Source organism: Streptomyces drozdowiczii (genome assembly GCF_026167665.1).
GTDB classification, from domain to species: domain Bacteria; phylum Actinomycetota; class Actinomycetes; order Streptomycetales; family Streptomycetaceae; genus Streptomyces; species Streptomyces drozdowiczii_A.
The window spans coordinates 2,981,841-3,038,698 of record NZ_CP098740.1 but is presented as its reverse complement, the minus strand read 5'-3'; the positions used below and the strand labels follow the sequence as shown (position 1 = coordinate 3,038,698).

Here is a 56,858-nt window from a genome sequence, read left to right as displayed (position 1 = left end):
TCCGGGAGGGCGCCCGCGCCGGTCTCGCCGCCTCCATCCCCCGTAACGGCACTGTCCCCGCCCCCGCCGTGCCCCTGCCGTCCTCCGCGAATGCGCAGGCGGCCCACGAGATCGCGTACGTGCCCGGCCCGCCGCAGCGCGTCTCGCAGGAGCTGCTGCTGTGCGGGGCCACCGTGCGGCTCGCCCCGGCCGGGCGGTGGACGTTGATGGAGTCGGCCCCCTCGGAGGAGGCGCCGGGCAAGCGCGGGCGGCGGGCGTCGGTGCTGCGGCTCGACGGGCTGGCGGCGGTGGCGGAGAGCGCCTTCGACTCCGCCGGGATGACCACGCTGGTCGCCCGGCGCGAGGGGGACGACGCGTGCGTCCTGTCCGTCGTCGCCAAGGGCCGGACGGCTGCCCGGCACCGGTGGGCGGGGCCCGGCGCTTCGCCCTCCCAGGAGACCGCGCGCCGGCACGCGGACCTGCTCGTCGGCGCGGCCGGTCAGGGCGACGCCCGGGAGATCGCGCGGCTGCTGCGCGACCCGGGCGACCCGTCGCAGCTCCTGATCCGCACCCTGACCGCGCTCGGCCTCCCGCCGCTCCCGGTCGGATTCGGCGAGCGCGCGGAGGTCCTGGCCGATGCGCGGGGCGCCACGGTGCACCGGGCGCGGTCGCTGTGGCAGGGCATGAAGGACTTCATGAGCGACGAGACCGACCCGAATCCGCCGTTGCAGCTGGACGGGCGGTGATCCCTCCGGGTTACGAGGGAAGCGCCGCGCCCCGGTAGACGCGGTCGAGCAGGCGGAACAGCGGGGCGTCGTAACGCGCCAGCTCGGCGCGGGTGTTGATGTCGTTGTGGACGCCGTCGCCGCCGGGGCGGCCCTCGTAGTTCACGTCGAAGTAGCTCTGGATGCCCTCGGCCCAGTACTCGCTGGTGTTGCTGATGGCGTACGTGTTGGCCCAGCGGCCGGACGCGCGGGCCTGGTCGTACGCGCTCTGCAACTCGCCGGTGAAGGCCGGGTCGATGTGCCGGAGGCCCATGTCCGCCACCGAGTGGCCGAATTCGTGCACGAAGACGTTCTCCCGGCCCTGGTTGTCCGCGAGGTTCGCCTCGGTGCCCACGGACACCGGCAGGTAGTCGGTGGCGCCCATCCCCGCCCAGTAGCGGTCGTCGAGCGAGGTCCCGAACGCCGCGCGCACCTCGGGGACCGAACTCATCCGCTCGTTCCGGGCGGTGATCACCACACGGAGGTTGCGGCGGTCCAGCTCCCCGACCGGGTAGTACGGCCAGGTGCGGACCAGGGCCTCCAGCTGGCGGGCCGCCTTGAGCAGCGTGGAGTCGGAGACCTGCGCGGAGCCCAGGACCGCGAGGGAGGCGCCGGTGTTGACGTCCCTGGGGCCCTCCACGTACTTCGCGTACCAACCGGTGTCGAGCCGGAAGCGGTTCACCACGGCCTGGGGCACGGGGCTCTGGACGGTGGCCGCCGCCGTCGTTATGGGGGTCGCCGCGGACGCCGGACCGGCGCCGGCCAGCAGCGCGGGCAGGAGTGCGGCGGCCACGAGCAGGGCCCGGCCCCGGCGGCGGGCGGGGTTCGGTTTCCGTACGGTCGCGAGGCTCATCCTGCGCCCTTTCGGGTGGGGGGAGGCGGGATCGTGGGAGCGCGCCCACGCCATTGTGGGGTGGGTCGGCCGTTACGGGAAGGGTGCGCGTACAACGTTGTACGTAAAGGGAGTTGGGGCTCTGCGGCGAACCCCGGGAGACTGGGCGGCATGGATGAGGTCGAGGTCGTCGTAGCCCACTCCGAGCGGACGACGCTGCGCGTCGGGGACATGTTCCTGAAGGTGGACGCGCAGCGGGAGCGGATCGCCGTGGAGGCCGAGGCGTTGGCGCTGGCGCCGGTCCCGACGCCGGAGGTGTTGTGGCGGAAGCCGTCCGTGCTGGCGCTCGCGGCCGTCCCCGGCACCGCCCTGGGCCGCCTCGGGGAGCCGTCGCCCGCCTCCCCGGAGGCGTGGGCCGCGGCGGGAGCCGCGATCCGGACCCTGCACGGGGCACCGTTGCCGCCGTGGCCCGGGCGGAGCGCGGACGGCCTGACGGCCGAGCTGGAGCGGGAGTGCGACTGGCTCCTCGCGCACGAGGTCCTGCCCGCCGAGCTGGTCACCCGCAACCGCCGGATCGCGGAGGCGGCGCTGCGGCCGTGGGAGCCGGTGTTCGTGCACGGCGACTTGCAGATCACGCATGTGTTCACCGGCGGCGACGACGAGGTCACCGGCATCATCGACTGGTCCGAGGCGGCGCGGGGGGACGCGCTCTTCGACCTCGCCACGCTGACGCTCGGGCACGAGGAGCGCCTGGGCGACCTCCTCGCCGGGTACGGCACCGACGTGGATACGGACATCGTCCGCGCCTGGTGGTCGCTGCGCAGCCTCACCGCGTACCGCTGGCTGGTCCAGCACGGCTTCGACCCGGGGGCGCCGGGGTGCGAGCTGGATGTGCTGAGGGCGGCGAGTTGACGGCTTACGCCTGCGGCCCGGGGCCGTCCGGGTCCGCCGGATCGGCCGGGCGGAACCGGCCCGTGCTTCCGCCGATCAGCACCGCTCCCAGGCCGTACAGGAGGTGCGGTGCACCGGGCCCGCGAGCAGGCCCTCGCGGTCGTAGTGGCGGAGGGCGTGGACGCTGAGGCCGGTGCGGTCGGACACCTCGCCGATGCTCAGGGTGCCGGTGGTGGTCGCCATGCCGGGGAGCGTGGGACTTGATCTAGAGCGAGCTCCAGCTCGTAACGTCGTCTCCATGACCAGCACCGCACAGCAGCCCATCGGCTCGCCCTTCTCCGCCGCCAGCACCGCCCAGGACGTCACCGCCGGGCTCGACCTCTCCGGCCGGAACGCCGTCGTGACCGGCGGCTACTCCGGGCTCGGGCTCGAAACGACCCGCGCGCTCGTCGCCGCCGGGGCGCGGGTGGTCGTGCCCGCGCGGCGGCCCGAGGCCGCCCGCGCCGCGCTCGACGGGGTGGGCGGTGACGTCGAGGTCGTCGCCATGGACCTGGCCGACCTCGGGTCCGTACGGGCGGCGGCCGCGCACATCCGCGCGTCGCTGACCACGCTCGACCTGCTCTTCGCCACCGCCGGGGTGATGGCCACCCCGGAGCGGCGCGTCGGGCCCGGGTGGGAGGGCCAGTTCGCGGCGAACCACTTCGGGCACTTCGCCCTGACCTGCGAGCTGTACCCGCTCCTCGCCGCCGGTGACGGGGCGCGCGTCGTGGTCTACAGCTCCGCCGGACACGGCATCACGGACATCCGCCGCCACGATCCGCACTTCCGCACCGGCTACGACAAGTGGCAGGCGTACGGCCAGTCCAAGACCGCCAACGTGCTCTTCGCGGTGCACCTCGACGCGCTCGGCCGGGGCGACGGCGTGCGGGCCTTCGCGCTCCACCCCGGGGCGATCATCACCGGCTTGCAGCGGGACATGACGCTCCAGGAGCAGATCGACAGGGGCTGGGTGGACGAGCACGGCAACGTGGTCGGCGAGGGCTTCAAGTCCCCGTCCCAGGGCGCCGCCACCGGCCTGTGGGCGGCCACCTCACCCCTCCTGGCCGACCGGGGCGGCCTCTACCTGGAGGACTGCGAGGTCGCCCGCCTCCACGACCCCGCATCGCCCGAGAGCGGCGGCGTGCGCCCGTACGCCGTCGATCCGGAGGCGGCGGCCCGGCTGTGGGAGGTCTCGGTGGCGGCGACGGGGGCCGCGCCGATCGGCCGGTGACCTACGTTGGGGGACATGAACTCCAAACGATGGGCAATCGGCGGGGACTTGGGCGTCGCCCGGGTCGGCTACGGCGCGATGAAGCTGACGGGGTGGCCCCGGGGCGAGCGGCCCGACCGCGACGCGGCCCTCGGCATTCTGCGGCGCGCGGTCGAGCTGGGCGTCAACCACATCGACACCTCGAACTACTACGCGCGCGACGGGGTTTCGGCCAACGAGCTGATCCGGTCCGCGCTGCACCCCTACCCGGACGACCTGGTGATCGTCACCAAGGTCGGCGCCCTGGTCGAGGGCCCGGACATCGCGCGGCCGGTCGCCGAACAGCGCGGTCTCACCCCGGACGGCCTGCGGCGCGGGGTCGAGGCGAACCTGACGTCGCTCGGCCTGGACCGGCTCGACGTGGTCAACCTGCGCCTGGGCGACCGGGGTCATGAGGACGCCCCGCTCGACGGCCCCCTCGCGACGCTGCTGGCCCTGCGCGACGAGGGCCTGATCCGGCACATCGGCATCTCCAACGTGTCGCTCGACCAGTTCACGCAGGCGCGCGAGCTGGCGCCGATCGCCTGTGTGCAGAACGCGTACAACATCGCGCGCCGCGACGACGACCCCTGGTCGACGCCTGCGCCGAAGCCGGTGTCGCCTATGTGCCGTTCTATCCGGTCGGCGGCTTCCAGCCCCTGACCGCCGAACGCCTCGAAGCCGTCGCCAAGCGCCACGAGACCACCGTCCCGCAGGTGGCGCTCGCCTGGCTGCTGGCCCGGTCGCCGAACATCCTGCTCATCCCCGGCACCGGCTCCCCGGCCCACCTGGAGGAGAACATCGCGGCGGGCGAACTGCGGCTGAGCGCGGAGGACCTGGCGAGCCTGGGCTGACGGCGGGCGGTCGGCCGTACGCGGACGACGCGCCCGGGCCGGTCATCCGGACATCGTCCGGCAATTCCTCGACGGGCGTACGGGCCGGGCCCGCTGAGCAAAATCATGCAAGCGCGCTTGATTGTTCCCGGTCCTGCTGCCACGCTCGACGCGACCGCCGGCAGAGAAGGAGATCGCGGATGAGCCCGCTCGCCCCGCCCGCCCGTACGCGCGGCGTCACCACGCTCACGCTCGACTCGCCCGCCAACCGCAACGCCCTCAGCGCCGGGCTCGTCGCCGGTCTCGCGGAGGCGCTGGAGGCGTGCGCGGCCGACGACTCCGTGCGGGCCGTCGTGCTCACCCACACCGGGACCACCTTCTGCGCGGGCGCCGACCTGCGGGCCCCGGCCGATCCGCACGACTTCGTGGCCCTGATGCGGCGGATCGTCGCGCTGCCGAAGCCCGTGGTGGCCCGGGTCGACGGACATGTGCGGGCCGGAGGGCTCGGGCTGCTCGCCGCCTGCGACATCTCCGTCGCCGGGACCGGGTCGACCTTCGCGCTCACCGAGGCGCGGCTCGGCCTCGCGCCCGCCGTGATCTCGATGCCGCTGCTCCCGCGCATCGACCCGCGCGCCGCCGCCCGCTACTACCTGACCGGCGAGAAGTTCCACGCGGACGAGGCCGAGCGCATCGGCCTCGTCACGATGGCCGCCGACGACGTGGACGGCTCGCTCGACGGCGTACTGGACGCTCTGCGGCGGGCGTCCCCGCAGGGGCTGGCGGAGTCCAAGGCGCTGGTCACGGCTACTGTGCTGGAGAATTTCGACCAGCACGCCGAAGACCTCATCGCCCGCTCCGCCCGGCTCTTCGCCTCCGACGAGGCCCGGGAGGGGATGACGGCCTTCCTCGAACGACGGGACCCCGCATGGGCGTTGTGACACCGGGCGGCAGCAGCCCGGGCCCCAAACAGGACCGCAGCCGCGCCACCCGCCGGCGCCTCCTGGAGGCCGCGGTGGCCTGCCTCGCCGAGCACGGCTGGGCCGGGTCCACGGTCGCCGTCGTCGCGGAGCGGGCCGGGGTCTCACGGGGTGCGGCGCAGCACCACTTCCCCACCCGCGAGGACCTGTTCACCGCTGCCGTCGAATACGTCGCCGAGGAACGCTCCGCCGCCCTGCGCGCCGTTCCCGACCAGGACCGCGCCGCCGTCGTCGCCGCCCTGGTCGACCTCTACACCGGGCCCCTCTTCCGCGCCGCCCTCCAGCTCTGGGTCGCCGCCTCCAACGAGGAGCAACTGCGGCCCCGGGTGACGGAGTTGGAGGCCCGGGTCGGCCGCGAGACGCACCGCATCGCCGTCCACCTCCTGCGCGCCGACGAGACGAGGCCCGGGGTGCGGGAGACCGTGCAGGGGCTGCTCGACATGGCCCGGGGGCTCGGCCTCGCCAACGTCCTCACCGACGACACCGCCCGCCGCCGCAAGGTGGTCGCCCAGTGGGGGCGCTGCTGGACGAGGCCCTGGGCTGAACGGGCCGGGCGCGGAAACGCCTTGGTGTCCGCGGAGCGCCCGGATAGGGTCCGCACCATGACCAGCAGCCCCACGCCCCCCTTCCCCCGGCACGTCCGACTCACCGGTGAGGGGCTCGTCCTGCGCGACTGGACCGAGGACGACCTCGCCGCCATGCCGGACCTGTTCGACCACCCGGACATCGCGTACTGGACGCCGATCGTCTCGCCGTTCGACGCCGAGGCCGCCCGCGCCCGGCTGGCCAGGGACCGGCAGCTCAGGGCGGACGGCATCGCGCTCCTGCTCGCCATCACGCTCGACGGCGGCGCCCCGCTCGGCGAGGTCATGCTGCGGCGCGCCCCCGAGGGCACGGAGCTGGGTTACGCGGTCGGCCCCGCGCACCGAGGGCAGGGGCTCGCCGGGCGGGCGGTGCGGGTGATGGCCGCGTACGCCTTCGAGGAGCTGGGCGTCGACCGGGTCATCCTGGAACTGGAGGCGGAGAACGCGGCCAGCGTCGCCGTCGCCACCGCGAACGGCTTCCGGCTGCTCGGCGTACCGCTCATCGAGGGCGAGGAGAAGGGGCGGCCCTACGCCCTCCAGACCTGGGCGCTCGACCGGGCCTGAGCCCCCGCCCCGGCCCGTCAGCCCGGCCCTCGTCAGCCCGCCCCCTCAGCCCGCCGCGGCCCCGGCCTCCGCCTGCACCGCCGCCGCCCCCGGCCCCGTACCGCCCTCCGGTACCGGGGCCGGCACGGCGAGACCCACCCGCAGCAGCCCGCGTCCGGCCGCCCAGGTCCCGCGCAGCAGCTCCGGGAACGGCGGCCCGCCCGGCACCGGGCCGCCCGGCACCCGCGCGGTGAACGTGCCGTCCACCGACAGGGCCACCTCCGCGTCCAGGAACCCCAGCGGCAGCCCGGTCAGCGGGTGCCACGCCTTGTACACGGCCTCCTTCACGCAGAACACCAGCCGGTCCCACGCCACCGGCGCCCCCGCGCGCGCCAACTCCGCGACGGCCTCGATCTCCCCGGCGTTCAGCACCCGCCGGTCCACCCCGTAGGGCAGCGGCGCGTCCGGCTCCGCGTCGATCCCGACCGCCCGGAACGCCCCGGCGGGCGCGACGGCGGCGGCCCGGTAGCCCACGCAGTGCGTCAGGCTGCCCACCAGGCCCTCCGGCCACGCGGGCCCGTCGCGCCCCTGCCGTACCAGCGGGGCGGCCTCCCGGCCCAACTGCCGCATGGCCTCGCGGGCGCAGCCCCGTACGGTCGTGAACTCGCGCCGCCGCTCCTCGACCACGTCCGCGATCAGTGCCTCCTCCTCCGGGAAGAGGCGCATCCCGGCCGCGTCCCCCGTGTCACCGAAGGACTCGACCAGGACCACTCCGGCGGGCAGGCTGAGCATGGGCGTTCCCTCGGGGTCGGGGGCGGGGTACGGGCCACGAGGGCGTGTCCGTCAGTGCGGTGTCTCGAACTCTGCCTGCCTTACAGCGTGTTCAGCTCCGCGTACCCCGCGACCTCGCGCGGGCTCCGCGCGCCCGGGCCCACGTAACGCGCCGACGGGCGCACCAGGCGGCCCGTCCGCTTCTGCTCCAGGATGTGCGCCGACCAGCCCGCCGTACGGGCGCAGGTGAACATCGACGTGAACATGGGCGCCGGTACCTCGGCGAAGTCCAGCATGATCGCCGCCCAGAACTCCACGTTCGTCGCGAGCACCCGGTCCGGGCGCCGCGCGTGCAGCTCCTCCAGCGCCGCCTTCTCCAGCGCCCGCGCCACCTCGTACCGGGGTGCACCCAGCTCCTCGGCGGTGCGCCGCAGGACACGGGCGCGCGGGTCCTCGGCGCGGTAGACGCGGTGGCCGAAGCCCATCAGCCGCTCGCCCTTGTCCAGCGCCTTCTTCACGTAGGCCGTGGCGTCCCCGGTCCGCTCGATCTCCTCGATCATGCCGAGGACCCGGGACGGGGCGCCGCCGTGCAGCGGGCCCGACATGGCGCCCACCGCGCCGGACAGCGCGGCCGCCACGTCGGCGCCGGTCGAGGCGATGACCCGGGCGGTGAAGGTGGACGCGTTCATGCCGTGCTCGGCGGCGGACGTCCAGTACGCGTCGACGGCCTTCACATGGCGCGGGTCCGGCTCGCCGCGCCAGCGGATCATGAACCGCTCCACGACGGACTCCGCCTTGTCGATCTCCCGCTGCGGGACCATCGGCACACCCTGTCCGCGCGCCGACTGGGCCACGTACGACAGCGCCATCACGGCGGCCCGCGCCAGGTTCTCGCGGGCGGTCTCCGCGTCGATGTCGAGCAGCGGTTTCAGCCCCCAGACCGGGGCGAGCATCGCCAGCGCGGCCTGCACGTCGACCCGGACGTCCCCGGAGTGCACCGGGAGCGGAAACGGTTCGGCGGGCGGCAGACCGGGCTCGAACGCCCCGTCCACCAGCAGCCCCCACACATGCCCGAAGGAGACGTGACCGACCAGTTCCTCGATGTCGACGCCCCGGTACCGGAGCGAACCGCCTTCCTTGTCGGGTTCGGCGATTTCCGTCTCGAACGCGACGACTCCTTCGAGTCCGGGTACGAAGTCGGACATCAGGCGGCTCCCTCGGTTCGACGGTTGCGCCGGGCGGACCTCCTGCCCGTCCGGCCGCTGCGGCAGGATGGCACCGTGCCCACCCCAGACTCCTCCTTCGATTCCACCACCGATCCGGCCGCGATGCGCGAGCAATACCGATCCGAGACCTTCACCGAGGACTCGCTCGCGCCCGACCCGATGGACCAGTTCGCGCGCTGGTTCCGCCAAGTCGCCGCCGGAGGCATGCTCCACGAGCCGAACGCCATGGTGGTCTCCACGGCGACCCCCGAGGGCCGCCCCTCCTCCCGCACGGTGCTGCTGAAGATGTACGACGCGCGCGGCTTCGTCTTCTTCACCAACTACGGCTCCCGCAAGGGCCGCGAGCTGACGGCCAACCCGTATGTCTCGCTGCTCTTCCCCTGGCACCCGCTGGCCCGCCAGGTCATCGTCACCGGCACGGCGGCCCGCGTCGCGCGCGAGGAGACCGTCGCCTACTTCCGCACCCGCCCGCACGGCTCCCAGCTCGGCGCCTGGGCGAGCGAGCAGTCCACGGTGATCGGCAGCCGCGAGGAGCTGACCGCCCGCTACGAGGAGTTGTCGGCCCGCTACCCGGAGGGCGAGAAGGTCCCGGCGCCCCCGCACTGGGGCGGCTTCCGCGTGGTCCCCGAGACGATCGAGTTCTGGCAGGGCCACGAGAACCGGCTCCACGACCGGCTGCGTTACGTCCGCGAGGGCGGCGAGGAAGGCAAGTGGCGCGTCGAGCGCCTGTGCCCGTAGAGCCGTACCGGGCGTACGGGTCCGGGAAAAGCAGAACCCGCAGGCTCTGGTCCCTCCTTGCGGAGGAGCCGGCCGGATCTACCGGCGAGCCTGCGGGTCGGTGACTGCTTGGGTTTCGGCGGACAGCCCGCCGAGGTGCACGAAGTGCGACGACGGGCTGTCAGCCCGCAGCCACCTCACGAATCCGATAAGACTGCACTTTTCGGATCACCTCCTTTCGCGTGTACAGCCACCTTAGGAACCGCCCGCGGGCCCGGGCAAGCGAATTAACCGCGGACCTATTTCCGGGAAAGTCGCTGTGCCCCGGGTCACGTTCGAGTTCAATGGTCTGACGTGCGGCTATGGCGGACACGTCTCGCAGGGGGTCCGGGATGAGCGCTTCCACGAGCAGGGGACGGCCGGTGCCATTCCCGGGGCGGAGCTGCTGGCGGCGCTCCTCGACGGGATGGACGCGGCGCTCTGCGCCTTCGACGCGGACGGCACCGTCACCCACTGGAACCGCGAGGCCGAACGCGTCCTCGGCTGGTCCGCCGACGAGGCCGTGGGCCGGCCCGGCCTGGCCGGCTGGGCGGTGCGCCGGGCCGACGCGGACGAGGTGCAGGGGCGGCTGATGGCGGTGATGGACGCGCCGGGGCGCCAGGTCCACGAGTTCGCGCTGCTGCGCAAGGACGGCGGCCGGGTCCTGGTGCGCACCCAGTCCGCCGGGGTCCGGGGCGCGGACGGCAAGCCGGCCGGGGTGTACTGCGCGTTCAGCGAGGTCCACGCCCAGATCGACCTGGAACGGGCCATCGCGCTCAGCGAGGCCCTGTTCGAGGACGCCTCCTGGGGCGTCGTCCTGGTCGACGTGGACCTGCGCCCCACCGTCGTCAACGCCCATGCCGCCCGCGCCCTGGGCGGCGGCCGTACGACGATGCTGGGGCGGCCGCTCGGCGAGCTGATCGCCCAGGGGGTCGAGGAGCTGGAGGGCGCCCTTCAGCACGTCCTCGCCGAGGGGGCGCCGGACGCGCCGCCCGCCGAGCTGTGGGTGACGCTGCGCGGCGGTGAGGGCACCCGCCGTCGCTGCTGGCGCAGCGGCTTCCTGCGGCTGGCGTCCCCGCTCACCGAGGAGCCCGTGCCGCTGGGCGCCGGCTGGGTCTTCCAGGACGTCACGGACGCCCGGCTCGCCGCCCAGGAGGCGGACCGGCTCCGCTTCCGCTCCAACCAGCTGCACCGCGCCTCGCGGTCCGCCGCGGAGTGCGAGGACCCGATGGAGGCCGCGATGGCGTCGCTCGACTTCGCGCTGGCCGGGTTCGCGGACCACGCGCTGGTCGACCTGGTGGCGGGGGAGCGGCTGGTCCGGGCGGCGGCCACCCCGGCGGACGCCCCGGGCCCCTGCCTCCCGGTGGCGGGCGGCGGCATCCCCTTGCGGTACGCGCCGGGCCACCCGGCCCTCCAGGCGGTGGACCGCACCGGCTCGGTGCGTACGTCGGCGGGAGCGGGCCGTACGGACGGCGAGTGGGCCCGGCAGCGGCAGTGGCCCCCGGACGCGGTCCACGCCCTCTCCACGGTCCTGCGCAGCCGCGGCCGCACCCTGGGCGTGGTGACGTTCCTCCGCTCCGCGCACCGCGCCGCGTTCGAACGCCCGGACGCGATGTACGCGGAGAGCGTGGCGGCCCGGGTGGCCGCGTCGGTGGACCTGCACCTGTCGAGCCCGTCCGGCGATTGAGGACGGAACCGGTGCCGCCGGGAAACGGCACCTCACGGACCGGGAAGCCCGGGTGCCCCGTAAGCCTCAGTGCCGGTAGAAGATCCGGTCCGCGTACTGCGTCATCACGCGCCCGTTCCACTCGTGGCCGCCGTCCACGTTCCCCGACCGCAGCAGCGGGGGCTCGATCCCCCGCTCCAGCAACCGCTCCGCCGCCGCGGCCATCATGCTCTGCATGATCGCGCTGGTGACCACCGTGGACGCCGGCGCGAACGGCGCCTCGATGCCGTCCACCTCCAGCTCCGCGTCGCCGATCGCGATCTTGCTGTCGAGGACGATGTCGCAGTGGTCCCGCAGGAAGCCGCCCGAGCTGTGCCGGGACCGGGTGTTCTCCGCGTACGCGACCGAGGTGACGCCGATGACCTTCAGGCCCAGCGCGCGGGCGTTGAGCGCCATCTCGACGGGCAGCGCGTTGCGCCCGGAGAGCGAGATGATCACGAGGACGTCGCCGGACTTCGCGGGGCTGGAGTCGAGCACCGCGCCCGCGAGGCCGTCCACCCGTTCCAGGGCCGAGCCGAGGGTCGCGGGCATGACGTCCACGCCGAGGGCCCCGGGGACGACCATGAGGTTCATCAGGGCGAGCCCGCCCGCGCGGTAGACGACGTCCTGCGCGGCGAGCGAGGAGTGCCCGGCGCCGAAGGCGAAGAGCCGGCCGCCCGCCTCGACGGTGTCGGCGATGGCGGCACCGGCGGCCGCGATGTTCCCGGCCTCCTCGTCCCGCACCCTCCCCAGCAGGCCGATCGCCGCATCGAAGAACTGACCGGCCAGCTTGCTTTCGCTCATCGGGGAGGACCTTTCCGGCGGGGTGGGATGTCCAGGGGGCGTCCGTAACGCCGATCACGTTGCGGTCTGGACCAGTGGCCTGTCAATACCGCACGGCCCCGGTGACGACGGCGCGGCACGGTTCCGCGCGCGATGCGTCAGAATTGATGCCAGGGCCAGCGCACGATTGCATCGAGGGGCACGAATGTCCGGACTGATCGACACCACGGAGATGTATCTCCGCACCATCCTCGAACTCGAAGAGGAAGGCGTGGTCCCCATGCGCGCCCGGATCGCGGAACGGCTGGACCAGAGCGGTCCGACCGTGAGCCAGACCGTGGCGCGCATGGAGCGCGACGGCCTGGTGCAGGTCGCGGGGGACCGGCACCTGGAGCTGACGGAGGAGGGCCGCCGCCTGGCGACCCGCGTCATGCGCAAGCACCGGCTGGCCGAGTGCCTGCTGGTCGACGTGATCGGCCTGGAGTGGGAGCAGGTCCACGCCGAGGCGTGTCGGTGGGAACACGTCATGAGCGAGGCGGTCGAGCGCCGGGTGCTGGAGCTGCTCCGCCACCCGACGGAGTCGCCGTACGGGAATCCGATCCCGGGTCTGGAGGAGCTGGGCGAGAGCGCCGAGGCCGACCCGTTCCTCGACGAGGGCATGGTCAGCCTGTCCGATCTCGACCCGGGCAGCGACGGCAAGACGGTGGTGGTCCGCCGGATCGGGGAGCCGATCCAGACGGACGCCCAGCTGATGTACACGCTGCGGCGGGCGGGCGTACAGCCCGGCTCCGTGGTCAGCGTGACCCAGTCGCCCGGCGGGGTGCTGGTCGGCAGCAGCGGCGAGGCGGCGGAGCTGGACTCCGAGATCGCCTCGCACGTCTTCGTGGCGAAGAAGTAGACCCGCCTTCCGGGAGACCGGGCACCGGCAGCCGCCGGTGCCCGGTTTCTCTTTTTCCGTCCGGTTCTCTTTTTCCGTCCGGAACCGCAGCGCTCCGGCGCGGACCGTGCCAGGCTGTGGCGGAGGGGTGGCTGAGCGTGTCGGCCACCGCCCCGCCGCCGGGAGGGGAGCTGCGATGCACCCGCCGTACGCAGACAAGCGGATGGCCCCGGCGCCGCAAGGCGCCGGGGCCTGTCCCTCCCTGTGCCCGACCTGGAGCCCCGAGCTCCCTAGGTCGGTCCCGCGAGCCCTCATCCCCGAGTGGCCCGCCTCCCGCAGAAGATCTCCCCGCCGCTGCCGCCGTCAATCCTGGGAAGCAGTCACTCGAACGAGCGGTGTTGGCCGGCAGATCCCGGTTTTCGAATAAAGGTTCGATAGTCTGGCCGACACGACCACCCGGTGTCTCAGGGAGAGAAGGGGGTGCCAGAAGCTATGGCGCGGCGCATCGAAGTGACCGGATCGGACGGCGTACGCCTCGCGGCCTGGGAGTTCGCCGACCCGCCCCGCGCGGGCGCGGACGGCGCCCCCGCCCCCGCCGTGTTACTGCTGCACGGACTGATGGGCCGGGCCTCGCACTGGGCGCCCGTCGCCGGCTGGCTCGCCGAGCGGCACCGCCCGGTCGGCCTCGACCAGCGCGGCCACGGCGACAGCGGGAAGCCGGCCGAAGGCCCCTACACCCGCGACGCCTACGTGGCGGACGCCGAGGCGGTCATCGAACAGCTGGGGCTCGCCCCCGTCACCCTCGTCGGCCACTCCATGGGAGCGCTCACCGCCTGGCAGCTCGCCGCCAAGCGCCCCGACCTGGTGCGCGCGCTCGTCGTCTGCGACATGCGCGCCTCCGCGCTCGGCGCGGCCTCGCAGCGCGAGTGGGAGGACTGGTTCGGGAGCTGGCCGCTCCCCTTCGCCTCGCCCGAAGCCGTGCGGCGGTGGTTCGGCGAGGAGGACCCCTGGGCGGAGGGCCCCAGCCCGTCCCGGGGCGCGTTCTACGCCGAGGTGATGGCCGAGCGGGACGGCGGCTGGTGGCCCGTGTTCTCCCGCCGCCAGATGCTGGAGTCCCGCGCCACCTGGGTGTTCGACGCGCACTGGGAGGAGCTGGCCCAGGTCCGCTGCCCGACGCTGGTGCTGCGCGGCCTGGACGGCGAGCTGGGCCGGGCGGAGGCCCAGGAGATGGTCCGGGTGCTGCCGCGCGGTCAGTACGCCGAGGTGGCCGACGCCGGCCACCTCGTGCACTTCGACCAGCCGGAGGGCTGGCGCGCCGCGGTCGAACCCTTCCTCGAACAGCTCTCCGAGGACGCCCGGGGCGACCGCGAGCCCGTATCCCCGTAAGCCGTCCCCGTAAGCCGGCCCGCACTCCCGCTCAGCCCTTGCTGACCGCCGTCAGGATCTCCGGCAGCCGCAGGGCCATGCGCGGGGCCGCGAGGCGCAGGCCGCCCCAGGCGATCAGTGCCCCGTACACCGCGCCGACCGGCAGCAGCAGCCACAGCAGGTCCGTGCGGTCGGTGACGTGCAGGGTGATCGTCAGGGCGATCACCGGGGCGCTCAGCAGGGCCGCCGAGACCATGCCGCCGAGGATGGAGATCCAGGCGAGCCCGGCCTGCCCGGGCGCCACGTTCTTGAACGCCCCCTCCTGCGGAATCGAGTACGGGAAGTTCACCGAGGCCACCGCGCCCGTCGCCAGCATCGCGCCCAGCAGCGCGAACGACAGCCCGACCACCCCCGGCAGCACCTTCCAGTCGCCGAGCAGCGCCGCCGTCACCACCGCCACGAGCACCGTGTACGGCAGGGTGACCAGCAGCAGCGCCAGGGCGCGGGCGCGCAGTTCCAGGTACGCGTCCCGGGGCGAGGAGATCGTCTGGGCGACCATCCAGAACGCGGAGGTGTCCTGCCCGAACTGGTTGTACATCTGCATGCCGAGCATCCCCGCGGCGAAGCAGGCGAAGTACACCGTGCCCTGGCCCTGGAGGGCGTTGATCAGCGGCACGATCAGCCCGATGGCCAGCGCGGTCACCCAGGCGGCCTTGGTCTTCGGGTCCCGTGCCACGTACCGCAGGAACCGCTGCATCACCGTGCCGGTGCGGTCCTCGGGGAGCAGCGCCCACAGGCCCGCCCCGATCCGCCCGGACCTCTCGCGGTCCGGCCCGGCGGCGGCGGTCGTGGAACCGTCCGGCGCGGTCATCAGCTTCGTCAGGCTGCGCTGCCACAGCCACAGCAGCACCACCAGCGCGGCCGCCGCGATCAGCAGCTGGGCGGCGGCCCGCCCGTACGCCCCCTGGGCGGCGGAGTCGACGGACCCCACGGCCGAGGCGGGCGGCAGCCAGCGCACCACGTCGGCCGCCGGGTCGAGCGGGGCGAGCCCGCCGGTCCGGCCGAGGCGCTGGGCGCCGAAGTTGACGACCTGGATGCCCACCGCGATCAGCAGGCCGCTGAGGACCGCCAGGTCCCGGCCCTTGCGCGAGGTCAGCAGCCGGGTGTTGGCGGCGGCCACCGCGCGGGCCAGGGCCACGCAGACGAGCAGGGTCAGCGGGACGGCGAGCACCGCGAAGACCACCGCGCCCGCCCCGTGGGCCAGCGCGGCCACCGACCCGGCCGCCAGGCACAGCGTGAACAGCGGGCCGAGCCCGATCAGCGAGGAGACCAGCAGCGCGACGATGAGCGGCCGGGGCCGCAGCGGCAGCATCACCAGCCGGGTCGGGTCCAGGGTCTCGTCCCCGGCCGAGAAGAACAGCGGCATCACGGCCCAGCCGAGCGCCAGGACCCCGGCGAGCAGCACCACCAGCGAGGCCGCGTGGTCGTGGCCGCGCAGCAGGACGAGCCCCAGCATCAGCCCGGCAGCGGCGAGCAGGGCGCCCACGACCGAGACCAGATAGACGGCCTTCCGCCCGGAGGACTGGCGCAGCCCGTTGCGGAGCAGGGCCAGCTTGAGCCGCGCGAATACGGGGATCAGCGCCGCGGCACCGGTCGCGGCCCCGGTCCGGGGCCGGTGCCGGCCGGGGCGTCGAGCACGCTCATCGGTCGCCGCCCAGCCAGTCCAGGGTCTCGCCGGTGTCGCGGTCGCCCGCGCCGACCAGCTCCAGGAACGCGTTCTGGAGGGAGGACGCCTCGCCGCGCACCTCGGCCAGGGGGCCCTGGGCGCGGATGGCACCGGCCGCCATGACGGCCACCCAGTCGCACAGCGACTCGACCAGCTCCATCACATGGCTGGAGAAGACGACGGTCGCCCCGGACCGCGTGTAGCGCTCCAGGACCTTGCGGATGGTCTGCGCCGAGACGGGGTCGACGCCCTCGAACGGCTCGTCCAGGAAGAGGACTTCGGGGTTGTGCAGCAGGGCGGCGGCGAGCCCGATCTTCTTGCGCATCCCGGTCGAGTAGTCGATGACCAGCTTGTGCTGGGAGCCCGCCAGGTCCAGCACGTCGAGCAGCTGGGTGGCCCTGCTGTCCACCTCGTGCCCCGGCAGCCCGCGCAACCGGCCGGTGTAGGCGAGGAGTTCGCGGCCGGACAGCCGCTCGAAGAGCCGCAGGCCCTCGGGCAGGACCCCGATCCGGGACTTCACCTCGACCGGGTCGCCCCAGACGTCGCGCCCGCCGATCTCGATCCGCCCCTGATCGGGCCGGAGCAGACCGGTGACCATCGAGAGCGTGGTGGTCTTCCCCGCCCCGTTGGGCCCCACCAGGCCGATGAACCTGCCCGCGGGCAGCTCCAGATCGATGCCGGCGACCGCGGTCTGCTCGCCGAACCGTTTCCACAGCCCCTGGACGCGCACCGCGGGCGGTGCCGCCCGCGGCAGGTCTGTTCCGTCGTCTTGCATCCGGTCCGGCATCTGCACGCCTTTCGAAGTCCCCGTACGTACGCGGGGACCACCCTACGAAAGGCGCTTCTGGCGCGTGTCGGCCGCCGCGCGCCCGCAGGCGTACGCGAGCGGCCCGATCAGCTCCTCGACCTCGGGCAGCCAGCGGTTGGCGGTCGTGGGGGAGCGGGCCCACTGCACCGCGCCGACCCCGCCGACCCGGGTCGGCGGCGCGACGACGTAACCGCCCTCGCCGACCCCGCGCAGGCCGATCGACGCGGCGTTCCACCCGGCCCGGCGGACCAGGTCGTCCGCCTTCGCGGCGGCGCCGGGCAGCACGAAGAACTGCATGCGGCGGTCCGGGGTGCGGGTGACCGGGCCGAGCGGCAGGCTCATCCGCTCCATCCGGGCGAGCGCCAGGAAGCCCGCCGACTCCGGCACGTCCACGGCGTCGAACGCGCGCCCGGTGGGCAGCAGCACCGCCGCCCCCGGCCGCTGGGTCCACATCCGGCGGGCCGCCGCGCCGCTGCCGGTGGCGCCGTCCGCCCAGCCCTCCCCGGTGGGATGGGCGCCGGGCGCGGCGCACGCCTCCTCGCCGCACGAGCACCGGCGGCCGCCGCCGGACGGCTCCAGCCAGGTGCCCGGGCACACGTCCCAGTGCCTCTCCTCCGTGTACCGCACGGCGGCGTCGAGCAGCTGCTCCACGCGCTGCCGGGGGACCTGTGCGGCTTCCATGACTCCGATGGGCTCTTCCACGTCCGGCTCAACTACGGGCTTCACGAAGAGTTACGGCCGCCCGGTGCGCGGTTCCGCATACGGGGCGCACGGATGCACGGGCGGGGGCGCGTGGGAGAGGCACGGGCCCGGGGCGGGTAGCTGGTTACGGGACGTCCGGCCGGTGTCGTCCCGTGCGGTCCGGCGCGGCATTTTAGTGACCGGCCGTGACGAATGAGGTAAGTCGCGCGGAAAGTGACCAACACGATGAATCGGCGCATTTCTCAGTCATATGTCGGGCAGTGATCCCGCCACCTATCACTGCGGCCTCAGGGGGACACACATGGCAGCCAGGCCACTCGTCGCACGTCAGCCGAACGAACGGCTCCAGGCGCTCATCCAGGAAGCCGGATGCTCCAACGCGGGCCTGGCCCGCCGGGTCAACATGGTCGGCGCCGAACGCGGCCTCGACCTCCGCTACGACAAGACCTCCGTGGCCCGCTGGCTGCGCGGCCAGCAGCCGCGCGGCCGGGCGCCGGGCACCATCGCCGAGGCGCTGGGCCGCAAGCTCGGCCGTACGGTCACGATCGACGAGATCGGCATGGCCAACGGCAAGAACCTCGCCTCGGGCGTCGGCCTCCAGTTCGCGCCGACGGTGATCGGGGCGATCGAGCAGGTCTGCGAGCTGTGGCGCAGCGACGTCGGCCGCCGCGACTTCCTCACCGGCTCGGCGGTCGCCTCGTCCGCGCTCGTGGAGCCCAGCCGCGACTGGCTGATCACCGGCGCCGACCCGCAGGTCGCCCGGGCCTCCGGGTCCCGGGTCGGGATGGCGGACGTGGAGGCGGTGCGGGCGACGACGGCCGCGCTGGTCGACCTCGACCACCGCTTCGGCAGCGGGCATGTGCGCCCGGTCCTCGTGCACTACCTCAACAGCGTGGTCTCCGGGCTCCTTTCGGGGGCGTACCGCGAATCGACGGGCCGTCAGCTCTTCGCCGCGGTCTCCCGGCTCACCGAACTCGCCGGCTACATGGCCATCGACACCGGTCAGCCGGGCCTGGCCCAGCGCTACTACATCCAAGCCCTGCGCCTCGCGCAGGCGGCGGGCGACCGGGCCTACGGCGGCTATGTGCTGGCCGCCTCGATGAGCCACCTCGCCGCCCAGCTCGGCAACCCGCGCGAGATCGCCCAGCTGGCGCGGGCCGCGCAGGAGGGGGCGCGCGGCCGGGTCACCCCGCGCGCGGAGGCGATGTTCTACGCGGCGGAGGCGCGCGGCCACGCGCTGCTCGGAGACGCCCGCACCTGCCTGGAGATCGCGGGCCGGGCCGAGGCCGCCCTGGAGCGGGCCGAGCCGGACAGCGGGGACGACCCGGACTGGATCGCCCACTTCGACCACGCCTACCTCGCGGACGAACTCGCCCACTGCCACCGGGACCTGGGGCAGGCGGAGGCCGCCGCGCGCCGGGCGAAGGAGTCCCTGGACGGCCACCCGGAGTCCCGCGCCCGGCGCCGCGGCATCGGCCTCGCGCTGCTGGCCACGGCCCAGGTGCAACTGCGCGAGGTGGAGCAGGCGTGCCACACGGGGACCCGGGCGATGGAGCTGCTCGGCACGGTGCGCTCGACCCGGGGCGCGGAGTATCTGGAGGACCTTCAGCAGCGCCTCCTGCCGTACGGGGACGAGCCCGCGGTACGCGAGTTCGGGGCGCGGCTGGAGCTCCAGGCGGCGTGAACCGGGGCGGGCCCCTGACCGCGTCTCACGAGGTCGCGGCGTTGCACCCTGTGTCACGGGTGTGCTGCGGACCACGGGCACTTGGCATACCGCGGTCGCCACCCGATAGCGTGAGCCGACGATTCCATAGTTGACACGCACGTAGGAGTCCCGGTGACACAGAGCGGACAGGGCGACGAGCAGCAGCACCCTGCTGTACGACCCGCGCACGAGGGTGTCGTGCTGCCCTCGGACGGCGGCGAGCCCTGGACGCCGGGCAGAGCGGCGGACCAGGCGGCCCCGGCCGGCGGCCGGCCGTGGGGGCAGTCGTGGGGCCCGGAGAACGGCGGGAACCAGGACGCGTACGGGCAGCCGCAGCAGCAGCCGTACCAGCAGCAGCCGGATCCGTACGGGCAGCAGCAGGGCGGGTACGGCCGGCAGGACGCGTACGGCGCCCCGTACGGCGGGAACCAGGGCGCCGCGCCCCTGCCGCCCGCGCAGCCGCTGCCGCCCGAGAGCGGCGCTCCCGGCGGGGACGCCGACGCCACGCAGTACATCGCGCCGATACCCGGCGGGCTGCCGCCGGAGAACCCCGCGGAGTCCACGCAGTTCCTGGGCCGCGCCGCGCAGGGCCCCCAGGGCGGCGGCGGGGACGCCGAGGCGACGCAGTACATCCCGCCGGTGCCCGGCGGCGCCCCGTACGGCATCCGGCCCGGGACGCCCGGCGAGCGGCAGCCGCCCGCCGAGTTCGACAACCTCTTCCGCAGCGACGAGCCCGAGGGCGCGACGCAGCAGATGCCCCGGTTCGACCCGGCCCAGCAGCAGCCCCCGTACCAGCAGCGCCCGCAGCAGCAGCCGTACCAGGCGGGCCCCCCGCCGCAGCAGGGCTTCCAGCAGCCGCCGCCCCCGTACAGCGGTCCGCAGGACGGGCCGGGGCTCGACGAGGGCGACGGCGGGCGGCGCAAGAAGTCCGGCGCGGTGCCGCTGATCGCGGCCGTCGTCGTCGGCTGCGCGGTGATCGGGCTCGGCGCCGGCGCGCTGATGAGCGGCGGCGACGACGACAAGGACGCCAAGCAGCCGGTGGCGTCCGCGAGTTCACCGGCCGCCGGGGAACCGTCCAAGGAGAAGGAACAGCCCGCCGCCGACCCGGCGAAGCCGCAGGCCGAGGAGTTGGACAAGCTCCTCGCGGACAGCAACAACAGCCGCGCGGCGGTGATCGGGGCGGTCGAGAAGACCAAGTCCTGCCGCGACCTGGACACGGCCGTCTCCGACCTCAAGGGCGCGGCCGAGCAGCGCCGCGACCTGGTCACCCGGCTCAAGGCGCTCTCCGTGGACAAGCTGCCGGACCACGACCGGCTGACCTCCGCGCTCACCCGGGCGTGGCAGGCGTCCGCGTCCGCCGACGACCACTACGCGGCCTGGGCGACGCAGGCCAAGAGCAAGAAGGTCTGCAAGCACGGCCACGCCAGGACCACCTCGCACACCCAGCAGGCGACCGTGAAGAGCGGCGAGGCCAGCAAGGCGAAGCAGGAGGCGGCCGCGCTGTGGAACAAGATCGCCCAGAAGTACGGGCTGACGACGCGCCAGGCGACCGCGCTCTGATCAGCGGGTCGCGCTGGCCTCGGCCATGGTCTCCGTGACGTCCACGAAGCCCTTGCGCGCCGCGACCAGCCGCCCGTCGCGCACCACCTGGAACGTCACCTCGGTGTTGACGACACGCGGGTAGGACCGGGAGCCGATCATGTCCTCGTAGCGCCAGCGCAGCGGGGGCGTGAGGCCCCCGGTGTCGGCGCGGACGCCTTGGCCGAGGGCCCGGGTGAGCTTCGCCGCGGTGATATCGGACTCGCGCATCGACTCGATGACCGACTTCAGCGCGGTGTACGCGATCCAGGTGGTCTGCACGCCCGTGTCGTCCGGGTCGATCCGGTTGTCGCCGAAGGCGTGCTCGCGGATCACCTTCCGCATCGGGTTCCACCTGGCGTCGCCCGGGGGCGGGTACCAGCCGGTGACGTACGCCCCCTCGAACGGGCTGTTCCGGCCGCCGGTGCGGTCGATGAGCGGCTGCCCCACGCTGCCGAGCACGGAGGCCACGCGCACGGCGGCACCCTCCGGTTCCAGCCGCCGGAACGAGTCGAAGAAGGTCTCCGTGCGGTCGCCCAGCACGGACGTCACGCAGCCGCCGGTCGCGCCCGCGCCGGACAGCGCGTGTTCCGCTTCCGCGTCGTACGAGGTGGCGCCCTCGGCGGCCGGTATGTCGAGCGGCGCGGGCCGCCCCGCCTCCTTGAGGCCGGTGCGCAGCAGCCATGCCTGGCTGTCGCCGGACAGGGTGTCCGGGCGCACCAGCGAGATCCGGTCGCAGTCGTGCGCCAGCTGCTCGGCGGTCCCGGCGAGCAGCGCGGACTGGCCCCCGGTCACCGGGTAGGCGGCATAGCTGCGGAACTCCTCCTCGGAGGCGCCGTAACCGCCGATGTACGGGATTCCGGCGACCTCCAGCGGGGCCATGTACGCCCGCCCGTGCCGGCTGTACGAGCCGACGACCGCGACCGCCTTCTCCTCGACGGCCTTGCGGGCGCAGTCCCCCGCGCCGGTCCAGGCGTCCTGTTCGTCACAGGTGAGGACGCGCAGCTCGTGCCCGTCGATCCCGCCCCGCGCGTTGATCCAGCGCTCGTACGCCTTGGCCATGGCGGTCATCCCGGCCATGTTCACGGCGTCCGGGCCGGAGGCGCCGCTCGGCGCCCAGGTCATGACGGTGACGCGCTCCCTGGAGTCCCCCGAACCCCCAGGGAGCGCGCCGCAGCCGGACAGCAGCAGGGCCCCGGCCGTCACCGCGCCGGTGAGCAGTCCGAAGGGGCGGGAGGGAAGGGGGCGTCGCCGTCCGGTCATGGACCGAGACCTTTCCCCGCCCCGGGTAACGCCGTGGTGTGGAGCCGTCAACGGCGGGTGACGTCACCGTGAACGCCGGGGGCCGGTCAAGGGCACCGAAAAGGGAACGTACGATCGACAACCGTGCAGCAAGGTTCCGAGAACTCTTCCCGTCGCGGCCGTCGCTCCTCCACCATGGGCGGCATGCCGCTCAACGACCTTCCGTGGTGGCGCTGGCGCAGCAACGTGCGCTCGGCGCTGCACATGCTCTCCGACCCCGTCTTCCACCGCGAGTGCTGGCTGGCCGGCCGCGAGGGGTACGGCGACGTCACCGACGCCGTGTACCGCCTGGTCGAGGACACCTGGCTCGACAACTGGTCCGCCGAGAAGTACGTCGGCACGATCTTCCGGGACGCCACCGAGGCCGCCCTCGTGGACGCCGCCGTGCTCCGGGTGCTGCGCATCCTGCACCAGGTCGGAGCGGACGCGCCCGTCTCCGTCTACCTGGAGCACCCCGGCTGGCCGGAGGCGGTCGCCGCCGCCCGCGAGGCGCATGTGCTGCTCGCCTCCAACGACGGCGAGGACCCCGGCACCCCGCCGCGCTCCCTGGACGTCCTCCGCATTCTGACCAGGTCCGCCTGATGCCCGGCCGGTGTGGCACGCTACGGGGATGACCGCGCCGCAGCCTGCCCCCGACCAGTACGTCCTCACGCTGTCCTGCCCCGACAAACAGGGCATCGTGCACGCCGTGTCGAGCTACCTCTTCATGACCGGCTGCAACATCGAGGACAGCCAGCAGTTCGGGGACCACGACACCGGGCTGTTCTTCATGCGCGTCCACTTCTCGGCGGGCACCCCGGTCACCGTCGACAAGCTGCGGGCCAGCTTCGCCGCGATCGGTGACTCCTTCGCCATGGACTGGCAGATCCACCGCGCCTCGGAGCGCATGCGGATCGTGCTCATGGTCAGCAAGTTCGGCCACTGCCTCAACGACCTGCTCTTCCGGTCCCGGATCGGCGCCCTGCCGGTCGAGATCGCCGCCGTGGTGTCCAACCACCCGGACTTCGCCGAGCTGGTCGCCTCGTACGACGTGCCCTTCCGGCACATCCCGGTGACCCGCGACAACAAGCCGCAGGCCGAGGCGGAGCTGCTGGACCTGGTCCGCGAGGAGAACGTCGAGCTGGTCGTCCTGGCCCGCTACATGCAGGTCCTCTCGGACGACCTGTGCAAGCAGCTCAGCGGCCGGATCATCAACATCCACCACTCCTTCCTGCCGAGCTTCAAGGGCGCGAAGCCGTACCACCAGGCGCACGCGCGCGGTGTGAAGCTCATCGGCGCCACCGCCCACTACGTCACCGCCGACCTGGACGAGGGCCCGATCATCGAGCAGGAGGTCGAGCGCGTCGGCCACGGCGTCACCCCGACCAGCTCGTCGCCATCGGCCGCGACGTGGAGTGCCAGGCCCTGGCCCGCGCGGTGAAGTGGCACGCGGAGCGCCGCATCCTGCTCAACGGCCGCCGCACGGTCGTCTTCGACTGAGCGGGGTGCTCACAGCCTGCTGAGCGAGGCGGCGGCGCACAGCACGTCGCTGATCGCCTCGCGGTCCCCGCGCTGCCCGGCCGCCGCGTCCACCGGCCGTACGTGCCCCGCCACCAGCCGGCAGAACTCCACGCCCTCCAGCGCGACCTGCGCCACCACCTGCTCGGCGGACCCGCGCGCGGCCGGGGAGTCCAGCGCGATGTACCAGTCGCCCCCGCCCGAGCCCTCGATCTCCAGGTGCAGCGAGCGCCCCGGCGACCCGGCCGGCACCAGCCGCCTGGCCGGCCCCGCGAGCCCCGCCCGGCGCCGCAGCGCCCCCGGCAGCATCCGGGCCGCCAGGTCGATCATCCGGTGCAGATGCCCGGCGGCCGGCGGCTCGTACGGGTAGTCCACCGCCTTCGCGATGTCCCGCCCGTGCACCCAGCACTCGAAGGCCCGGTCCAGCATCGCGTCCTGCAACGGCAGCGCGAAGCTCCCGTACGGCACGGACAGCTCCGAGGCCCCGCGCCGCGCGAACGACACGGTCCTGATCAGCGTGTGGCTCTGCTCGCGCCACGGCTCACGCACCGCGCGGGTGGGCGGGCGCCGGGCGGACGACCAGTACGCCTCGGTGCGCGCGGTCGGCGTGAGCGGGGCGCCGGGGAGCGGGTCGTCCAGGCCGAGCGCGGCGCCCACCAGGCCGTCCACGCTCATCAGGTGCCCGATCACCCCGGCGACCGTGGTCCGGCGGCCCGCCTGCCGTTCGTCCTCGAACCACTTCAGCCGCACCGGGGCGTGCCACTCGGCGGCGTCGATGTCCCGCAGCAGCGCGTCGAGCCGCGCCGTCTCGGCGTCGTACGGGGCCGCCCAGTCCGGCACCGGGATCTTCGCGGGGCGGCGGCTCAGGCAGCTCTCCAGCACCCGGGACCGCAGCAGCGGATCGAGATCCAGGCTCCGGTCGGTGTGCAGCAGCCCGACCGCGTCCCGCAGCCGCTGCGCCTCCTCGGCACAGGGGGCGCACTCGGTGAGGTGCGCCTCGACGGCCTCGGTCTCCTCGGCCGAGCACGCGGCGAGCGCCCAGGCGCCCAGCAGGGCCTGGAGCACCCGGTGCGGGAGGACGAGGGCGGGCGTCGCGGGGCGCGGTACGCGTTCCGCTTCGGGTTCCGGTTCCGGCCGGGCGGGCTCCGGCGGCGGTACGCGCCCCAGGTCGCCGAAGTCGTCCGCGGCGGGCCTGGGGCCCGGTATGCGCCGGGCGCCGCGCACCTCGTCGCGGCCCTCCTCGTCCGGGTCGCCGCCCGCACCGCCGCTCACAGCGCCCTCCCGTATCCGGGCGGCGGGGCGCCCTCGACCGGCCGGGTCCGGGCGGTGGACAGCAGCTGGAGCCCGAGCCGCAGCCGCCGCCGCGCCTCGTCCTCCGTGACGCCGAGGTCCGCCGCGGTCTGGCGGTAGTCGCGGCGCTGTACGTAGGCCAGCTCCAGGGCCGCCCGCAGCGGCGCCGGCATGGAGGCGACGATGTAGTCGGCCCGGGCGGCGGCGGTGGCCCGGCGGACCCGCTCGTCCAGGGCGTCCGGATCGTCGGGGTCCTCGTCGTCGTCCGGCTCGCCGCGCAGCCGCCGTACGGACTCGCGGTGCGTGAGGAAGGCCAGCCAGGCCCGCATGGAGCCCTGCTTCGGGTCGTACATGTCCGGGTTCTCCCAGACGTAGCCGAAGACCTCGCGGGTGACCACGGCGGCGGCGTCCTCGTCGTCCAGCATCCGGTTGGCCTGGCTGTGGACGAGGGCGGCGAACCGGTCGTACATCTCGCCGAGGGCGGCGGCCTCGCCGCGCGACAGCCGCTGCTGCATCCGGCGGTCCCAGCGGGGTGGTGCGTTTTCGGCCATCTGCCCCCCAGCCCTCCACCGTCGGACCTGTGCGTCCCTGTCCCACTCGTCCTGTCCGAATGTAGTCCCCACCCCCGGAGAAGCACGCCCCTTTACGACAAGTACGTCCCGGGAACACGCCCTCTTTGCGAGACGCGTGTTTCGCGAGGGACGTACGGGGGCAGCCGCCAGGCAGGAACGCTAACTTCCGGATCACTGGGGCTGCCCCGGAATCCCCGGAACGAGAGGCCCAGTCGCGTGACCCTGAAAGTCTCGGAGACCGAGCGGGGCGGGTGGACCGTGCTGCACATCGGCGGCGAACTGGACCTGCTGACTTCGGCCACCGTCCGCCAGTCCGTCCACGAGGTGGTGGCCGTCGGCCGCCACGACGTGGTCCTCGACCTGTCCGGTGTCCAGTTCTGCGATTCCAGCGGGGTCGGGGTGCTCATCGCCCTGCGCCGCCTGATGCGGTCCTGCGGCGGCCGGCTGCGGCTGATCCTGCCCGCCCGGGGCGCGGAGGAGGGCTCCCACGTCAACCGCGTGCTCGCCGCCCTCGGCGTGCGGCGCTTGTTCGATGTCTTTCCGGACTGGGACGCGGCCGTGGACGAGGAGGCCGAGCCGCTGACGGCCTGAAACGGCCGTCGCCGCACCGGCGCGTGCGGAGCTGTCACAGGGCTGAGCCCGGTAAGTGACACCTGACGCCCGAAGGCGTCGTACGCTCCCCGCATGGACAGCGCAGAGTATGAGCGCAAGATCGCCTTCCGCTTCGCCGCCTTCGACCAGGACGGCAACGGATACATCGATCGCGCGGATTTCAACGCCGCCGCGGCCCGTCTGCTCACCGAGTTCGGTACGACGGCCCGCTGCGACAAGGGCCAGGCGCTCTACAACGGCGCCGAGGCGTTCTGGCAGGGCATGGCGGGCATCGCCGACGTGGACGGGGACCAGCGGGTCACCCGTGAGGAGTTCGTGGGCGGCGCGGTGAAGCGGCTGCGCGACAACCCGGAGCGGTTCGCGGAGATCGCCCGCCCGTTCCTGCGCGCGGCGCTCGCGGTGGCGGCGGGGCCGTCCTCCGACGGCCGGGCGCCGGTGCAGGCCGTGGAGCGGGCCCTGAAGGTCCTCGGCGCCGGCCCGGACGCGGCGGCGTTCGCCGCGCAGAGCCTGGACACGGACCGGGACGGCGGGGTCGTCGAGGAGGACGCGGTGGCCGCGCTCGCGACGTACGTGACGGTGATCGAGCCGGACTAGTCCGGAACGCCCAGGGGCACCCGTGCCAGGGGTACCCCTGGGCGTGACGCAGCGCTACGACCGGTCACCGATACCGGCTTGTGTCCTTTGCGTGATTCGTCACGGCGTGGAGTCGGCGCCCGGCTCGGGTACCCTCCGTGGGATGCGAGTGGTTCTGGAACCTGTCGGTCCGGACGCGGCCTGCGCGGCGCGTCGGGTCCGGGTGAGGTGCTGTTCGACTCCCCGCAATGTGCGTCGCACAGTATGCACTACGCGTACTCCTTCGCGCTGGAATATGCCCGAAGCGCTTGTTGCGGTGACTGTACGTCAACCATGCTGTCGTGCAAGGGAATCACGTTCCGTGACCCTGTGGAGGCGCGAGGCGATGTGTCCGCCGGTTCGGATGGTGTGAGCGGTGCAGGTGCTTCAGGTTCAGTTGGAGGTCGGGCCCGACCCCGCGGAGGTCGGACGGGCCCGCAGATGGGCGCGCTCACGGCTCGCCGGCTCCGGCGTCAGAGACGACGAGCCGCTGGCCGAGACCCTCATCCTGCTCATCTCGGAGCTGGTCACCAACGCGGTGGTGCACACCGGCTGTCCGGCCGTGCTGCGCATGCTCTTCGGCCCGGCGGGCGCCCCGGGCGGCGCCGGGACCGTGCGCGTCGAGGTGGCCGACGCCAGCTGCCGCCCGCCGCAGCAGCGGCACGCGCGGGGTGAGGACACCGGCGGCCGGGGCCTGGAGCTGGTCGACGGCCTCGCCGACCGCTGGGGCTGGCAGCCGGAGGGCGCGGGCAAGCGGATCTGGTGCGAGGTGGACCGCAGCGTCCCGCTGATCCAGGTCAAGCTCCAGCCGGGCACCCACGGCGCCGAGCCCGCGGTGCCCTAGGCGCTCCTCCCCGCCGTCGAGCGGAACGTGCGGCGGTATACCGTCGGTGAGACGCCCAGTGCCGCCTGGAGGTGCTGGCGCAGCGAGGTGGAGGTGCCGAAGCCGGCGTCCCGGGCGACCTGGTCGATGGACAGGTCCGTGGACTCCAGGAGCCGGCGCGCCAGCTCCACGCGCTGCTGGGTCAGCCACTGCACGGGGCTGACGCCGACCTCCTCGCGGAACCGCCGGGTGAACGTCCGTACGCTCATCGACTCCTGCCGGGCCATGTCCCGCAGCAGGATCGGCCGCTCCAGCCGGGCCAGCGCCCAGGCCCGGGCGGTGGTCGTCGTGGCGTACTGGGTGTCCGGCACGGGCCGCTGGATGTACTGCGCCTGGCCCCCGTCCCGGTGCGGCGGCACGACCGTGCGCCGGGCGACGTCGTTGGCGACCGCGGTCCCGTGGTCGCGTCGCACCATGTGCAGGCAGAGGTCGATCCCGGCGGCCACCCCGGCGGACGTCAGCACGTCCCCGTCGTCGATGAACAGGACGTCCGGGTCGACCCGGACCCCGGGGAAGAGCCGCTGGAAGTGGTCGGCGGAGGCCCAGTGCGTGGTGGCGGGGCGCCCGTCGAGGCAGCCCGCCGCGGCCAGGACGTAGCTGCCGGTGCAGATGGACACCATGCGGGTGCCCGGCCGGATGTACGCGAACGCGGCGGCCAGTTCGTCGGAGAGCCGGCCCTCGTCGTACACGGGCCCCAGTTCGTAACTGGCCGGGACGACGACCGTGTCGGCCGTGGCGAGCGCCTCGGGGCCGTGCCCGACCATGATGGAGAAGTCCGCGTCGGTGTGGACGGGGCCCGGCGGCCTGACCGAGCAGGTCACCACGTCGTACAGCTTCCGCGTCCGGTCCTGCGGCTCCGGGGCGCGGGCGAGCCCGAAGATCCGCTGGGGGATGCCCAGTTCGAAGGGGAGCAGCCCGTCGAGGGCGAGGACGACGACCCGGTGCGGCACAGCGGACTCCCTTCGGCCGGCAGGGGCCCGGGAAAAGGCCCTAGCTGGTATAGACCATAAGCTGATACATGTCATCGGTGTGAAGGAAAAGTCAGCAGACTCCGTGTGCATTCCCGCCACGGACCCCCAGGCCGCCGCCCTCGGTGGCCCGTCCCCTCTCCCGCCCCTGCCGCCCCTGTTCGAGGAGTCCGGCAGGCAGCTCTGGAACCGCAACTTCAGGCTGTTCTTCGTCGCCCGGACCGCCGCGCTCTTCGGTGACGGCATGATCCCCGTGGCCCTCACCGCCGGACTCCTCGGCGCAGGGCGTCCCGCCTCCTCGGTCGGTTACGCGCTGGCCTGCTGGATGGGCCCGCTCGCCGTCTTCGTCCTCTTCGGCGGCGTCCTCGCGGACCGGTTCACGCCGCGCCGCATGATGATCATCGCCGACGCGCTCCGGCTCGTCGGCGCCTCCGTGCTCGCCGTGACCTTCGCGACCGGCAATCCGCCCCTGTGGGCGGTGTACGCGCTGAGTTCGGTCGCCGGTGTCGGCGCGGCCCTCTTCCAGCCGGGCGTCGCGTCCACCGTGCCGCGCGTCGCCCCGGACGTGCAGCGCGCCAACGCCGTACTGCGCGTCTCCGAGGCCCTGATGACCATGGCGGGCCCGGCCTTCGCGGGCGTCCTCGTCGGCCTGGCGAGCGCGGGCGCGGTCTACGCGGCCAACGCCTCGACCTTCCTGGTCTCCGGGGTGTGCCTCTTCCTGCTCCGGCTGGCCCCGGCCCCCTCGGACGGGACACCGCGCGGCTCGTTCCTCGCCGAGCTGGTGGACGGCTGGCGCGAGTTCACCGCGCGCAGCTGGCTCTGGGGCGTGATCGCGGTCTGGACGGTGTACGGCTTCGCCGTGCTCGGCCCGATGCTCCCGCTCACCGCCGTCCGCGTGACCGAGGCGCACGGCTCGGGAACGTACGGCGCGATGATGGCGGTGAACGGCGCGGGCAGCGTCGTCGGCGGCCTGCTCGCCCTGCGCCTGCGCCCGCGCCGCCCGCTCGCGGCGGGGGCCGTCGCGCTCACCGGCGTCTGCGCGAACCTCGTCGTGCTGGGCCTCGGGCTCTCCGTACCGGCCCTGGGCGCGGGCCAGTTCGTGGCGGGCGCGGCCTCCGCGTTCTGGCTGGTGATGTGGTCGACCACCGTCCAGACCCACGTACCGCCCGAATCCCTGAACCGCCTGCACGCGTACGACGTCGCCGGCTCGCTGCTCATGGTGGCGGCGGGCCGCGCCCTGGCGGGCCCGCTCGCGGACGAACTGGGCGCGCCGGAGGTGCTGTTCGCGGGTGCGGTGGTCAACGTCCTGGCGGTGGGCGTGCTGCTGGCGGCCCGCCCGATCCGCCGCCTGGAACGGATCGGCTGAGTTCCGGGGGCTCCGCCCCCGGGCCCCCGCTCCTCAATCGCCGGAGGGGCTTGATTGCGCCGCGTCGCTCCCTTCGGCCCTCGCCGGCGTTCGAGGCGCAGGGTCCGGGGCGAGGGTGGCCCGATCCTTGCGAACCGTGGCCCTCGGGCCACTCGTGGGGGAGGGCCGCCGCCCGGATGCTGGGCGGGTGAATCCGACAACCGAGAGCGTCGCTCCCGTCGCCCCCGCACCGAACGCCCCCGGGAAGCCCGGCCGGTGGCGTATCCACCGTGCCTGGATCGTCGCCGCGGTCACCTTCGTGACGATCATCGGCGGGGCCGCCTTCAACTCGCTGCCCGGTCTGCTCTTCGACCCGCTCCAGGACGAGTTCGGCTGGTCGCGCGGGCAGATCGGGCTCGCCGTCTCCATCGACATGGCGCTGTACGGGCTCACCGCGCCGTTCGCCGCCGCGCTGATGGACCGGTTCGGCATCCGGCGAGTGGTGGCCGTGGCGCTGAGCGCGGTCGCGGCCGGGGCGCTGGCGAGCGTGTGGATGACGGCCGCCTGGCAGCTGATGCTCTACTGGGGCCTCCTCGTGGGGCTCGGCACGGGCTCGATGGCGCTGGCGTTCTCCGCGACGGTCACCAACCGCTGGTTCACCGCCCGGCGCGGGCTGGTGACCGGTGTCCTGACCGCCGCCGGGGCCTCGGGCCAGCTGGTCTTCCTCCCCCTCTGCGCCTGGATCGTGGACCGGCACGGCTGGCGCCCGGCGTCGGTGACCGTGGCGCTGGCGGCCCTGGTCGTCGTCCCGTTCGTGTGGCTCCTGATGCGCGACCACCCGGCCGACGTGGGGCTCGCCCCGTACGGCGGGGAGTACGCCGAGAAGCCGGCGCCCGCGCGGGGTGCGGCGCGCCGGACCGTCCGGGTGCTGTTCGACGCGGCGCGCACGGGCCCGTTCTGGCTGCTGGCCGGGTCCTTCGCGATCTGCGGCGCGTCCACCAACGGCCTGATCCGTACGCACTTCGTGCCCTCGGCGCACGACCACCACATGCCGATCACCGCGGCGGCCTCGCTTCTCGCGGTGATCGGGATCTTCGACATCGTCGGCACGGTGTTCTCCGGCTGGCTCACGGACCGCTTCGACGCGCGCCGCCTGCTGGCGGTGTACTACGGGCTGCGCGGCGTCTCGCTGCTCTTCCTGCCGCTCCTGATGCAGGCCACGGTGGAGCCGCCGATGGTCTTCTTCATCGTCTTCTACGGCCTGGACTGGGTCGCCACGGTCCCGCCGACGCTGGCCCTGTGCCGCGAGCAGTACGGCGACGACAGCGCGATCGTCTTCGGCTGGGTGCTCGCCTCGCACCAGGTGGGCGCGGCCCTGGTCGCCTTCCTGGGCGGGGTGGCGCGGGACTACTTCGGTACGTATGACGTGGTCTGGTACGCGGCGGGGGCGCTGTGCGCGGTGGCGGCGCTGATGGTGCTGGTGATCCGGCGTGGGGCGCCGGCCGTGCGGCTGGCGGCGTAGGGCCGGAAGGCCCGTCGGCTCGGCGCCCGTCTCGGGGCGGCTCGTGGTGGCCGAGTGCGAGGACCGTTCGTTCCACCCGCTGACCCTCAACGCCCCTTGCGGGCGACCCGCTTCGCGATCCTCTCCGCGTCCCTGGCCAGTTCGCGGAGCATGCCGCTGATGGGGTTCGTGAAGCCGGTGAAGTACAGGCCGGGGGCCTGCTTGGGGGTGCGGGGGCCGTGGACCACCGGGCGGCCCCGGTCGTCCAGGACGCCGAGGTGGCCGACCAGGGGTTCGAGGGCGCGGCGGTAGCCGGTGGCCGCGATCACGATCTCCGGGGTGGCCCGGGTGCCGTCCGCGAGGACCACCGCGTCCTTGTCGAACGACTCGACGGCCGCCACGGGTTCGGCCCGGCCGCGCTTCACCGCGTCGATCAGACCGACGTCCTGGACCGGGATCGCGCCCTCCTTGACGCGGGAGTACAGACCGGTGTCGGGGCGGGGCAGCCCGTGCTCCGAGAGGTCCGGCACGGCCGCGCGCGCCATCAGGCGGCCGGCCCGGTCCACCAGGGCGACGGGCAGCCGGCGGACCAGGATGCCGGTCGCCTGCGCGGGCCAGCCCGCCGTGGAGCGGCGCACGATGTGCGGGACGGTGCGCACCGCGAGCCGTACGCGCGAGGCGCCGCCCTCCACGAGGTCCACGGCGATCTCCGCGCCCGTGTTGCCGACGCCGACGACCAGGACGTCCCTGCCCGCGTACGGGGCCGGGGAGCGGTAGTCCGAGGCGTGCAGCAGCTCCCCGGTGAAGGTCTCGCGGCCGGGCCAGTCCGGCAGGCGCGGGGTGTGGTTGAAGCCGGTGGCGACGACTACGGCGCGGCCGGTCAGCTCGCGGCCCCCGCTCGCGCTCAGCCGCCAGCCGGTGCCGTCCGCCGCGCGGTCGATCCGGGAGACCTCGACGCCGGTGATGACTTCGAGTTCGTGGTGTTCGGCGTACTTCTCCAGGTACCGCACGACGTTGTCCCGGGCGACCCAGCGGCCGAACTTCCTCGGCATCGGCAGCCCTGGCAGCGCGGACCAGCGCCGGGTGGTGTGCAGGTGCAGCCGGTCGTAGTGGCCCCGCCAGGAGGCGCCGACGGCCCCGGACTTCTCCAGGACGACCGCCCGGACGCCCCGCGCGCGCAGGGCGGCCGCCGCGGCCAGTCCGCCCGGGCCGCCGCCGATGACGTAGACGGGGCGGTCCTCGGTGAGGTCGGTGGGGGCCGGGGAAGTGCTACCGGCGGTAGGTGCGCTGTCGGACATGAATCGGAGCGTAATCGCGTGACTCCTTGATGGGTCTCGGTCAAGACCGGAATCGATTGCGAATTGATCACGCCCGAACGCGGGTCTCGAACGCGGGTGCGGGGCGCGGCACCCGGGCGCCGGCCGGATCGCCCCCGGTGGCACGCTGGGGGTGCCCGATCCGTACGGCCGTGAGGGAAGCGATCCGTTGAACACCGGCAGCTACTACGAGCGCATCGACGCCCACCGCTACAAGCCGACCGCCCACGCGAGCGGCGCGTGGAGCACGGACGAGGTGCACTTCAGCCCGTTCGGCGGGCTCCTCGTCCACGCCGTCGAGCGCCATCTCGCGGAACGGCCCGGCGAGCGGCTGCTGTTGTCCCGGATCAGCTTCGACATCCTCGGGCGGCTCGCCCTGGACGAGTGCGAGATCCGCGTCGAGACCGTCCGCCCCGGCCGCACCATCGAGCTGGTGGAGGCCTTCGCGCTCATCGCGGGCCGCCCGGTCGTACGCGCCAGGGCCTGGTCGCTCGCCCCCGTCGACACCACCGAGGTCGCCGACGGCGAGGACGACCCGCTCACCCCGCCCGAGGCGCTCGCCCCCTGGCCGATGGCCGACCTCTGGCCCGGCGGCTACATCGCGTCGCTCGACGTCCGCCCGCTCGCCCCGCCGCTGCCCGGCCGCACGACCGCCTGGATCTCCACCCCGCTCGACCTGGTCGCGGGCGAGACCGCCGGGCCGCTGGCCTCGTACGTGGCGCTCGTGGACACCGCCAACGGCATCGCCGTACGCGAGCAGCCCACGGAGTGGATGTTCCCGAACGTGGACCTGACGATCCATCTGCACCGCCAGCCGGAGGGCCGCTGGACCGGCCTGGACACCACGGTCGTCTTCGGCCCCACCGGCCAGGGCCTCACCAGCACGGTCCTGCACGACGTCAACGGCCCCGTCGGCCGGGCCGAGCAGATCCTCACCGTACGGCCCCTCTAGCGCCTGCGGCCCCGCTCCAGCCACGGGCCGAACTCGCTCTCCAGGACCAGCCGTCCGAGCTTCCGGTACTCCGCGAGGACCGCCGCGACCAGCTGCTCCGTGTCCAGCGGACGGCCGGACTCCGCCGCCTGGTACGCGGCAGTCACCGCACAGGCCCGGATCGAGCCGCCGGTCAGCTCGAACCTGTCCGCGCACGTCGCCAGGTCCAGGTCCGGGGCGCGGGGGATCTCCGTACCCAGGCAGCGTTCCCACAGGGCGAGGCGCTGCTGCGCGTCCGGTACGGGGAAGTCGGCGACCACGTCCAGGCGGCGGGTGAACGCCTCGTCCAGGTTGGCCCGCAGGTTGGTCGTGAGTACGGCGATGCCGTCGAAGGACTCGACGCGCTGGAGCAGGTACGCCGACTCGACGTTCGCGTGCCGGTCCTGGGCGTCCTTGACCTGCGAGCGCTTCCCGAAGACGGCGTCCGCCTCGTCGAACAGCAGCACCGCGTTGACCTCGGACGCCTCCACGAAGATCCGTTCCAGGTTCTTCTCGGTCTCCCCGACGTACTTGTCGACCACGGACGACAGGTCGACCACGTACAGCTCCATGCCCAGGTCCGCCGCGACGACCTCCGCCGACATGGTCTTGCCGGTCCCGGACTCCCCGGCGAACAGCGCGACGATGCCCCGCCCCCGGCCGCCGCCCGGCCGCATCCGCCACCGCCCGAGCACCTGGTCGCGGTGGCGGGCGCGCAGGGCCAGGTCGGAGAGCTGGCGGCGGGTCGCCGGGGGCAGCACGAGGTCGTCCCAGCCGACGGTCGGCTCGATGCGCCGGGCGAGGCGGGCGAGCCCCGCGCCGTTCTGCGCCCGGACGGCGGTCCGCAGATCGGCGGGCTCCACCGGGCGGCCCTCCTGCGCGGCCAGCCGGACGGCCACGTCGGCCGCCCGGCGGATCTGGCCGGAGTCCAGCCGGTACGCCCGGGTCGCGTCCGCGAGCAGGGCGTCGGCCTCCTCCGTCCCGGCGGCGAGCCCGGCGGCGGCACCGGCCCCGGTGAGCGCGGAGCGCCACCGCCGTACCGCGTCCGCCGGGTCCGGCGGCGGGACCGCGACCGTGACCGGGCTCTCCCCGGCCCACAACGGGTCCCAGTGCTTCCGCCCGTACACGAGCAAGGGGGACAGGCCGCCGACCGCCGCGCACAGCGCCCCGACGAGCGCCGCGCCCTTGGGCTGTTCCGGCGCCAGTGCCTCCAGCGGGCCGAGGACGAGCCCGCCGCCGCTCAGCCGGGCCTCGGCCGCCAGCAGCCGGGCGGCCCGCGCGGGCTCCGGCGCCGCCGCCAGGGCCGCCGGGTCCACGATGAGCGGGCGAAGCCCGGACGCGGTGAGCGCGGCGACGGCGAGCCGGGCCGGGTCACCGCCCCGGTCCAGTAGATGCGTGAACCCGCTCCCGGTCCCGGCCGCCGCCGCGACCCTCCGCGTGACCGGGCCGCCGTCCGGCTCGTCGCCCGGTTCCGCGACCCGGACCAGCCCGTGCAGCCGCGCGTCCACCTCGTCGTCGCCGAGCAGATGCGCGGTGACCCGGTCCGGGACGCGCAGCACCCGGGAGAGCAGGGGGCGTTCGGGCTCCAGCACCTCCACGAGCCCGCCCGCGACGAGCGGCGCGGACGGCGCGAACCGGAACCGGCCGGGGCCCGCGCCGGGCAGCCCGCACAGTTCGAGCGCCAGGCCGATCGTGGCGCGGCGCCGTGTCAGGTCGTCGTTGAGATACCCGTACAGCCGCTCGAACCGCGCGTCGACGTCCGGCGCCATGGCGACGAGCAGCAGGTCGACGTCCGGCCCGGTCAGCCCGAACCGCCCGGCCAGCTCCGCGATCCGCCCGCGCTCGGGCGGCGCGCCGGGACCGAGGTCCGGTACGGGGAGGAACGCGTCGCGCGAGTCCAGGACGCGTTCGGCACCGGCGGGCGTGAGGTACTGGCCGCGCAGGGGATCGTCCGGCGCGGGGTCCCCCTCGTGCCGGAGCGCGACGGCGACCCGCACCCGCCGCTCGACGTGCCCGAGCCGTTCCCAGAGTTCGGCGAGGGCGGTGTCGGGGGCGGAGAGCCGCTGAGCGGTGGTCACTGGGCGGCCCCGCCCCCGCGCTTCCGCCGCCCCGGTGGCAGTCGGCGCTCCCGCTCGGCCGCGAAGCCCTCGCCGGACGCGGCCGTGGGGCCCTCGTAGCGCAGGCGGCGGCCCGGGTCCGTCGCCTCGCCGTCCACGGCGGCAGCCGTGCGTACGAGCAGGCCCTCGGTGACCGGCGGCCCGGCGGGCGCCACCTCGCCGGAGAGCGGGGCCCAGACGCGTACGTCGATCGCGGCCTTCAGCTCGCCGCCCAGCGCGGACCAGACGTCCACCGTGGACGGGCGGTCGCCCGTGCCGGCCGACGCGGCCTCCATCTCGACCGTGAGGGCGAGGTCGGCGAGGCTGCCCGTGAGCATGCGGGCGGGCATCGCGCGGGTGCGGATCAGGCAGCGCAACACCTCGGAGAGCAGGCGGTGTTCGTCCTGGGGGCGGTTGGTCCAGGCCGTCACCAGGTACGTCAGCTCGAACCAGCGCGGGGGCTCGCGGCGGCCGGTGACCAGGCCCTCCGCGTCGTACTCCTCCGACGTGCCGCTGCGGCGGCGCGTCGCGTCCTCGCGGATGCCGTACAGGAAGACGCTCACCGTGGGCGCGTTGCGGCGGGCGGACCAGTCCTTCGTCGGGGCGTCGAAGACCAGGTCCACGCCGCTGTCCTCAAGGCCCGCGTCCACCAGCAACAGCCGCAGCGCCTCGTCCACTTCGTGGATCACCGGCGCCCCATCTCGTCCGGCGGCACCAGGTTGCCCGTCACCACGAGGAAGTCCGTCTTCACCGGTGAGAAGCCGGGCCCCGACGCGGTGATCGTGCGCGGCCCGGTCCGGTCCTTGACCAGGATCAGGAGCTGGGCGATGAACGTGCCGTCCCGGCCCGGCAGGGTGGGCGCGGCGGCGGCCGTGATCCCGGGCTTCCAGGCCAGTTTCACGGGGACTCCGGGCGGGAAGTCCTTGCCGCGCACCGAGGTGACGAAGCCGGGCTTGCCGATCTCCGGCACCGAGACGATCCGGGGCTGGAGGATGCGCAGCGGGATGCGCGAGACGTTGTCGCCCCGGTCCGCGTCGGTGCCGGTGGTCGTCAGCGTGCCGGTGATCCGGGTCCGCAGGGCGTGGTCCGGGGCGAGCACGACCCGCAGGACCGAGGAGGCGCCGGGCGCCAGGTCGGGCAGCGCGCACACCTCGCCGGTGCAGCCGGGCGGGAGCGTGGCCACGGGGATGCCGGAGGGCAGCCCGAGCCGCAGCCGGAGGCCGGTGGCGAGGGCGTTCTCGCCGTTGCGGACGGTGTACGTGACCACGACCCGGCCGCCGACATAGCCGGGGCTGGGCTGCGCCCGGACGACGACGCCGGGACCGGCCTCGGGCGCGGGCGGCAGGGGCGGCTGCGCGGGCGGCTGTGCGGCCGGGGGCGGCAGCTTGGGCGGGGTCGCCGGTCCGGAGGGCGGCGGGCTGGGCAGGTCGGGCGTGGTGCGCACGCGTACGGTCGTGCCGGTGGCGTTGTCCGTGGGGTTGGGGTCGACCACCGACCCGTTGACCGACCAGCCCAGCTGCCAGGGCCCGTTGGTGACGCCGATGAGCCGCACGGTGACCGGGACCTCGTCGCCGGGCGCCAGCACGCCGAGGTCGCAGACCGGGGAGTCCTCGGCGCACGGTCCCGTGGGTGTCGTCATGCCGTCCAGCCGGACGCCCGGCGGGAGGTCGGCGACCAGCGTGGTGCCGGGGGACGGGGCAGGTCCGTTGTTGGTGACGGTGACCGTGACGGTCACCGAGGAGCCGTTCTCCACGGTGGGCGCGGTGGGCGGCGCGGTGACGGCCAGGTCCACCTTCTGCTGGAACGCGGGCTCCTTCTGGCGGCCGGGCAGCCGCGCGGTGAGCGGGGTCAGGGTGCCGGTGGCCAGGTCGAGTTCGGAGAGCTGCTCCGGGGAGCTGGGCGCCCGGTCCCGGCGGTGGCTGAGGACCAGCCGGGAGGCGTCCGGCGACCAGGCCACGTCACGCGGCTGGTACGGGCCGGTCGTCTCGACGTCCGGGATCGGCGCGGCGCACGCGGTGGGGTCGTCGTTCCGGCCGGTCGGCAGGACGACCCGGCAGTTCGTCCCGTCCGGCGCGACGACGACGACGCTGGCGCGCTGGTTGATCTGGTCCGCCCGGTCCTTGCGGTTGAAGGCGATGGACCTGCCGTCCGGCGAGAACGCGGGGCTGTCGTCGATGACCTTGCACTCGCCGGGGCAGCCGCCGGCCCGGCTGAGGTCCCGCTGCTGCTCCAGCGCGTCCAGCGGGGCGGTCCAGATGTGCTTGATGCCGCCGAGGCCCCGGACGACCTCGGCCCGGGTGAACGCCAGCAGGGTGCCGTCCGAGGACCAGGCGGGCTGTGCGTCGGCGCCGGTGACCTCGCCCTCGGGCGGGACCACCTCACCGGTGACGCGCCCGGAGGCCACGTCCGCGACGAGCACCCGGCTGGTCCAGGAGCCGTCCGTACCGGGCGTGGACCGGGTGAAGGCGATCCGGGTGCCGTCCGGCGAGAACGAGGGGTCGGTGTCGCGGTCCCGGGGGCCGCGCCCGTCCAGCTTCATGGCCGAGGGGCGCGTCCCGTCCGTGTCGGCGAGCCAGATCCGCTGGACCCGCTGCCCGTCGATCGTCTCGAACCGGGTCACGGCGATGCGCCGCCCGTCGGGCGTGTACGTCTGCCGCTCGGTCCAGGGGTCGTAGCCGGGGCGGGGGTGGAACAGCGGGTCGTCGGCGGGGTCGTCGCTGGTGTTGGTCCTCGCCTCGGGGTCCTCGCGCAGGACGTCGATCCGCAGGTCGCGCGGGTCGGAGCCGTCCTGCCGCATGTCCTGGAGCGTGACGAGGTCGGCGTCCTTCGTGGTCCTGCGGGTGACGATCGTGGACCAGGAGTCCGGGGTGCCGAGCACCGCCGGGGGCCCGACCTCGCGGTCCTCGTCGAGCACCATCCGCGGGGCCGGGTCGTCGAGCGACGGGATCCGGTAGACGTGGTCGTAGACGGAGCAGCCGCAGTCCGTGTTGGGGCTGAGGAAGAGCAGGCCCTCGCCGTCGGGCAGCCAGGCCGACGAGCGGGTGCCCCAGTCGTTGCCGAGGCCGGTCAGCACGGGCCGCGCGGTCCCGGGCCCGTCGGTGACCCGCAGCCGGTGCCCGGTGTCCGTGTCGGAGGCCGGCTCGACGTGCAGCGTGTACGACACGCGGGACCCGTGGGCGCCGTCGTCCACCGGGTTCCACTCGGGCTCGTCCGCGTCGCCCTCCGCGCTGTCGCTGAGGCAGGTGACCGGGCCGCCGTCCAGGTCGCGTGCGTAGATCTGGGTGCCCGGCTCGGGTCCGCCGTCGCTCGCGTACGCGATGCGTTTGCCGTCCGGGGAGAGCGTCGGGTGCGTCTCGTCCGCCGGGGTGTCCGTCAGCTGCCGGGGCTTCGCGGACCCGTCCGCGGGCACCGACCACAGGTCCCGGCGGCCGCCGTTGCCGGGCGAGTCGAAGACCACGGTCCTGCCGTCGCGGGAGAGTTCGGGGTGCGCGGCGTCCATGCCGGTGGTCAGCCGCCGTACGGTGCCGTCCGCGCCGCGCACGTACACCTGGGGGCGCGTCTCGTCCCGGAGACCGGTGAAGACGAGCGTGTCGCCGCGCCCGTACGGGTCCTGGTCGTAGTGGGCCGGGACGCCGCCCCCGAACAGGTCCTCGGTGGCCGCCTCGGACGTGACCCGGCCGAGGCTGCGGTGCCCCGTACCGGCGAAGGCGATCCGCCCGGTGTCGGTCACCGCCTTCGAGGCCGCGGCGGCCGGCTGGGCGCCCTGCGGGGCGGACACGGACCCCGCCACCAGCAACGGCGTCAGCAGCACCACGGCACCGCCGAGCCGGCGCAATCGGGGACCTCTTGCCGGGCCAGCAGGACCGCCCACGGTCCACCTCACAGTCTGGGTCGATGGTTCTCCACCATGAGCATCCGCCGACGGGGACCGGCGGAACAGGGCCGGGAGTACCCGGGGTGGGGGAAGAAGGGGTGCCCTTTGCGGCTGCCCGGCCGGTCAGGGCAGCTGCGTCGTGCCGTAGGTCTGGGCGACGAAGTTGAAGCGCAGCACGAACTGCGCGTGCCAGTTGTTACCGGCCTGCGCGGACAGCGGCTGCCGCCACCACTTCATCCGGGTCTGCGGGAAACGCTCCTGCTCGGTCGGCTGGGGGTCCCCGAGGTAGAGCGCGTGGGCGTTCCAGCCGAGCATGCCGGCACCCCGCACCCGCTCGGCCACCGCGCCGGAGGACATCGCGGTCAGGGCCTCGATCACATGCTCCACGCTCATGCCCGGCGCGTTGCTCAGCGACGTGGTGATCCCGGCCGCGTGGGCCAGGCTCTCGATGAGCTCGACGTGCGCCTGCCCGTCCTCGGCCATCCGGATCACCAGAGTGAAGCCGTGTCCCGCGTACTCGATGCGGAACACCGATTGCAGGCCGGTGTCCCACGCCTCCCGGATCGAGTCCGTCAGGGTGCGCACCGCCGCCTGGAACTCCGGGATGTCGGCGGCCCTCTCCGGGTTGGGCCCCTGCTGGGGCGGGTTCGCGGCGGGGTCGGTGAGCACCGGGAAGAGAGCGTGCGCGGTGGGGAAGCACGCCGCGTACTCGATCGGGTCCTTCAGGTTGCTGTCCAGGATCTCGGGCGCGATGTCGTGCGCGCCCATCGGGTCGTACGCGGGGTCGAGCAGGGCGTTGATCACGTTCTCGCTCGTCGTGCCGATCCTGGCGGCCAGTTCACCGATCTGCGCCCCGTACTGGCCGAGCCCCCCGGCGATGTTCCGGCCCATGGTCTGCTCCGGAGCCCGCTGCACGACGCCGTCCGCCGCCGCGTGGGCGTGCTCGTGCGCGTGGCCCTCGTGCGCGGCCGGGGCCGCGCCCCGCATCACCCGGTGCGCGTTGGCCTCGGCGTCCCGCTCGAAGCGGTCGGCCGGGTCGGAAACCCGCAGCCCGGAGCCGTTGTCGCTGCCGGAGACGGGGCCCTGGCGCTGCTGGATGACGTGGGTCAGCTCATGGGCCAGCGTGTGCTTGTCGCCGCCGCCCTCGCCGATGACGACGTGGTGGCCGCTGGTGTACGCGCGGGCGCCGACCCCGGCGGCGGACGCGCGGGCCGCCGCGTCGTCGTGGACGCGTACGTCCGAGAAGTCCGCGCCGAGCCGGGACTCCATCTCCGCGCGCAGCGAAGCCTCCAGGGGCCTGCCGCTGCCGCTCAGCACGTCGTGGACGGCCGAGCGCTGCACGGCGGGCTGCTCAGGGGACGCCTCCCGCGCCTGCCGCAGCAGGTGCAGGGCCGCCGCGTTGCCCAGGGTGCGCTGGACTTCGAGGAGTTCGGCCCGTTCGGCGGGGGACGGGCCGCGCGAAGGGGCGGACCGGGTCTCGGCGGTCCGGTCGGTGCGGTGCTCACGCTGGGACAACGGTCTGCCTTTCCACGAACGGTCACCGCCACCAGACCGGTCCGGCCCGGTCCGGGGCAAGGGGCACCGGGGCAGACCCCGGGACGCGGTCCCCGGCCGGACGGCCGCGCCGGGGCACCGAGGGGGCAACAGCGGCTGCCCTCCCGGTGCCGGACCAGGGCCTGTCCGACAATTCCCGTCTGCCGGGCGACGCCATGCACGCACTCTCGCGTCAGATGAGCCCGTGACGCATCGCGTACCCCACCGCGTGCGCCCGGTTGCGCAGGTTGAGCCGGGTCGCGACCTCGTGCAGCACGTTCTTGACGGTGCGTTCGGAGTACGAGGTCTTCTGCGCGATCTCCGCCGTGCCGTACCCCTCCGACACCAGCCGGATCATCTCCGCCTCCCGCGTCGTGAGCGTGGACAGCGAGAGGCCCCTCGGGTCCAGGACCGAGCGGTGCAGGCTGCTGACGTGGTCGATGAGCTTGCCGAGGAGGTCCCCGGGAAGGACCCCCTCGCCCTTCGCGACGGCCGTCACGAGGTGGACCAGCCGGTCCTGGTCGGCCTCCCCGCGCCGCAGCACGGCGGCCACCCCGTACTCGATCAGGGTCTGGAGGGCGCCCGCCTCGAAATAGCCGACGACCAGGCCGGTCCGGGTGGCCGTATTGCGCTGGAGGCGGTGCAGGAGCTGGACGGCGGGCTCGTTCACCACGTCCACCACCACCAGGGAGACCTGGGCCCGGTCCGCCTCCTCGTCCGGGATCAGCTCGATCTCCGGGCGTCGGCGCAGCTGTTGCACCACCCCGGTCCGGAGGATCAGGTCCTCCGCGTACACCGCCACCGAGACCCGGCCGGACGCCGGGGCGGGTATGCCGGGCGCGGGCTGCTCGGGCGGGGCGGGGGTGCGCGGGTGCGCCGCCCCCAAAGCCGTCCCCGTCGCCGTCCCCGTCGTCGTCATGTCTGTCGTGATCGTGGTCATGTGCTCGTCCTTCTGGGCCGCTTCCGCCGAATTCCGTTACGTCCGGTGCCGTACGCGAACGTCCGGGAGGCGCAGGGCGACCTGGCCCGGGGATGCGGTGCGGGCATCCGGCGCGGGTGTGCCCCCGGGGCACCGCCCCTGCCCGCACATTGCCCTCGCGCCCCTGCTGCCGGGGGCGCGGTGCGGCCTAACGTCGCAGGGTGACCACATCTGCCGAACTCGCAATGCCCACGGTGACGGTGACGCCCGGCGCCGAAGCGACGACCACGCTCACCGTGCGCAACGACGGCGACATCGTCGAGGCGTACACCCTGGACGTGGTCGGCGACTGCGCGGCGTGGACCACGGTGGAACCGGCCCGGGTCTCCCTCTACCCCGGCACCTCCGAGACCGTCACGGTGCGCTTCGCGCCGCCCCGGTCCCACGAGGTCCGCGCCGGTGAGAAGCCGCTGGGCATACGGGTGCTGCCCGCCGAGCACCCCGAGTCGGTGGCCGTCCCCGAGATGACGGTGGTGATCGAGCCGTTCCACGAGCTGCGCGCACGCCTGGAACCGGGGCGCCGCCGGGGCTGGCTGGGGGCCCGCTTCCGTACCGTCGTGCAGAACCTCGGGAACGCGCCCACCGAGGTGTCCCTCGCGGGCCGGCAGCAGGGCGAGGAACTGCGCCTCGCGTTCACGCCGGAGCGCCGGAAGCTGGAGCCCGGCGAGTCCGCCGAGGCGGGCCTCAAGGTCCGGGCCCGCAAGCTGATCTGGTTCGGTGCGCCGGCCGCCTGGCCGTTCGAGGTGGTGGCCGGGGAGCCGGAGGACGCCGAGCGCCCCCCGGAGGGGCGGCCGGAACCGCTCCAGGGCGAGTTCGCCCAGATCCCGGTCTTTCCGAAGTGGCTGCTGATCCTGCTCGCGGCGATCCTCGCGCTGCTGCTCGCCTGGTTCGCGCTGGTGCGCCCGGCCGTCCGCTCCACCGCCAAGGAGGCGGGCGCCAAGGCCGCGCAGGAGGAGAACCGGCAGCCCCGGCAGGGCGGTTCGGCATCCGGCGGCGGGCAGCAGGACCCCCAGGGCAAGGGGGAGGGCTCGGCGGGCGCCGACGGGTCCGGCGGCGGCTCGGGCGGTTCCGGCTCGGGCGGCTCCACCGGCGGTTCGGGTGGCTCGGGCGGCGGAGGGAACCCGCAGCAGATGTCCGAGACCATCGACGTGCAGACCGGCGCCGGGGGCCGGAAGACCGGTACCTATGTCGTTCCGGAAGGCAAGACTTTCGGGGTCACGGACATCGTCGTCGCCAATTTCCAGGGCGACGAAGGGCTGCTGACCATCTCCTTCGGGCAGCGGAAGATCACCACCATTGCCCTGGAGACGTTCAGGAACCAGGACTATCACTGGGTCACCCCCATTCAGATACCGGAGAAGGCGGCGGTCACCGTTTCCGTGACCTGCGCGAAGCCGGGGACTCCGGCCACCGGTAAGCAGGCTTCCGGGTGTCACCAAGTGCTCAATGTCAGCGGTGAGCTGACCGATGTCCCGCGAGACGAACGATAGCGCCGGGACCCCGTCCCACTGTTCCGGCTGTGTGAACAGACGGGTTTCCCACCTGCGAGGATGCGCCACCGGGCGTTCATCCGGATGTGTCCCTCCACACACCCGGACACGCCCGGAACGACTGGACGCGTAAATGCGCGGAGCGCGGGCAGCAGGTGAATCGGGCCGATTCCCCGGTCATTCCCGGGCATTTCCGGAAGTGGCGAATGGACTGGACCACTCAGGTCACGGCGGGGTGGAGCGGATCGGGCCACTCCCGGTTGCCCCGGCCGACCGTGGAAATTCAGCCGAATCCCCTCCGGGCGCCGGGTAGTTTCTGGCTGAAATTAATCGTCGGCGCGGGGGCGTGGCCGGGTGGGCCCGGAAAGGCAGTGGCCCTGCCCCCGGGCCAGGACTTTGGGGCCTACTGTCCGTGCGTACGGGCTGGCGAGACTGGGCGGGCGAACGTCTGACCAGCCGAAGGAGCGAGCATGCCGTCGTACCTCACCCCAGGTGTATACGTGGAGGAGGTGCAGTCCGGAGCACGGCCCATCGAGGGTGTCGGCACCGCGGTCGCCGCCTTCGTCGGCTTCGCGGAGACCGGCCCCTTCCACCGGCCGACGCTGGTGACCAGCTGGGACCAGTACGTTTCGACGTTCGGCACCTTCACCCCGGACACGTATCTGACGCTCGCCGTCCACGGGTTCTTCAGCAACGGCGGCGGCGCCGCGTACATCGTGCGGATCGGCGGTCCCGCCGAGGACGCGCCGCAGGACGACGCGCCCGCCACGGCGCCCTCCGTGGCCGTCGGCGGCTTCCTGGTCTCGGCCCGGCCGGGCGCCGGCGACGGGATCTCCATCGAGGTCGCCGACGCCGAGGGCGAGAACCCGCCGGAGGACCGCTTCCGCCTGCTGGTCCGGCAGGGCGGCAAGGTCGTGGAGACCTTCGATACCTCCGTACGCAAGAACGTGAAGGGCTACCTGGTCACCCAGGCCCGTCAGTCCAAGCTCATCGAGGTCACCGAGCAGCCCGGCGCGGCGCAGTCCCGCCCCGAGAAGCAGAGCCTGACCCTCGCGCCCGCCACCCCGGACGCGTCCACCACCGGCCGGACCGGCCCCACCGAGTACGTGGGCGACGCCTCCGCCCGTACCGGCATCGCCGCCCTTGAGGCGATCGACGAGATCACCATGGTCGCCGTCCCCGACCTGATGAGCGCGCACCAGCGCGGCGACCTCGACGACGAGGGCGTCCGGGCCGTGCAGCTCGCCCTCATCGCGCACTGCGAGCAGATGGGCGACCGGGTCGCCGTCCTGGACACCCCGCCCGGCATGAACGCCCAGCGCGTCCGCACCTGGCGCAACGACGACGCCGGCTACGACTCGCGCTACGCGACCGTGTACTACCCCTGGCTCAAGGTCCTCGACCCGGCCACCGGCCGCCAGACCCTGATGCCCCCGAGCGGCCACGTCGCCGGCGTGTGGGCCCGCAGCGACGGCGAACGCGGGGTGCACAAGGCGCCCGCCAACGAGGTCATCCGGGGTGCGCTCGACCTCGAACTCCGCCTGAGCCGGGGCGAGCAGGACCTCCTCAACCCGATCGGCGTCAACTGCGTGCGCGCGTTCCCCGGCCGGGGCATCCGGATCTGGGGCGCCCGCACCCTCTCCTCCGACCCGGCCTGGCGCTACCTCAACGTCCGCCGGCTCTTCAACTACCTGGAGGAGTCCATCCTCCTGGGCACCCAGTGGGTCGTCTTCGAGCCCAACGACGACCGCCTCTGGTCGAGCATCCGGCGCAACGTCACCGCGTTCCTCTCCGAGGAGTGGCGCCGGGGCGCGCTCTTCGGGCGTACGGCGGAGGAGGCGTTCTACGTCAAGTGCGACCGGGACAACAACCCGCAGGAGTCCATCGACCTCGGCCAGGTCGTCTGCGAGATCGGCGTCGCGCCGGTGAAGCCGGCGGAGTTCGTCGTCTTCCGCCTCTCCCAGTTCTCGGACAGCACGAGCCTCGTGGACGAGTGAGCGCACTCCCTCTCCCGCGGTAACTCAGCAGTTGACGACAGCGAACGGAACAGGTGACACACAGTCATGGCAGAGGGCGACGCTCTTTCCACCCACGTCTTCGGCGTGCAGCTCGGCGGCTATCTCGTGGAGTCCATCCAGGAGATCAGCGGCCTCACCGTCGAGGAGGAGGTGGTGGAGGTCCGGCAGGTGACCTCCACCGGCAAGCAGATCATCCGCAAGCAGCCCGGCGCGCGGCAGGCCGGCGAGGTGACGATCACCCGGGGACTCGACAAGAGCAGCGAGTTCACCAAGTGGATCAAGGAGACGCTGAACAACGGCGCCGTCGACACCGCGCGGCAGAACCTCACCATCGAGATCAAGGACTCGAAGGGTGACACCGTCCGCCGCATCCAGCTGATGCAGGGCTGGGCCAGCCGCTGGGAGGGCCCCTCGCTGAAGGCCGGCGAGTCCAGCGCGGCGACCGAGACGGTCACCATCACCTTCGAGGAGATCGTGGTCGAATGAGGCGCAGGACCGTTTCCGGCGGGGACCTCGACCAGGTCCTGGACACCCTCGCCGCGACGCCGGCGCCCGCGCCGGCCGAGTCTCCGGCCCCCGCGCCGCCCCCGGCCGCCGCTCGGCGTCCGGACGAGTTCGACTTCGAGCTGCCGCGCGGTTACGTGGACGACGAGGGCCGGACCCACCGGACCGGGACCATGCGGCTCGCCACCGCCCGCGACGAGCTGCGTCCGCAGATCGACCTCCGGGTCAAGGAGAACCCCGCGTACCTGAGCGTGGTGCTCCTCAGCCAGGTCATCACCCGCCTCGGCACGATCACCGACGTGCACGCGGGGGTGGTCGAGCGGATGTACGCGACCGACGTGGCGTTCCTCCAGGACTTCTACCGGCGCATCAACAGCGAGGGCCACACCCACGCGGCGGTCACCTGCCCGCTGTGCCAGGGCTCGTTCGAGGTGGACCTGTCGGGTGAGCGCCTGGGGGAATCGTGACGTACGCGCCTTCCCGGCTGCGGGAGGAGATCGCGTACATCGCCTACCACTTCCACTGGCAGCGCGAGGAGATCCTCGACCTCACGCATGGTGAGCGGCAGGAATGGGTGAGGGAGATAGCGCGGATCAACACCCGCGTGAACGAGAGCGGGTGAGGGCGTGGAGTTGAGGGGCTGGTTCAGGCGGGGGCCCGCGCGCGGGCCGGGGCCGGATGCGGCGTCGGCCGTCCCGGCTCCGGGGCCCGCCTCGCCGCGTCCCGGTGGCCCCGGTGCGGACTGGGACGGCGGGTGGCGCCGCGTCGCGCCGCCGACGGTGACCGTCGCCCGGTCCTCGATCGGCGTCAGCGACGGCCTCCGCTTCCGGTCCCGCCTGGCGTCCTGGCAGAACGTGGCCTACAGCGACAGCGAACTGGGCCACGCGGTGCTGCCGTCGGCCCCGGTGGGGCTCGTGCACGGGGTGACCCGGACGCCGGGCACCCCGCGCACCGCGTCGTCGGGCACGCCGTTGGTGCTGCGCGCGGTGGACGCCCCCGCAGACGCGGTTGCCGGGGGTACGGAAGCGCCCGTGGCGCCTTCGGCGCCGGAGGCCCGGGACACGCGTGTGCCCCGGCGCGTTGTCCCCGCTGTGGCCGGATCGGCGTCCGGGGGCGGCGGGGCGCCCGCGCCTCCGCAGGCGACCCCCGCACCGGTACGCGCCCGCCGCACCGGGCCCCCGCTGATCGTCGCCCGTCGCCCGGCGACGCCCCTGCGCACGGTGGCGCCGGTACGGCGCTTGGGCACGTTGCCGGTTCAGTCGGCCCCGTCCGAGGGGGCGAGGCCGCCGCGTCCACGCCGGGGCTGTCCGCCGGGCCCGGGGTACGCCCTGGGCCGGGCGAGCCCTTGGCGCCCGGGGCGCCGGAGTTGCCGGTGGTCCAGCGCCGGGCGGACGCGTCCGCCGGGCCTGCGGTACGCCCTGGGCCCGGGGACGCCCCTTCGGGCGCGCCCGCCGCTCCCTCCGTACGCCCGACCCTGGACGCGCAGCCGCCTGCGGTGGCACCGGGCGGGGCCGAACTTCCGGTGGTGCAGCGTCAGGTGGACGTATCCGCCACCCCGGAGCAGCCCGCGCCGGGCGGCTCGGTGGGGCCTGCGCTGCCGGTGGTGCAGCGTCAGGTGGACGTGTCCGCCACCTTGGAGCAGCCCGCGCCGGGTGGCTCGGTGGGGCCTGCGCTGCCGGTGGTTCAGCGTCAGGTAGACGGGCCCACCGGACCGGCGGCCGGTCCCTCCGTGCGCCCCACGCTGCCCGGGGCTGCTCCCGCCCCCGAACTGCCGAAGGTTCAGCGTCCGGAGGGCGGTCCCTCCGTGCGCCCGGCGTCGGGCGAGGCGGTCCCCGCTCCCGATCTGCCCGTGGTCCAGCGTCAGGCGGACACGTCCGCCGCTCCGGAGCAGCCCGCCCCCGCGTCCACCGGCCCGGGGGCCGGTCCGTCCGTGCGGCCGACGCTGGGCGGGCAGCCGCCCGTGGCGGAACCGGCCGCGCCCGCCCCCTCCGTACGTCCGATCCCGGACGCGCAGGCGCCCGTGGCGGCGCCGGGCGGGCCCGACCTGCCGGTGGTTCAACGGCAGCCGGACGCATCCGCCGGACCGGCGGGCGGTCCCTCCGTACGCCCGACCCTGGACGGGCCCACCCCGCCGCCGGTGAGGCGCCAGGCGGTCGCGCCCGCCGCTTCGGGTGCCCCGGCCGGGCCCGGTCTTCCGGCGGTGCAGCGCCAGGTGGGCGCATCCACCGGAACGGCGGCCAGTACCTCGGTGCAGCCGTCCCCGGACGGGCCCACCCCGCCGCCGGTGAGGCGCCAGGCGGATGCCCCCTCCGTACGTCCGACCCTGGGCGGGCAGCCGTCCGTGGCGGACCCGGCTACCCCCACCCCGCCGGTGGTGCAACGCCAGGCGGACGCGCCCGCCGCTCCGGGTGCCCCGGCCGGGCCCGGTCTGCCGGTGGTCCAGCGCCAGGTGGACGCATCCACCGGAACGGCGGCCAGTACCTCGGTGCAGCCGACCCCGGAGGGGTCCGCCCCGCCGCCGGTGAGGCGCCAGGCGGATGCGTCTTCCGTACGCCCGACCCTGGCCGCCCAGCCGCCCGTGGCGGCCCCGCGTCAGGCGGACGCGTCCGCCCCCGCGCACCCGGGTGCCCCGGCCGCTCCCGTCCTGCCGGTCGTCCAGCGGCAGTTGGACGCGCCCGCCACCGCGCACCCGGGTGCCCCGGCCGCCCCCGTCCTGCCGGTCGTCCAGCGTCAGCCGGACGCGTCCGCCCCCGCGCACCCGGCCCGCCCCGTCGCGCCCCCCGGGCGCGCCACGCGCCCGACCCTGGGCAAGCCTCTCCGCGAACTCCCCGCAGAGGCGGCCCCCTTCGCCCCGCCTGCCCGCGAAGCGGGTCCCGCGCGCCCGGTCCCGGGCAACCCGCCCGCCGCCCCCGGCTCCCACGCCCGCGCCCGGGGCGGGCTCGGCGCGCCCCTGTCGGCCCTCCCGCCCACCGCCGGTACCGCGCGCCCCGCGCAGCCCGGTCCCGCCGTGCCGCCCGCGATGCCCCTGCGCGCGGCCCCCGCCACCCCGCCGCCCGTCGTTCAGCGCACCTCGGAGGGGCCCGTCCCCGTCCGCCCCGCCCCCCGCCCCGCCCCCGTGCAGCGGGCTCGCGCTCTGCTCAGCGGGCGGACGCTCGCCGTGCGTACCGGGGCGGCCGAAGGGTTCACCGCACGGCCGTCCGCCGGGGCCACCCGGCCCGTCGTCCCGGCGACCTGGCGGCGCGACACCGCCGCCCCCGTCGTCCAGCGCGTCGCCGCCGACCCCGTCGCCCCGCCCCGCCCGCACGCGCCGCTCCCGGCCCGCACCGCGCCGCCCGCCGGCCAGGAGCCCCCGCTCCCCGAAGTGGCACAGGCCCCCCGCCCCGCCGCCGTACGACCGACCGCCCCGCAGGGCAACGCGCAGGGCAACGCGCAGGCCGTACAGCGCGCCGTCGCCGAGGCCGGCCTGACCGGCGTCCCGGTCACCGTCGTGCAGCGGAAGCCCGACCGGGGCCCCGCGCCCGAGCGGCCGACGCCGGAGCGGGAGACCGACCTCGACGTCGAAGACCTCGCCCGACGCCTCATCGACCCCGTCGCCCGGCTGCTCCGGGCGGACCTGCGGCGGGGCCGCGAACGTTCCGGACGCCCGTACGACGGCCGGCGCTGAAGAGAGAAAGCAGCAGATGACGGACAACATCTTCGCGACGAGCGTGTTCTTCAAGCTCACCATCGGCGGCAGCGACCTCGGCGCGTTCCACACCTGCTCGGGGCTCGGCGCCGAGGTGGAGATCGAGCAGTACGCCGAGGGCGGCAACAACGGGTACACCTGGCAGCTGCCGGGCCGGATCACCTGGACGAACATCACGCTGACGCGCCCCGTCACCGCCGACACCCTCAAGATCGCCCGCTGGCTGAACGAGACGACGCAGCGCGTAGAGCGCAAGGACGGCGAGATCGTCGCCCTGCGCCCCGACCTCAGCCGGATCGTCAGCTGGCAGGTGCAGGGGATCGTCCCGGTCCGCTGGCAGGGGCCGTCCTTCGACCCGGCCAGCTCCCAGGCGGCCGTCGAGACGCTGGAGATCGCGCACGAGGGGCTGGTCCCCTCCTGATGTGCCGCCACCAGAACGCCCCGGAAGGAGGGAACCCGTGCCCGCCGCAGCCCGCACGAGCCGTGCCCGCGCACAGCTGACCATCATGGAGCCGCCGTCCGACGTCGGCGCCAAGCCGGGCGGGACCCTCGCCCGGCTCACGCTCCAGTTCAACCCGGCGACGCTCTCGCTGCGCAAGTCCACCGAGTGGCGCCGCACCCCGTCCCGCACGGCGGGCGAGTCCGCGCTGCCCGAATTCGTGGGCAGCGGGCCGCGCGCGCTGTCCCTCGACGTGTTCCTGGACGCCACCGCCACGCACGACAACTCCGTGGAGAAGGCGGTCGAGCAGCTGATGACGGCCTGTGTGCCGACGCCGAGCAGCCTGGGCCGGAAGAAGCCGTCGAGCCCGTGGGTGCGGTTCGACTGGGGGACCTCGCGGACGACGTCGTTCGACGGGGTGCTCTCCAGCCTCTCGGTCTCGTACACGCTCTTCGACGTGGACGGGAAGCCGCTGCGCGCCACCTGCTCGCTCTCCATCGAGGAGGCGAGCGTCGACCCGGCCGGGCAGAACCCGACCTCCGGCTCGCGGGAGGCCCGGCGTACGCACACGGTCGTCGCCGGGGACAGCCTGCCGCTGCTCGCCTGGCGGGAGTACGGCGACGCCACCGCCTGGCGGACGATCGCGGAGGCGAACGGCATCGACGACCCCATGCACCTGCCCCGGGCAGCGAACTCCTGGTGCCCGCGCTGGAGGACGGCGCGGCCGAGGACGGCGTACCGGAGGCTGCCCGATGACCGGCCCCGCCCGCTCCTTCGCCGCCGACCCCATCGTGGAGGCGCCCGCCGAGCTGCCCCAGGCGTGGGCCGCCCAGCTGGTGAGCTGCGCGGTGGACGAGAACATCGGGCTGCCCGACAGCGCGGTCCTGACCTACCGCGACCCGTACCACACACTGCTCACCGCCACCGGGATCACGATCGGCACCGAGCTGAAGATCTCCGTCGTGACCGTCCAGGAACGGGCGCGCGAGCGGCTGTTCACGGGTGAGGTCACCGCGCTGGAGCTGGACAGCGACACCACCGGATCGTTCACCGTCGTCCGCGCGTTCTCCAAGGCGCACCGGCTGCGGCGCGGCCGCAAGGTCGTCGCGTACCGGAACATGAAGGCCGCCGACATCGTCCGCAAGGTCGCCGCCGGGGCCGGGCTGCCGTGCGGGAAGGTCGAGGCGGCCCCGGTGATGTACAAGCAGCTGACCCAGCCGAACATCTCGGACTGGGACTTCCTCCAGTACCTCGCGGGGGAGTGCGGGGCGCATGTCCGGGTGGACGAGAAGGGCGTGCTCCAGTTCGTGAAGCCGAAGCCCGCCTCCTCGGCGCCGTCCCCGTCCACCTCCGCGTCCAAACACCCGATGGTCCTGGAGTACGGCCGCAACCTGCTGGCGCTCCGGGCCGTGCTGACCGCGTCGGACGGGGCGGACAGCGTGGAGGTGCGCGGCTGGGACGTGCAGAACAAGGTCCGGGTCCTGGCCCGCGAGCAGTCCATCCGCTCCGAGACCGTGGCCCCGGGCACCAACCCCGCCACGCCCGCCGCCCTGTTCGGGAAGAACGCCCGGATGACCGTCGCGGACACCCCGTACCGCACCCAGGCCGAGGCCCGCGCGGTCGCCGGTGCCGTCGCCGGACGGGTCTCCTCCGGCTTCGGCGAGATCGAGGCGGTGGCGGAGGGCAACCCGAAGCTCCGCGCGGGCGAACCGGTCGCCCTCGGCAACGTCGGCCCCGCCTTCGCCGGGCGCTACACCGCGACCGCCGCCCACCACACCCTGGACCCGCAGGACGGCTACCGTACGACCGTCCTGGTCAGCACCGACCCGGACCGCTCGCTGACCGGCCTCACCGGGGGGCAGGGCGCACCCGTGCCCGGACCCCGGATGCCGGGCCTGGCGATCGGCGTCGTCACCGACATCCGCGAGGGCCGGGGCAAGGAACGCGGCTCGGTGAAGCTCAAGTTCCCCTGGCTGGACGACACGTACGTCACGGACTGGGTCCGTACGGTGCAGTGGGGCGGGCAGGGCGGCGGCGGGGTCTTCAGCCCCGAGGTCAACGACGAGGTGCTGGTCGGCTTCGAACAGGGCCTGATCGACGCCCCGTACGTGCTCGGCGGCCTCTACAACGGCGTCGACAAGCCGTCCCCGCACGACGTCCCGCTCGTGGACCCGACCAGCGGCAAGGTCAACCGCCGCTCCCTGGTGTCCCGTTCGGGCAACCGGGTCGAACTGCTCGACACCCCGCGCGGCCCGTCCGGCGTCCGTCTCGCCACCGGCGACGAGCAGCTGGAGGTCGTGCTGGACGAGCGGCGCGGCGAGATCGCGCTCAAGGTGTACGCGCGCGGCACCCGCCGGGTCCTCAGCTCCCTGTCGCTCGGCCGCACCGGCATCACGCTCGACGCGGGCACCGGGAACGTCCAGGTGAAGGGCGCGTCGGTGACCATCAACGGCAAGACCGGCGTCACCGTCGACGGCGGCCTGCTCGCCGTCCTGAAGGCCGCACTCGTCCGCATCAACTGACGTGTCCCACCGAGGAGATCACCAGCCATGCCCCAGGCAGCCCGTACGGGCGACCCCACCGTCCACGGGGGCGCCATCGGCACCCCGCCCCCGGGAGCGGCGGCCGTCGCCACCGTGTGGATCGGCGGCAAGCCGGCCGCCGTCACCGGAAGCCTGCACGTCTGCGTCGTGCCCCCGCACGCCCTGCTCGGCCCGGGGAACGTCGTCATGCCGAACCCGGCGGCGGCCGTCGGCGGCGCGGTCCTGATCGGCGGGCTGCCCGCCGCCCGCGTGGGCGACACCACCAGCTGCGGCGCGAAGATCATCGCCGGGGCGCCCAACGTCCTGATCGGGGGCCCGATATGAGCGAGCACGGCTTCATCGGGCGCGGCTGGGGCTTCCCGCTGCGCGTGGGCGCCACGGGCGGCATCGGCATGGTCGAGCGGGAGCAGGAGATCGAGGAGGCCATCGGCCTGATCCTCGGCACCGCGCCCGGCGAACGCCCGATGCGCCCCGAATTCGGCTGCGGCATCCACGAGTACGTCTTCGCGCCCGGCGACGGCGCGACCGCCGGGCGGATCGCCCACGAGGTGCGGACGTCCCTGGAGCGCTGGGAGCCGCGCATCGAGGTCCGGGACGTGGTCGTCGCGTACGACACCGTCGAGGAAGGCACGCTCTACATCGACGTGCACTACACCGTCCGGTCCACCAACGACCTGCGCAACCTCGTCTTCCCCTTCTACACGATCCCCGAGGCGGGAGCCCGCTGATGTCCCTGACCCCGCCCAATCTGGACGACCGCCGCTTCCAGCAGCTCGTGGACGAGGCCAAGCGGTACGTCCAGCAGCGCTCGCCCGAGTGGACCGACCACAACGTGTCGGACCCGGGGGTTACGCTGATCGAGACGTTCGCGTACATGGTCGACCAGCTGCTCTACCGGCTGAACCGGGTGCCCGACCGCAACTACTTCGCCTTCCTGGACCTGCTCGGCGTGCAGCTGTTCCCGCCGACGGCCGCCCGCGCCGACGTCGACTTCTGGCTGTCCGCGCCGCAGCCGGACACGGTGCGCCTCCCGGCCGGTACGGAGGTGGCGACCGCGCGCGGCGAGACGGAGGAGGCGGTCGTCTTCTCGACCGGTGAGGAGCTGGCGATCGTGCCGAGCTCCCTCGTCCGCCTGGTCACGGTCCCGGCGTCCGGCGAGCAGACCGACCGCACCGCGCCGCTCGCCGAGGGCCGGGACATCCCCTGCTTCCAGGCCCGGCCCCAGCCCGGCGACGCCCTCCTGTTCGGGCTGCCCACCGCCGTGCCGCGCTGCATCGTCGCCGTACGCCTGGACAGCCGGGTGGAGGGCGTCGGCGTCGACCCCCGGCAGCCGCCGCTGGTCTGGGAGGCGTGGGACGGCGCCCGCTGGGTGCCGTGCGCGACCGGCGTCGACTCCACCGGCGGGCTCAACAAGCCCGGTGAGATCACGGTGTTCGTGCCCGCCGGACACACCGCGTCCGTCACCGCCGGCATCCGCGCGGGCTGGCTGCGCTGCCGGGTCACCGAGGCCGCCCCCGGCCAGCCCTTCTACTCCGAGTCCCCGACGATCCGCGAGGCGGAGGTCTTCACCGTCGGCGGCACGATCGGGGCCGAGCACGCGGAGACCGTGTACGACGTGCCGCTCGGCACCTCCGAGGGGGTCGCGGGCCAGACGTTCGCGGCGCCCCGGACGCCCGTCCTGCTCGACGGGGAACCGCCGCTCGTGGAGGTGTCCTCGGCGGACGGCTGGCAGACCTGGACCCCGGTCGAGCACTTCGGCGCATCCGGCCCGGGCGACCGGCACGTCCGGATCGACGCGGTCTCGGGCCGGTTCGCCTTCCCGCCCGAGGTGCGCGAGGCGGACGGCACGATACGGGCGTACGGGGCGGTGCCGGCGAAGGGCGCCCACATCCGCCTTCCCCGCTACCGCACGGGCGGCGGCGCCGCCGGCAATGTGGCGCGCGGCGCGATCCGCGTCCTGCGCAGCTCCGTCCCGTACGTCGCCGGGGTCGACAACCGCGAGGCGGCGCGCGGCGGGGTGGACGGCGAGACCGTCGAGAACGCGAAGCTGCGCGCGCCGCAGATCCTGCGCGTCCAGGAGCGGGCCGTCACCGCCGAGGACCACGAGGCCATCGCCCGCGAGGCCGCGCCCTCGCTGCGCCGCGTCCGCTGCCTGCCCGCCGCCCCCGGCGAGGGCGGCGCGGTCCGGGTCCTGGTCGTCCCGGACGCGGTCCCCGACGAGGGCGGCCGGCTCCGCTTCGAGCAGCTGATCCCGCCGGACTCCGTGCTCGCGGCGGTGGCCGGGCGCCTGGACGAACGGCGGCTCGTCGGCACCCGCCTGGTGGTCGAACCCCCCGCCTACCAGGGCGTCACGGTCGTCGCGGGCCTGGTCGCGGACGACGGCGAGACGGACCGCGTCCGCACGGCCGCGCTCGACGCGCTCTTCCGCCTCATCGACCCGCTGCGGGGCGGCGCGGACGGCACGGGGTGGCCGTTCGGCAGGCCCGTGCAGTACGGGGAGGTGTTCGCCGCCCTCCAGAACGTGCCCGGCGTCCGCCTGGTCGAGGAGGTCCGCCTGTTCCCGGCGGATCCCCTCACCGGGAGGCGCGGCGGTGCGGTGGACCGCGTCGAGGTGGCGGCCAACGCGCTCGTCTTCTCCCACCAGCACCAGGTCGCGGTGACGGCCGCGGGGGAGCGCGCATGACGCGGGCCGCCGTCCCCGGCCTCCCCAGCCGCTACCCGATCGGCGGGCTGCTGCCCGCCCTGTACGCGGACGACGACCTGGCCCAGCGCTTCACGGCGGGCCTGGACACGGTCCTCGCCCCGGTCCTGTCCACGCTCGACAACCTCCCGGCCTACTTCGACCCGGCGCTGGCCCCGGCGGACTTCCTCCCCTGGCTCTCCTCCTGGGTCGGCGCCGGCATCGACCCGGCCTGGCCGGAGGACCGCCGCCGCGCGGCCGTCGCCCGAGCCGTGGAACTCCACCGCCGCCGAGGCACCCGCCAGGGCCTGGCGGACCTCCTCCGCCTCTGCTTCGGCGTGGAGGCGGACATCCAGGACGGCGGCGGCGTGACGTGGTCGTCGGAGCCGGACTCACCGCTGCCGCCCGCCCCGACGGGCGAGCTGCTGATACGCATCCACTCGGACCGCCCCGTGGACGAGACCCGAGTCCTCGCGGTGGCCCGCGCCTCCTGCCCGGCCCACCTGACCTGCCGGGTCGAGATCACCGGGAGCCCCGCATGACCCGCCCCTGCCCGTCCTGCGGAGCCGCGAACGCGGACGACGAGGACTTCTGCGGAAGCTGCGGTACGTATCTGGGCTGGTCGACGCGGGCGCGCCCCGGGGCGCCGGCCCCGGACCCGGACCCGGAGCCGGAACCGCAACCGCAACCGGCCCCCGAACCGACCCCGGCCCCCGAGCCCGAACCGGAACCCGCGCCCGCCCCCGTACGGCCAACGCGCCCGGCCCCACCGGAACCGGAACCGGAACCGGAACCGGCCGAGGAGCCCGTGGGTGCGGTCCGGCCCGGCGTGCCCGTCGCCGCCCGCCCCACCGTCAGGACCGCAGCGGTGGACGACGAACCGGACGGCGAGCCCTGCCCCTCCTGCGGGACGAACAACCGCCCGGGCCGCACGTTCTGCCGGAACTGCGCCGAGCCCCTGAAGCCCCGTGCCACGGCGGCTCCGCTGCCCTGGTGGCGGACCCGGTGGCCGTTCAACCGCCGGGTGCGGGCGGGCTCGGGGCGGCTGCTGCGGGGCTGCCTCGTCGCGCTGGTGGTCGCGGGCCTCCTGGTCGCGGGGTTCCTGCTGATCCCGGCGGGCCGTTACGTCGTGGAGGACGTACGCGACAAGCTCGGCGGTACGGGCGAGGTCAGCCCGCTCCACGTCTCCGCGAACGCGTCCGCCCCGGGGCACCCGGCCAAGGCGGCGGTGGACGGGGTGACGAACACGTACTGGGGCGCCCCGAAGACGGGCGACGCGCTGACGGCGGAGTTCGAGGACCCGTTCCGGCTGGTCGGCGTCACGGTCCACACGGGCGTCTCGACGAAGGCCGAGGTCTTCCAGAAGGGCGCGCGGCCGACCCGCGCGGACCTGACCATCACGACGAAGGACGGAAAGGTCCACGAGAAGACGATGACCCTCGCCGACAAGCCGGGC

General features: G+C 74.3%; 47 protein-coding genes and 6 pseudogenes (2 of these 53 cut by a window edge). 35 read left to right on the top strand and 18 right to left on the bottom strand.

The window, feature by feature from the left end; translation table 11 throughout:
- Positions 1 to 725: the final stretch of a hypothetical protein gene (locus NEH16_RS13650; protein WP_265542411.1), read on the top strand. 901 nt of this gene lie to the left of the window's left edge; only the last 725 of its 1,626 coding nucleotides appear in the window; its start codon lies off the left edge, out of view; its stop codon occupies positions 723 to 725.
- Between the two features lie 10 nt (positions 726 to 735).
- On the opposite strand, the gene NEH16_RS13645 is transcribed toward NEH16_RS13650, so the two are convergent.
- Positions 736 to 1,596, bottom strand: a complete 861-nt coding sequence (locus NEH16_RS13645) for a hypothetical protein (RefSeq protein ID WP_265542409.1) — start codon at positions 1,594 to 1,596, stop codon at positions 736 to 738.
- Positions 1,597 to 1,746: 150 nt separating this feature from the next.
- Here NEH16_RS13645 and NEH16_RS13640 point away from each other — a divergent pair, with 150 nt between their 5' ends.
- Positions 1,747 to 2,487, top strand: a complete 741-nt coding sequence (locus NEH16_RS13640) for a phosphotransferase family protein (RefSeq protein ID WP_265542407.1) — start codon at positions 1,747 to 1,749, stop codon at positions 2,485 to 2,487.
- 99 nt (positions 2,488 to 2,586) lie between these two features.
- On the opposite strand, the pseudogene NEH16_RS13635 reads toward NEH16_RS13640, so the two are convergent.
- Positions 2,587 to 2,709, bottom strand: a pseudogene (locus NEH16_RS13635) (MerR family DNA-binding transcriptional regulator); the annotation flags it as partial.
- Between the two features lie 55 nt (positions 2,710 to 2,764).
- Here NEH16_RS13635 and NEH16_RS13630 point away from each other — a divergent pair.
- From NEH16_RS13630 to NEH16_RS13610, 5 genes and pseudogenes are all read left to right on the top strand, one after another.
- Entirely contained in the window at positions 2,765 to 3,736 is a 972-nt protein-coding gene (locus NEH16_RS13630) for an oxidoreductase (RefSeq protein WP_265542405.1), read from the top strand.
- A gap of 15 nt (positions 3,737 to 3,751) precedes the next feature.
- Positions 3,752 to 4,608, top strand: a pseudogene (locus tag NEH16_RS13625) (oxidoreductase).
- A 179-nt stretch (positions 4,609 to 4,787) separates the two neighbouring features.
- Entirely contained in the window at positions 4,788 to 5,525 is a 738-nt protein-coding gene (locus NEH16_RS13620) for an enoyl-CoA hydratase family protein (protein ID WP_265542403.1), read from the top strand.
- Positions 5,513 to 6,108: pseudogene (locus NEH16_RS13615) on the top strand (TetR/AcrR family transcriptional regulator). The gene NEH16_RS13620 and the pseudogene NEH16_RS13615 overlap by 13 nt, the downstream one beginning before the upstream one ends.
- 58 nt (positions 6,109 to 6,166) lie before the next feature.
- A complete protein-coding gene (locus NEH16_RS13610) occupies positions 6,167 to 6,712 on the top strand; it encodes a GNAT family N-acetyltransferase (protein ID WP_073964600.1) in 546 nt (181 codons plus the stop codon).
- A gap of 45 nt (positions 6,713 to 6,757) precedes the next feature.
- On the opposite strand, the gene NEH16_RS13605 is transcribed toward NEH16_RS13610, so the two are convergent.
- Positions 6,758 to 7,483, bottom strand: coding sequence for a 4'-phosphopantetheinyl transferase family protein (locus NEH16_RS13605; protein ID WP_265542401.1), 726 nt, complete (start codon positions 7,481 to 7,483; stop codon positions 6,758 to 6,760).
- 80 nt (positions 7,484 to 7,563) lie between these two features.
- Complete coding sequence (locus NEH16_RS13600; RefSeq protein WP_265542399.1) at positions 7,564 to 8,667, bottom strand: citrate synthase 2; 1,104 nt, start codon at positions 8,665 to 8,667, stop codon at positions 7,564 to 7,566.
- Between the two features lie 123 nt (positions 8,668 to 8,790).
- Here NEH16_RS13600 and pdxH point away from each other — a divergent pair, with 123 nt between their 5' ends.
- Complete coding sequence (gene pdxH / locus NEH16_RS13595; protein ID WP_073964905.1) at positions 8,791 to 9,426, top strand: pyridoxamine 5'-phosphate oxidase; 636 nt, start codon at positions 8,791 to 8,793, stop codon at positions 9,424 to 9,426.
- A gap of 298 nt (positions 9,427 to 9,724) precedes the next feature.
- Complete coding sequence (locus NEH16_RS13590; protein ID WP_430523750.1) at positions 9,725 to 11,131, top strand: PAS domain-containing protein; 1,407 nt, start codon at positions 9,725 to 9,727, stop codon at positions 11,129 to 11,131.
- 66 nt (positions 11,132 to 11,197) lie between these two features.
- On the opposite strand, the gene NEH16_RS13585 is transcribed toward NEH16_RS13590, so the two are convergent.
- Positions 11,198 to 11,953 (bottom strand): SIS domain-containing protein, encoded by a 756-nt coding sequence (locus NEH16_RS13585; protein ID WP_073964596.1) that lies wholly within the window; start codon positions 11,951 to 11,953, stop codon positions 11,198 to 11,200.
- 184 nt (positions 11,954 to 12,137) lie between these two features.
- On the opposite strand from NEH16_RS13585, the gene NEH16_RS13580 reads away from it, so the two are divergent.
- Together NEH16_RS13580 and NEH16_RS13575 are read left to right on the top strand one after the other, a co-directional pair.
- Positions 12,138 to 12,830 (top strand): metal-dependent transcriptional regulator, encoded by a 693-nt coding sequence (locus tag NEH16_RS13580; RefSeq protein ID WP_073964595.1) that lies wholly within the window; start codon positions 12,138 to 12,140, stop codon positions 12,828 to 12,830.
- 471 nt (positions 12,831 to 13,301) lie between these two features.
- Positions 13,302 to 14,195 carry an alpha/beta fold hydrolase gene (locus NEH16_RS13575; RefSeq protein ID WP_265542395.1) on the top strand — a complete coding sequence of 298 codons (894 nt, stop codon included), beginning with the start codon at positions 13,302 to 13,304 and terminating at the stop codon, positions 14,193 to 14,195.
- Positions 14,196 to 14,226: 31 nt separating this feature from the next.
- Here NEH16_RS13575 and NEH16_RS13570 read toward each other — a convergent pair.
- The 3 genes and pseudogenes from NEH16_RS13570 to NEH16_RS13560 all read right to left on the bottom strand — a co-directional run bounded on the left by NEH16_RS13570 (position 14,227) and on the right by NEH16_RS13560 (position 17,389).
- Positions 14,227 to 15,878 (bottom strand): annotated as a pseudogene (locus NEH16_RS13570) (transporter).
- A complete protein-coding gene (locus tag NEH16_RS13565; protein ID WP_265542393.1) occupies positions 15,875 to 16,687 on the bottom strand; it encodes an ABC transporter ATP-binding protein in 813 nt (270 codons plus the stop codon). Before NEH16_RS13565 ends, NEH16_RS13570 begins: the two are co-directional and overlap by 4 nt.
- Before the next feature lie 42 nt (positions 16,688 to 16,729).
- Positions 16,730 to 17,389, bottom strand: coding sequence for a bifunctional DNA primase/polymerase (locus tag NEH16_RS13560; protein ID WP_265542392.1), 660 nt, complete (start codon positions 17,387 to 17,389; stop codon positions 16,730 to 16,732).
- Between the two features lie 322 nt (positions 17,390 to 17,711).
- Here NEH16_RS13560 and NEH16_RS13555 point away from each other — a divergent pair, with 322 nt between their 5' ends.
- Together NEH16_RS13555 and NEH16_RS13550 are read left to right on the top strand one after the other, a co-directional pair.
- Complete coding sequence (locus NEH16_RS13555) at positions 17,712 to 19,094, top strand: transcriptional regulator (protein ID WP_265542391.1); 1,383 nt, start codon at positions 17,712 to 17,714, stop codon at positions 19,092 to 19,094.
- A gap of 219 nt (positions 19,095 to 19,313) precedes the next feature.
- Complete coding sequence (locus NEH16_RS13550) at positions 19,314 to 20,675, top strand: hypothetical protein (RefSeq protein ID WP_374215696.1); 1,362 nt, start codon at positions 19,314 to 19,316, stop codon at positions 20,673 to 20,675.
- Here NEH16_RS13550 and NEH16_RS13545 read toward each other — a convergent pair whose 3' ends face one another.
- Positions 20,676 to 21,956 carry an ABC transporter substrate-binding protein gene (locus NEH16_RS13545; protein WP_265542387.1) on the bottom strand — a complete coding sequence of 427 codons (1,281 nt, stop codon included), beginning with the start codon at positions 21,954 to 21,956 and terminating at the stop codon, positions 20,676 to 20,678.
- 183 nt (positions 21,957 to 22,139) lie between these two features.
- On the opposite strand from NEH16_RS13545, the gene NEH16_RS13540 reads away from it, so the two are divergent.
- Positions 22,140 to 22,577: an SCO4402 family protein gene (locus NEH16_RS13540; protein ID WP_242441966.1), complete on the top strand. Its 438-nt coding sequence runs from the start codon at positions 22,140 to 22,142 to the stop codon at positions 22,575 to 22,577.
- A gap of 28 nt (positions 22,578 to 22,605) precedes the next feature.
- A pseudogene (gene purU, locus NEH16_RS13535) lies at positions 22,606 to 23,474 on the top strand (formyltetrahydrofolate deformylase).
- A gap of 9 nt (positions 23,475 to 23,483) precedes the next feature.
- Here purU and NEH16_RS13530 read toward each other — a convergent pair.
- Both NEH16_RS13530 and NEH16_RS13525 read right to left on the bottom strand, forming a co-directional pair.
- Positions 23,484 to 24,764: a maleylpyruvate isomerase N-terminal domain-containing protein gene (locus NEH16_RS13530; RefSeq protein WP_265542385.1), complete on the bottom strand. Its 1,281-nt coding sequence runs from the start codon at positions 24,762 to 24,764 to the stop codon at positions 23,484 to 23,486.
- Positions 24,761 to 25,333 (bottom strand): RNA polymerase sigma factor, encoded by a 573-nt coding sequence (locus NEH16_RS13525; protein WP_265542383.1) that lies wholly within the window; start codon positions 25,331 to 25,333, stop codon positions 24,761 to 24,763. The genes NEH16_RS13530 and NEH16_RS13525 overlap by 4 nt, the downstream gene beginning before the upstream one ends.
- Positions 25,334 to 25,570: 237 nt before the next feature.
- On the opposite strand from NEH16_RS13525, the gene NEH16_RS13520 reads away from it, so the two are divergent.
- The 3 genes from NEH16_RS13520 (at position 25,571) to NEH16_RS13510 (ending at position 27,422) form a co-directional block, all read left to right on the top strand.
- On the top strand, positions 25,571 to 25,945 hold the full coding sequence (locus NEH16_RS13520) for an STAS domain-containing protein (RefSeq protein ID WP_018101410.1): 375 nt from the start codon (positions 25,571 to 25,573) through the stop codon (positions 25,943 to 25,945).
- A 93-nt stretch (positions 25,946 to 26,038) separates the two neighbouring features.
- Positions 26,039 to 26,560: an EF-hand domain-containing protein gene (locus tag NEH16_RS13515; RefSeq protein WP_073964585.1), complete on the top strand. Its 522-nt coding sequence runs from the start codon at positions 26,039 to 26,041 to the stop codon at positions 26,558 to 26,560.
- 394 nt (positions 26,561 to 26,954) lie between these two features.
- Positions 26,955 to 27,422, top strand: coding sequence for an ATP-binding protein (locus NEH16_RS13510; protein WP_265542380.1), 468 nt, complete (start codon positions 26,955 to 26,957; stop codon positions 27,420 to 27,422).
- On the opposite strand, the gene NEH16_RS13505 is transcribed toward NEH16_RS13510, so the two are convergent.
- Positions 27,419 to 28,411: a GlxA family transcriptional regulator gene (locus NEH16_RS13505; protein WP_265542378.1), complete on the bottom strand. Its 993-nt coding sequence runs from the start codon at positions 28,409 to 28,411 to the stop codon at positions 27,419 to 27,421. The two genes, NEH16_RS13510 and NEH16_RS13505, sit on opposite strands and share 4 nt — an antisense overlap.
- Positions 28,412 to 28,514: 103 nt before the next feature.
- Here NEH16_RS13505 and NEH16_RS13500 point away from each other — a divergent pair, with 103 nt between their 5' ends.
- Together NEH16_RS13500 and NEH16_RS13495 are read left to right on the top strand one after the other, a co-directional pair.
- Positions 28,515 to 29,795, top strand: coding sequence for an MFS transporter (locus NEH16_RS13500; protein WP_265542376.1), 1,281 nt, complete (start codon positions 28,515 to 28,517; stop codon positions 29,793 to 29,795).
- A 187-nt stretch (positions 29,796 to 29,982) separates the two neighbouring features.
- Positions 29,983 to 31,296, top strand: coding sequence for an MFS transporter (locus tag NEH16_RS13495; protein ID WP_265542374.1), 1,314 nt, complete (start codon positions 29,983 to 29,985; stop codon positions 31,294 to 31,296).
- 86 nt (positions 31,297 to 31,382) lie between these two features.
- Here the strand turns inward: NEH16_RS13495 and NEH16_RS13490 are convergent, their stop codons facing one another.
- Positions 31,383 to 32,573: a flavin-containing monooxygenase gene (locus NEH16_RS13490; protein WP_265542372.1), complete on the bottom strand. Its 1,191-nt coding sequence runs from the start codon at positions 32,571 to 32,573 to the stop codon at positions 31,383 to 31,385.
- A 187-nt stretch (positions 32,574 to 32,760) separates the two neighbouring features.
- Here NEH16_RS13490 and NEH16_RS13485 point away from each other — a divergent pair, with 187 nt between their 5' ends.
- Positions 32,761 to 33,543 (top strand): thioesterase family protein, encoded by a 783-nt coding sequence (locus tag NEH16_RS13485; protein WP_265542370.1) that lies wholly within the window; start codon positions 32,761 to 32,763, stop codon positions 33,541 to 33,543.
- On the opposite strand, the gene NEH16_RS13480 is transcribed toward NEH16_RS13485, so the two are convergent.
- The 5 genes from NEH16_RS13480 to NEH16_RS13460 form a co-directional block, all read right to left on the bottom strand.
- The gene (locus tag NEH16_RS13480) at positions 33,540 to 35,639 is read right to left on the bottom strand and encodes an ATP-binding protein (RefSeq protein ID WP_265542368.1); all 2,100 of its coding nucleotides are present in this window, start codon (positions 35,637 to 35,639) and stop codon (positions 33,540 to 33,542) included. The two genes, NEH16_RS13485 and NEH16_RS13480, sit on opposite strands and share 4 nt — an antisense overlap.
- Positions 35,636 to 36,346: a DUF4255 domain-containing protein gene (locus NEH16_RS13475; RefSeq protein ID WP_265542365.1), complete on the bottom strand. Its 711-nt coding sequence runs from the start codon at positions 36,344 to 36,346 to the stop codon at positions 35,636 to 35,638. Before NEH16_RS13475 ends, NEH16_RS13480 begins: the two co-directional genes overlap by 4 nt.
- Entirely contained in the window at positions 36,343 to 39,528 is a 3,186-nt protein-coding gene (locus tag NEH16_RS13470; protein WP_265542363.1) for a hypothetical protein, read from the bottom strand. The genes NEH16_RS13475 and NEH16_RS13470 overlap by 4 nt, the downstream gene beginning before the upstream one ends.
- Positions 39,529 to 39,654: 126 nt before the next feature.
- On the bottom strand, positions 39,655 to 41,046 hold the full coding sequence (locus NEH16_RS13465; RefSeq protein WP_374215655.1) for a DUF4157 domain-containing protein: 1,392 nt from the start codon (positions 41,044 to 41,046) through the stop codon (positions 39,655 to 39,657).
- Positions 41,047 to 41,257: 211 nt separating this feature from the next.
- Positions 41,258 to 42,004, bottom strand: a complete 747-nt coding sequence (locus NEH16_RS13460; RefSeq protein WP_265542361.1) for a helix-turn-helix transcriptional regulator — start codon at positions 42,002 to 42,004, stop codon at positions 41,258 to 41,260.
- 224 nt (positions 42,005 to 42,228) lie between these two features.
- Here NEH16_RS13460 and NEH16_RS13455 point away from each other — a divergent pair, with 224 nt between their 5' ends.
- From NEH16_RS13455 to NEH16_RS13390, 14 genes and pseudogenes are all read left to right on the top strand, one after another.
- Positions 42,229 to 43,533, top strand: a complete 1,305-nt coding sequence (locus NEH16_RS13455) for a hydrolytic protein (protein ID WP_265547178.1) — start codon at positions 42,229 to 42,231, stop codon at positions 43,531 to 43,533.
- A 470-nt stretch (positions 43,534 to 44,003) separates the two neighbouring features.
- Positions 44,004 to 45,530, top strand: a complete 1,527-nt coding sequence (locus tag NEH16_RS13450) for a phage tail sheath family protein (RefSeq protein WP_265542359.1) — start codon at positions 44,004 to 44,006, stop codon at positions 45,528 to 45,530.
- A 66-nt stretch (positions 45,531 to 45,596) separates the two neighbouring features.
- Complete coding sequence (locus tag NEH16_RS13445; RefSeq protein ID WP_018101393.1) at positions 45,597 to 46,037, top strand: phage tail protein; 441 nt, start codon at positions 45,597 to 45,599, stop codon at positions 46,035 to 46,037.
- The gene (locus tag NEH16_RS13440) at positions 46,034 to 46,522 is read left to right on the top strand and encodes a hypothetical protein (RefSeq protein WP_073964568.1); all 489 of its coding nucleotides are present in this window, start codon (positions 46,034 to 46,036) and stop codon (positions 46,520 to 46,522) included. Before NEH16_RS13445 ends, NEH16_RS13440 begins: the two co-directional genes overlap by 4 nt.
- A complete protein-coding gene (locus tag NEH16_RS13435) occupies positions 46,519 to 46,677 on the top strand; it encodes a DUF6760 family protein (protein ID WP_018101391.1) in 159 nt (52 codons plus the stop codon). Before NEH16_RS13440 ends, NEH16_RS13435 begins: the two co-directional genes overlap by 4 nt.
- A 915-nt stretch (positions 46,678 to 47,592) precedes the next feature.
- A complete protein-coding gene (locus NEH16_RS13430) occupies positions 47,593 to 49,719 on the top strand; it encodes a hypothetical protein (protein WP_265542355.1) in 2,127 nt (708 codons plus the stop codon).
- A gap of 16 nt (positions 49,720 to 49,735) precedes the next feature.
- A complete protein-coding gene (locus NEH16_RS13425) occupies positions 49,736 to 50,161 on the top strand; it encodes a phage tail protein (RefSeq protein ID WP_018101390.1) in 426 nt (141 codons plus the stop codon).
- A gap of 85 nt (positions 50,162 to 50,246) precedes the next feature.
- Positions 50,247 to 50,935, top strand: a pseudogene (locus NEH16_RS13420) (LysM peptidoglycan-binding domain-containing protein).
- On the top strand, positions 50,932 to 52,701 hold the full coding sequence (locus tag NEH16_RS13415; RefSeq protein WP_265542352.1) for a VgrG-related protein: 1,770 nt from the start codon (positions 50,932 to 50,934) through the stop codon (positions 52,699 to 52,701). The pseudogene NEH16_RS13420 and the gene NEH16_RS13415 overlap by 4 nt, the downstream one beginning before the upstream one ends.
- A 27-nt stretch (positions 52,702 to 52,728) precedes the next feature.
- Entirely contained in the window at positions 52,729 to 53,046 is a 318-nt protein-coding gene (locus NEH16_RS13410; RefSeq protein WP_265542350.1) for a PAAR domain-containing protein, read from the top strand.
- Positions 53,043 to 53,450 (top strand): GPW/gp25 family protein, encoded by a 408-nt coding sequence (locus NEH16_RS13405; RefSeq protein ID WP_018101386.1) that lies wholly within the window; start codon positions 53,043 to 53,045, stop codon positions 53,448 to 53,450. Before NEH16_RS13410 ends, NEH16_RS13405 begins: the two co-directional genes overlap by 4 nt.
- Positions 53,450 to 55,405: a putative baseplate assembly protein gene (locus NEH16_RS13400; RefSeq protein WP_265542348.1), complete on the top strand. Its 1,956-nt coding sequence runs from the start codon at positions 53,450 to 53,452 to the stop codon at positions 55,403 to 55,405. Before NEH16_RS13405 ends, NEH16_RS13400 begins: the two co-directional genes overlap by 1 nt.
- A complete protein-coding gene (locus NEH16_RS13395) occupies positions 55,402 to 55,944 on the top strand; it encodes a phage tail protein I (protein WP_265542346.1) in 543 nt (180 codons plus the stop codon). The genes NEH16_RS13400 and NEH16_RS13395 overlap by 4 nt, the downstream gene beginning before the upstream one ends.
- Positions 55,941 to 56,858: the 5' portion of a zinc ribbon domain-containing protein gene (locus tag NEH16_RS13390; protein ID WP_265542344.1), read on the top strand. The gene runs 126 nt beyond the window's last position; the window shows 918 of its 1,044 coding nt (coding positions 1-918); its start codon is at positions 55,941 to 55,943; its stop codon lies off the right edge, out of view. Before NEH16_RS13395 ends, NEH16_RS13390 begins: the two co-directional genes overlap by 4 nt.

Excerpts from the sequence above, each read along its gene's own strand:
- NEH16_RS13525 (WP_265542383.1), bottom strand. The coding sequence starts at position 25,333 with ATGGCCGAAAACGCACCACCCCGCTGGGACCGCCGGATGCAGCAGCGG.
- NEH16_RS13395 (WP_265542346.1), top strand. The coding sequence starts at position 55,402 with ATGACGCGGGCCGCCGTCCCCGGCCTCCCCAGCCGCTACCCGATCGGC.
- NEH16_RS13620 (WP_265542403.1), top strand. The coding sequence starts at position 4,788 with ATGAGCCCGCTCGCCCCGCCCGCCCGTACGCGCGGCGTCACCACGCTC.
- NEH16_RS13630 (WP_265542405.1), top strand. The coding sequence starts at position 2,765 with ATGACCAGCACCGCACAGCAGCCCATCGGCTCGCCCTTCTCCGCCGCC.
- NEH16_RS13515 (WP_073964585.1), top strand. The coding sequence starts at position 26,039 with ATGGACAGCGCAGAGTATGAGCGCAAGATCGCCTTCCGCTTCGCCGCC.
- NEH16_RS13585 (WP_073964596.1), bottom strand. The coding sequence starts at position 11,953 with ATGAGCGAAAGCAAGCTGGCCGGTCAGTTCTTCGATGCGGCGATCGGC.
- NEH16_RS13580 (WP_073964595.1), top strand. The coding sequence starts at position 12,138 with ATGTCCGGACTGATCGACACCACGGAGATGTATCTCCGCACCATCCTC.
- NEH16_RS13540 (WP_242441966.1), top strand. The coding sequence starts at position 22,140 with ATGCCGCTCAACGACCTTCCGTGGTGGCGCTGGCGCAGCAACGTGCGC.
- NEH16_RS13600 (WP_265542399.1), bottom strand. The coding sequence starts at position 8,667 with ATGTCCGACTTCGTACCCGGACTCGAAGGAGTCGTCGCGTTCGAGACG.
- NEH16_RS13455 (WP_265547178.1), top strand. The coding sequence starts at position 42,229 with ATGCCCACGGTGACGGTGACGCCCGGCGCCGAAGCGACGACCACGCTC.
- NEH16_RS13405 (WP_018101386.1), top strand. The coding sequence starts at position 53,043 with ATGAGCGAGCACGGCTTCATCGGGCGCGGCTGGGGCTTCCCGCTGCGC.
- NEH16_RS13410 (WP_265542350.1), top strand. The coding sequence starts at position 52,729 with ATGCCCCAGGCAGCCCGTACGGGCGACCCCACCGTCCACGGGGGCGCC.
- NEH16_RS13605 (WP_265542401.1), bottom strand. The coding sequence starts at position 7,483 with ATGCTCAGCCTGCCCGCCGGAGTGGTCCTGGTCGAGTCCTTCGGTGAC.
- NEH16_RS13545 (WP_265542387.1), bottom strand. The coding sequence starts at position 21,956 with ATGACCGGACGGCGACGCCCCCTTCCCTCCCGCCCCTTCGGACTGCTC.
- NEH16_RS13445 (WP_018101393.1), top strand. The coding sequence starts at position 45,597 with ATGGCAGAGGGCGACGCTCTTTCCACCCACGTCTTCGGCGTGCAGCTC.
- NEH16_RS13575 (WP_265542395.1), top strand. The coding sequence starts at position 13,302 with ATGGCGCGGCGCATCGAAGTGACCGGATCGGACGGCGTACGCCTCGCG.
- NEH16_RS13415 (WP_265542352.1), top strand. The coding sequence starts at position 50,932 with ATGACCGGCCCCGCCCGCTCCTTCGCCGCCGACCCCATCGTGGAGGCG.
- NEH16_RS13425 (WP_018101390.1), top strand. The coding sequence starts at position 49,736 with ATGACGGACAACATCTTCGCGACGAGCGTGTTCTTCAAGCTCACCATC.
- NEH16_RS13460 (WP_265542361.1), bottom strand. The coding sequence starts at position 42,004 with ATGACCACGATCACGACAGACATGACGACGACGGGGACGGCGACGGGG.
- NEH16_RS13645 (WP_265542409.1), bottom strand. The coding sequence starts at position 1,596 with ATGAGCCTCGCGACCGTACGGAAACCGAACCCCGCCCGCCGCCGGGGC.
- NEH16_RS13400 (WP_265542348.1), top strand. The coding sequence starts at position 53,450 with ATGTCCCTGACCCCGCCCAATCTGGACGACCGCCGCTTCCAGCAGCTC.
- NEH16_RS13565 (WP_265542393.1), bottom strand. The coding sequence starts at position 16,687 with ATGCCGGACCGGATGCAAGACGACGGAACAGACCTGCCGCGGGCGGCA.
- pdxH (WP_073964905.1), top strand. The coding sequence starts at position 8,791 with ATGCGCGAGCAATACCGATCCGAGACCTTCACCGAGGACTCGCTCGCG.
- NEH16_RS13490 (WP_265542372.1), bottom strand. The coding sequence starts at position 32,573 with ATGTCCGACAGCGCACCTACCGCCGGTAGCACTTCCCCGGCCCCCACC.
- NEH16_RS13610 (WP_073964600.1), top strand. The coding sequence starts at position 6,167 with ATGACCAGCAGCCCCACGCCCCCCTTCCCCCGGCACGTCCGACTCACC.
- NEH16_RS13440 (WP_073964568.1), top strand. The coding sequence starts at position 46,034 with ATGAGGCGCAGGACCGTTTCCGGCGGGGACCTCGACCAGGTCCTGGAC.
- NEH16_RS13555 (WP_265542391.1), top strand. The coding sequence starts at position 17,712 with ATGGCAGCCAGGCCACTCGTCGCACGTCAGCCGAACGAACGGCTCCAG.
- NEH16_RS13450 (WP_265542359.1), top strand. The coding sequence starts at position 44,004 with ATGCCGTCGTACCTCACCCCAGGTGTATACGTGGAGGAGGTGCAGTCC.
- NEH16_RS13640 (WP_265542407.1), top strand. The coding sequence starts at position 1,747 with ATGGATGAGGTCGAGGTCGTCGTAGCCCACTCCGAGCGGACGACGCTG.
- NEH16_RS13560 (WP_265542392.1), bottom strand. The coding sequence starts at position 17,389 with ATGGAAGCCGCACAGGTCCCCCGGCAGCGCGTGGAGCAGCTGCTCGAC.